Raw genomic sequence first — 57671 nt, forward strand, 5'->3', positions numbered from 1 at the left:
GTGACAGTCCCGACATCATCACTGACTTCGGTGATGGACGGTGTGCCAGGCACAGCGGTCGAGACCACAATGGTGAATGGCTCAGACAGCGCACTTTCCGTACCAACCGCATTCACAGACTGAACTGTGAAGGTGTGGGTACCGTCAGATACAAAGCCTGTATAGGTCCAGGTACCGGCTGCAGTCGCAACCGTCTCACCAAGCAAGGTGCCATTGACAAAGATCTTGACCACAGTCCCCGCATCCGCCTTACCGGACAGTGTCGGGGTGGTATCATTGGTGGTCTCACCCTTGCCCACAGGGCCGATACCAGGATTGGTATCATCCCAGATCTGGGTGATCTCAGGGGTTTTTGGTACAGACAGGTCAATATGGATCGTCCAGCCCGCAGACGGAACGCTCTCATTACCGGCCTTATCGGTCGAGGTCACAGTGAACACATGGGAACCTTCAGCCAGATCCGTGGCTGGTGTGAACGTCCAGGTACCATTGCTGTTGGCAATGGTCTCACCAATCAACACACCCTTGTCATAGATCTTAACCGTGGAACCGGCTTCCGCACTGCCGCCAGACAGGGTCGGGCGAAGATCATCCGTCGACTTGCCATCGGCAACATTGCCCGTAACCGCATTCACATCATCATAGACTGTTGTGATCGACGGTGCATTCGGTGCAGCGGTGTCAACAGTCACAGACCAGGTCGGGGAATATGGCCCCTCATTGCCTGCAGCATCAACCGCTTTAATACGGAAGTTATGAACGCCGTTCGACAGATCGCTCTCGGACTTGAACGTCCAGGCACCATCCGTCACCGCAACTTCACCAAGCAGTGTCGTACCGTCATAGATGCGAACAAGCGTCACACCGTCTTTGGCCGTACCAGACACAACAGGGCGTGCATCATTGGTCAGACCGCCCGAGGCGATATTACCAACATGCGGTTCAACCGCATCGGTAACCGCAGTAATCTCGGCATCGCTTGCTACAGGCGCTTTGGTATCAACGGTCAGCGAGAAGACTTCAGACGAGGTTCCTTCATTCCCCGCCGCATCAACGGTCGTGGCGATGAAGTCATGTTTGCCTTCCGACAGTGTCGGAACATCAAAGCTCCAGTTACCGTCCTTATCTGCCTGCACTGTGCCAAGCAGCTTGCCGTCACTATAGATACGGATAAGACCATTGGCCTCCGCACCATCACCATTGAGGCGTGGCGTCGTATCATTGGTGAACTCGCCATTCGTCAACAGACCGGTATTTGGCAGAACATCATCGCTCGCATTCAGGATCTTCGGCTTGAACGAAGCGTCAGGGCCCGTCAGGTCAACCTCAATGCTCCAAGGCATCGAAGCCGTTCCTTCATTACCGGCCGCATCCGTCGAGGTTGCCGTGAAGGTGTGAACACCCTCACTCAGATCAGTCGTTGGTGTGAAGCTCCATGTGCCGTTGGCATTGGCAATGGTCTGACCAAGCAATGTCGTACCGTCATAGATCTTGACGATCGAACCACCCTCGGCACCCGAACCCGAGATCGTAGGCTTCGTATCATCCGTGGTCTTGCCGGAGCCAACTGCACCCGTGACAGAGCCAACATCATCAAGAACCTGCGTGATCGTTGGTGCAACCGGTGCGGTTGTATCAACTGTCACTGTCCAGCTCGGTGAATATGGTCCCTCATTACCGGCTGCATCAACCGCTTTAACACGGAAGTTATGCACACCATTGGCAAGGTCGCTTTCAACCGCAAAGCTCCACACTCCGCCTGTCACCTTCACTTCGCCAAGAAGCGTAGTGCCGTCATAGAGACGAACCAGACTAATACCGGCTTCCGCAGTACCCGAGATAACCGGACGCGCATCATTGGTCAGACCGTTATGGGCGATATTGCCTGTATGCAGATCAACATCATCCATCACTTCCGTGATCTTCGCATCCGCACCGGTCGGTGCAGTCGTATCAACGGTCAGCGTGAAGGCTGCAGAGGATGCACCCTCATTACCCGCCGCATCAACAGTGGTGGCAATGAACGAATGGGCACCTTCTGTCAGGGTCGGAACATCAAATGTCCAGTTCCCCGAAGCATCAGCCTGAACCTGACCCAGCAGCTTGCCGCCCGAATAGATGCGGATGAAGCCGTTTGGTTCCGCATCAACACCATTGAGGCGTGGCGTGGTGTCATTGGTAAAGCCGTTATGCTCAACAAGACCTGTATCTGGCAGAACGTCATCGCTGGCGCTCTTGATCTCAGGCTTGAACTTCGCATCAGGGCCCGTCACGTCAACCTCAATGCTCCAAGGCATCGAGGCAGAGCTTTCATTGCCAGCCTGATCCGTCACAGTCGCGGTGAAGGTATGAACACCCTCAGCCAGATCTGTGGCTGGTGTAAAGCTCCATGTCCCGTTGGCATTGGCTGTGGTCTCACCCAGCAACACGCCCTTGTCATAGATCTTAACCGTCGCACCGCCTTCGGCTCCCGAACCCGAGATCGTAGGCTTCGTATCATCCGTGGTCTTGCCAGAGGCGACAGCACCCGTGACAGAACCCACATCATCCATCACCTGCGTGATTGCAGGCGCATTCGGTGCAAGCGTGTCAACCGTCACACTATAGGCTTCAGAGCGCACAGACACATTGCCTGCACCATCAACGCCCACAACCGTGAAGGTATGAACACCATTGCCCAGTGCATTGACCGGTGTATAGCTCCAGATACCCGAAGCATCGGCCTGAACTTCACCAAGCAGCGTTGCACCGTCATAGATGCGCACGGTGCCATTGGCTTCCGCACCCGAACCCGAGATTGTCGGTGTCGTATCATTGGTGAAGCCGCCCTTGACCACATTGCCCTCAACCGGTGCAACATCGTCTGTCACAGCTTCAATCTTCGGTGCAGCAGGCGCAACAGTATCAACCGTCACGCTAAACGGATTGGAAGCCGCACTCACATTGCCCGCAGCATCCGTCACAGTTGCCGTGAACGCATAGGTCGCATCACTCAGAGCCGCCGGGCTTCTCCAGCTCCACTGACCACCCGCATCCGCCTTAACAGTGCCGACAAGAACACCATCCTGATAGATGCTGACAACCGCATTGGCTTCCGCACCAGAACCCGACAGTTTTGGACGACCGTCATTGATGATCGCACCGTCACCAAACTCACCGGTGACAGGACCCACAGCATCATAGCCGGAGGTGAACTGCGGTGCTTCAGGCGCCGTGGTATCAACAGTGATCGTGTAAGGGAACGAAGGCTGACCTTCTGTACCCGCACCATCGACAACCTTCGCGGTGAAGGCATGACCGCCCTCACTCAGATCGGTCGCCGGTGTGAATGTCCACTTGCCATCGCCGTCGGCTTTGGCCTGACCCAGCAGCGCGCCATTGTCATAAATATTGACCGTGGCATTGGCATCTGCCGTACCGCTGATGGTCGGCTTGGTATCATCCGTGGTTTTGCCGTTATCAACCTTGCCGGTCACAGTCCCGACATCATCACTGACTTCGGTGATGGACGGTGTGCCAGGCACAGCGGTCGAGACCACAATGGTGAATGGCTCAGACAGCGCACTTTCCGTACCAACCGCATTCACAGACTGAACTGTGAAGGTGTGGGTACCGTCAGATACAAAGCCTGTATAGGTCCAGGTACCGGCTGCAGTCGCAACCGTCTCACCAAGCAAGGTGCCATTGACAAAGATCTTGACCACAGTCCCCGCATCCGCCTTACCGGACAGTGTCGGGGTGGTATCATTGGTGGTCTCACCCTTGCCCACAGGGCCGATACCAGGATTGGTATCATCCCAGATCTGGGTGATCTCAGGGGTTTTTGGTACAGACAGGTCAATATGGATCGTCCAGCCCGCAGACGGAACGCTCTCATTACCGGCCTTATCGGTCGAGGTCACAGTGAACACATGGGAACCTTCAGCCAGATCCGTGGCTGGTGTGAACGTCCAGGTACCATTGCTGTTGGCAATGGTCTCACCAATCAACACACCCTTGTCATAGATCTTAACCGTGGAACCGGCTTCCGCACTGCCGCCAGACAGGGTCGGGCGAAGATCATCCGTCGACTTGCCATCGGCAACATTGCCCGTAACCGCATTCACATCATCATAGACTGTTGTGATCGACGGTGCATTCGGTGCAGCGGTGTCAACAGTCACAGACCAGGTCGGGGAATATGGCCCCTCATTGCCTGCAGCATCAACCGCTTTAATACGGAAGTTATGAACGCCGTTCGACAGATCGCTCTCGGACTTGAACGTCCAGGCACCATCCGTCACCGCAACTTCACCAAGCAGTGTCGTACCGTCATAGATGCGAACAAGCGTCACACCGTCTTTGGCCGTACCAGACACAACAGGGCGTGCATCATTGGTCAGACCGCCCGAGGCGATATTACCAACATGCGGTTCAACCGCATCGGTAACCGCAGTAATCTCGGCATCGCTTGCTACAGGCGCTTTGGTATCAACGGTCAGCGAGAAGACTTCAGACGAGGTTCCTTCATTCCCCGCCGCATCAACGGTCGTGGCGATGAAGTCATGTTTGCCTTCCGACAGTGTCGGAACATCAAAGCTCCAGTTACCGTCCTTATCTGCCTGCACTGTGCCAAGCAGCTTGCCGTCACTATAGATACGGATAAGACCATTGGCCTCCGCACCATCACCATTGAGGCGTGGCGTCGTATCATTGGTGAACTCGCCATTCGTCAACAGACCGGTATTTGGCAGAACATCATCGCTCGCATTCAGGATCTTCGGCTTGAACGAAGCGTCAGGGCCCGTCAGGTCAACCTCAATGCTCCAAGGCATCGAAGCCGTTCCTTCATTACCGGCCGCATCCGTCGAGGTTGCCGTGAAGGTGTGAACACCCTCACTCAGATCAGTCGTTGGTGTGAAGCTCCATGTGCCGTTGGCATTGGCAATGGTCTGACCAAGCAATGTCGTACCGTCATAGATCTTGACGATCGAACCACCCTCGGCACCCGAACCCGAGATCGTAGGCTTCGTATCATCCGTGGTCTTGCCGGAGCCAACTGCACCCGTGACAGAGCCAACATCATCAAGAACCTGCGTGATCGTTGGTGCAACCGGTGCGGTTGTATCAACTGTCACTGTCCAGCTCGGTGAATATGGTCCCTCATTACCGGCTGCATCAACCGCTTTAACACGGAAGTTATGCACACCATTGGCAAGGTCGCTTTCAACCGCAAAGCTCCACACTCCGCCTGTCACCTTCACTTCGCCAAGAAGCGTAGTGCCGTCATAGAGACGAACCAGACTAATACCGGCTTCCGCAGTACCCGAGATAACCGGACGCGCATCATTGGTCAGACCGTTATGGGCGATATTGCCTGTATGCAGATCAACATCATCCATCACTTCCGTGATCTTCGCATCCGCACCGGTCGGTGCAGTCGTATCAACGGTCAGCGTGAAGGCTGCAGAGGATGCACCCTCATTACCCGCCGCATCAACAGTGGTGGCAATGAACGAATGGGCACCTTCTGTCAGGGTCGGAACATCAAATGTCCAGTTCCCCGAAGCATCAGCCTGAACCTGACCCAGCAGCTTGCCGCCCGAATAGATGCGGATGAAGCCGTTTGGTTCCGCATCAACACCATTGAGGCGTGGCGTGGTGTCATTGGTAAAGCCGTTATGCTCAACAAGACCTGTATCTGGCAGAACGTCATCGCTGGCGCTCTTGATCTCAGGCTTGAACTTCGCATCAGGGCCCGTCACGTCAACCTCAATGCTCCAAGGCATCGAGGCAGAGCTTTCATTGCCAGCCTGATCCGTCACAGTCGCGGTGAAGGTATGAACACCCTCAGCCAGATCTGTGGCTGGTGTAAAGCTCCATGTCCCGTTGGCATTGGCTGTGGTCTCACCCAGCAACACGCCCTTGTCATAGATCTTAACCGTCGCACCGCCTTCGGCTCCCGAACCCGAGATCGTAGGCTTCGTATCATCCGTGGTCTTGCCAGAGGCGACAGCACCCGTGACAGAACCCACATCATCCATCACCTGCGTGATTGCAGGCGCATTCGGTGCAAGCGTGTCAACCGTCACACTATAGGCTTCAGAGCGCACAGACACATTGCCTGCACCATCAACGCCCACAACCGTGAAGGTATGAACACCATTGCCCAGTGCATTGACCGGTGTATAGCTCCAGATACCCGAAGCATCGGTCGCTTTAACGGTAAAGTCGTGCGCACCCTGAGCCAGATTGCTCTTCAGCTCAAAGCTCCATGTACCGTCATCTTCGGCGACAACAGTACCGATCTTCTTGCCATTATCATAAATGGTAACAACAGAACCCGCTTCCGCCTCACCCGACAGGATCGGACGGCGTTCACTGGTGATCATATCGGCTGTGAGTTCTTCACCCGCTGCATTCACAATCTTCACAATGGAAGGCTGCTCCGGTGCAACAGTGTCAACAACCACGCTGAAGCTTGCAGACGGCACGCCTTCATTACCGGCCTTGTCTGTCGCAGTCACTGTGAAGACATGGGAGCCTTCAGCCAGATCAGTGGTTGGTGTGAAGCTCCATGTACCATTGGCATTGGCTGTGGTCTCGCCAATCAGCACGCCCTTGTCATAAATCTTAACCGTCGAACCGGCTTCAGCACTGCCACCTGACAGTGTCGGGCGACGATCATCCGTGGTCTTGCCGTCGCCGACATTACCCTGAAGATCACCCTGATCATCGCTCACCGCAGTGATCGATGGGGCATTCGGTGCTGTGGTGTCAACAGTCACAGACCAGGTCGGGGAATATGGTCCCTCATTGCCTGCCGCATCAACCGCTTTAATACGGAAGTTGTGCACGCCGTTCGACAGATCGCTGTCCGGTGTGAACGACCATGTACCGCCATTGACTTCAACTTCGCCCAGAAGCGTTGTGCCGTCATAGATGCGAACCAGTGTCACGCCGTCAATCGCCGTACCGGAGATGACCGGACGGGCATCATTGGTCAGGCCGTTATGCTCGATATTGCCGGTATGCGGCTCAGCCGCATCCAGAACCTGCGTAATCACAGCATCCGACGCTGTCGGAGCTTTGGTATCAATTGTCAGTGTAAAGGCATCGGAACTTGAGCCCTCATTACCTGCCGCATCAACGGTCTTGGCAACAAAGCTGTGGCTGCCGTCCGGACGGGTCGGAACATCAAAGCTCCAGTTCCCGTTCTCATCGGCCTGAACCTGCCCCAGAAGGGTTGTACCTTCATAGATGCGGATGAAGCCGTTTGCTTCTGCCCCCGTACCATTCAGACGTGGATTAGTATCATTGGTGGTCTCACCATTTTTGATCTCACCGGTCACCGGCAGAACATCATCGCTCGCGCTGCTGATCACTGGCTTGAACGAAGCATCAGGCGGGGTGATATCAACCACAACAACCCAAGGCATCGAGGCAGAGCTTTCATTGCCCGCAGCATCCGTTGCAGTCACAGTAAAGCTATGTGCACCCTCAATCAGGTCGGTATCCGGTGTGAAGGCCCATGTACCGCTGGCATTGGCTGTGGTCTGACCAATCAGCACGCCATTGTCATAGATTTTAACAATGGAGCCGCCCTCAGCGCCATTGCCCGACAGGGTCGGTTTGGTATCATCGGTGGTCTTGCCGGAGGCAACTGCTCCCTGCACAGAACCAACATCATCAAGAACCTGTGTGATCGCAGGCGCATTCGGTGCAAGCGTGTCAACTGTCACACTATAGGCGTCAGAGCGCACAGACACATTGCCCGCCGCATCAACACCCACAACCGTGAAGGAATGAACACCACTGCCAAGAGCATTCTCCGGTGTGAAGCTCCACTTACCATCTGCATCCGCTTTCACTTCACCAAGCAGTGTCGCACCGTCATAGATACGAACAGTGCCATTGGCTTCCGCACCCGAACCCGACAGAGTTGGTGTCGTGTCATTGGTAAAGCCGCCCTTGACCACATTGCCCTCAATCGGTGCAACATTGTCGGTGATCGCTTCGATCATTGGTGCAGCAGGTGCAACCGTATCAACACTGACTGTAAAGCCGGTGGAAGGCGCACTGACATTGCCGGCAGTGTCTGTCACTGTCGCAGTGAACACATAGGTTGCATCACTGAGAGCAGCATCGCTCTTCCAGTTCCACTGGCCACCCGCATCCGCTGTGATCAATGCTACCGCAACACCATCCTGATAGATGGTTACTTTGGCATTTGGCTCTGCACCCGAACCCGACAGTTTAGGGCGACCATCATTGATGATCGCGCCACTGTTGAACTCACCGATCACAGGACCCACAGCATCATAGCCGGTGGTGAACTGCGGTGCATCAGGGGCAACCGTATCAACGGTAATCACAAAGGCTTTCGATGCAGGGCTGACATTGCCGGCCGCATCCGTTGCGCTCACGCTGAAGCTGTGACCACCATCTGTCAGATCGGCATCCGGTGTGAATGTCCATGCGCCTGTGGCATCGGCTGTTACCGTACCGATCGCCTCACCAAAGTCATAGATCGTAACAATGCTGCCTGCTTCCGCCTTACCGGTCAGAACAGGACGCGCATCATCGGTTACACCATTCGCCTTAATCGCACCCGTGATCGAACCGACATCATCGGTAATCGCAGTGATCTCAGGGCGGTCAGGAGCAACCGTATCAACTGTAAATGTGAATGGCTCTGAAATCTCACTGGAATTACCAGCAGCATCTGTCGCCTTCACTGTAAATTTATGTTCGCCCTGACCAAGATTATTCTTAGGCTCGAAGCTCCATGTACCGTCATCTTCGGCAACAACCGTGCCGACCTTCTTGCCATTATCGTAAATGGTAACAACAGAGCCTGCTTCCGCTTCACCAGTCAGGGTCGGGCGGCGTTCACCGGAGACCATGCCCGCAGTGAGTTCATCACCGGTTGTATCAAAGACTTGCGAAATAACCGGCAGTTCAGGCGCAGTCGTGTCAACTGTGATAGTCCAGCTGGACGACGGCACACCTTCATTCCCGGCTTTATCCGTGGACGTAACCGTAAAGACGTGTTCACCCTCAACCAAATCTTCAGCTGGCGTGAAGCTCCATGTGCCATTGGCGTTTGCTGTGGTCTCGCCAATCAGCACGCCCTTGTCATAGATCTTAACGGTTGAGCCAGCTTCCGCACTGCCGCCGGATAGTTTTGGACGCACAGCGTCTGTCGTTTTACCATCAACCACATTGCCTTTAATCGAGCCGGTATCATCCACAATTTGTGCGATTACCGGTGCGTTTGGCGCAAGCGTGTCAACAGTGACAGACCAGATCGGAGAATAAGGGCCTTCATTGCCCGCCGCATCAACTGCTTTGATGCGGAAATTATGCGCACCGTTCAGCAGATCACTCTCTGGCGTAAACGACCAGAGGCCGCCCGTAACTTCAACTTCACCAAGCAGCGTTGTACCGTCATAGATACGCACAAGAGTGATGCCATCCACCGCCGTACCCGATACAACCGGACGCGCATCATTGGTCAGACCACCATGTACAACATTACCGGTATGCGGTTCTGCACTGTCTTGAACTTCAGTAATCACAGCATCCGAAGCAACCGGTGCCGTTGTATCAACAGTCAGTGTGAACGGATCGGAGCTTGAACCTTCATTGCCTGCCGCATCAACGGTTTTAGCCACAAAACTGTGGCTACCTTCGGAACGTGCCGGAACATCAAAGCTCCAGTTCCCGTTCTCATCAGCCTGAACCTGACCAAGAAGTTTATCACCTTCATAAATACGGATGAAACCACTTGGCTCTGCTCCCTTACCATTCAGACGCGGCGTGGTGTCATTGGTAAAGCCTTCATGCGTGACAAGGCCGACATTCGGCTGCACATCATCGCTGGCATTGATAATCACCGGAACAAAAGCAGCATCCGGAGCCGTTACGTCAACTTCAATCGTCCATGGTGTGGAGGAAGGGCCTTCATTACCGGCTTTGTCAGTCGAGGTTACAGTAAAAACATGTGTACCTTCCGCCAGATCGGTATCCGGTGTGAAGGCCCATGTGCCATTGGCATTGGCTGTGGTCTGGCCGATCAGTGTGCTGCCATCATAGATTTTAACGATCGAACCGCCTTCAGCGCCCGAGCCTGAAAGCGTTGGTTTAGTATCATCCGTGGTTTTACCGCTACCGATAATACCCGTAACCGAGCCGACATCATCTATGATCTGTGAAATTGACGGCGCATTTGGCGCGACCGTATCAACATTCAGCTCAAAAGCCGGAGACTCTGCACTCGTATTACCAGCCTTATCAACGGCTTTCATAGTTACACTATGTTTACCGTCCTGCAAATGAACCGCAGGCGTGAACGTCCATTTTCCATCAGTACCGACAACTGTTTTGCCGATTTCCTTGCCGTTATCATAGAAATAGATTGTCGTTCCTGCTTCTGCGCCCTCACCTGTAAATTCAGGTGTGGCATCATTGGTCCAGCCACCGGGTGTCAGGGCAACAGGATCACCCTCTTCTTTTTCATTGTCAAAAACGGCTTTAACCGCCGGTACCGGCGGTGCAACTGTATCGACGGTGAAGATGAATTCCGCGCTAGGCGTACTCTCGTTCTTCGCTTTATCCGTTGCCGTAAAGGTGATCTTATGCTCACCTTCAGCCAAGGCAGTTGTCGGGCGGAACGTCCAGTTACCCTGCGCATCCGCAATGGTTGTACCAAGAACTGTTGTGCCATCACGAACCGTAATCGTGGAGCCTGGTTCAGCCTTACCGCTCAGTGTCGGACGTGCATCATCAGTCACACCCTTTTCAGGGATTTTACCGGTGATAGAACCTTCATTATCCGTATAGGACAAAGCATCCGGTGCAGCCGGAGCTACCTTGTCAACATATTCAACGACTTTCGGCGGGCTGCTTTTACCATTCGAATCCGTCACCACCGCGGTAACATTACCTGTTTCCTGAGGCTTGAGCGACGACACCGAGAATTTGCCGTCAGCACCGGCAACAACAACACGGCTGCTGCCATCAGGGAAGGTAACAGTAACGCTGGAACCGGCCGCCGCGAGACCGGTTGCTGTGACTGTACCATCAGCATTGGCTTTGGTTGCCAGTTCAGGAGATTTCGGAGCCGGTTTTTCCGGTGTGCCTCCACCGCCGCCGCCACTGCCGCCACGCCCGCCGGTTGCAATCCCGATTGCAGCAGCACCCAGCGCCGCCAAAGCCAGCAGGTTATTGTCACCGCTGCCAGAATCTTGTGCAACACCTGAGAATTCAACTTCTGTGCCGGTTTCATCATCAACAGGAACGGTTGACTGAACAGCCTTTACCGGCCATTCGCTGCCGTCATATTTATAGACCAGCTCCAGCTTCTGCATATCCTGCGCAGTGAAAAAGCCACGAATGCGAATGACCTTGCCATTATCCTGATGGATTAACAGATCATTGCCTGCGCGGACATATTTAACAACGCTGGACGGATCTATCGCCACATAGACCGTATTACCGGATTTTGTAACAGCATGACCTTCGCCACGAACAGAATTGGACGACGATGAAACAGGCTTCTTGGCCATTCAGATAACTCCGGTTTAAAACCGGCAGGTAGGTTCAATGAGACCAGCGCATCAGATTTGTAAAGAAACCTTCCAAAACCAATGCATTCTTTGCCTTCATTCTTGCGACCTGCACAGAAAAAAGACCCACCAATAGCGATGGGAATACATAACCGGACTATATCCACATAAAAAACAGGTTGTATTTGACTCTAGATTCGCCAATTTTATTATTAGTCATTTCTAACCGATTATCTTCGAAAATGAGAGGATAAGGCGCGAATCTCTGTTTACTTTTTGTTAACTATTAGCCCCTTATAAGAATCGACTCTTATTTATGAAACTTCATAAACCATATGTTTTTAAGAGTTTTTTACGTTAATACACCGCAAATACTGATTGCGGCTGACAAAATTATTATAATTTTTAAAACAAATTTTCGAACGAAAGATTGCTCATATTGAGTATGTAGTTTCCTCTGACGACCACATACGTATTTTATCACATACGCATTTTGCACACTTATAAGTTGTAAAATTGACTCATATTATCAGAATATCAAAAACCTCTGCTTTTACGCCTGATCATTATCTTGACAGTCAAATTTATAACACCTTTCCAAGACTCACATTTATCCTGTAGTTTTTCAGCCCATATACAAAACAAAAAAAGCGCGGGTGTGTGCCCGCGCTTTGACAATCGTTTTGGCAGAAAGTGCTGCTACTACTCGTTATACTCTTTACGGAATGCCGATGGTGTCATACCCACCTCGCGTTTGAATGAAACAGAAAGATGCGCCGGATCAGCAAAACCGCAAGCGATCGCAATATGCGAGATCGGCAATTCCTGCTGCCTTAAAAGCTCACGTGCATTACGAATGCGCAACAGATAGAGGTAACGCGCAGGCGTACAATGCATGGACACCTTGAACCGGCGAATGAAATTCGTACGGCTTACACCTGCGATAACCGCCAGATCATTAATGCCAATATCGCTGGCCAGATTTTCCTGCATATATTCCAAAACACGGCGTAACTGGCTTGGTTTAAGACGGTCTACGGAATGCTTGTAGAGCGCCTCATTCGAACTATCGACATATTTACTCAGAAAATCCGCAGCCAATGCACGCGCCAGATAATCTGTCTGCAGCTGGTTTTTCTGCGCAGGTGACGACAATGTCCCGCTCAGCACACGCATCAGCATACTTAAGTTTGTATCACTCTTGGCAAAGATCGGCAGAGTATCAAACTGACGTTCACTCGAATGATAAAGTTCTGCTTTAACTTCTTCTACCAGTGACTGTTTCAAAAAAATATGAACAGCCTGTACCGGCGCTTCTACTTTGACTTCAATCGGCATATTAGCACCGGCAACACAAACATCATAAGGGGCTATGATGGAGTGTTCTTCCCGGCCGCCGAACCTTCTGCCGACATGCGTAATATTGAGAGCCATAGTAAACCACAGGCCGGACATGGCGCCGTAGGTGAATTGATTGGGTTGCTCCTCAGTCAAGGCAACACAAATATTTGAGGACATCGGAATACTGTCACTAGACTTGAGGACAGTAACATCTTTATTTTCCGCTATACTCGTTTGATCTACTGTAAAGCAATGATTGACTGAAGCCTGTTTAAAGGCTGATCCGTTATCATGTAACGGTACAGATAGATTAGAGGATTCACTGTAAAAGGCGGTATGCATTCAGGATCCTTTAATAAGGGGGCGAACTAACTTAAATTAGATCACGTTATATTCTTATATTCCAGACAAAATTATACAAAACCAATATAAAAATATATATGCATTGCAAGTGTGTATAAACTTGACAAGTTTTCCCTTAAAAAATGGAAATCATGTAATTTCTAATTTATTTATTTCTAAAATTAACATTTAGCAATATCACCTATTAATACATTGATTTAATTTAGTAAAATACGATTATAGAATTTAAAAACCCCAATGGAAAAGTCATCTTTTTGACCCGAATATAAAAAATTCAAGCCATTGAGTGCCGGCTTCATACGACCAAAGTACGAGATAAATTCGTCATAAAGGCAATAATTACTTAGTCTTACAGTTCGCTCCCCTGACAGCTTTCCCGCTAAACATTCACGTTTATATGCCTCTTAGAGAGAATCACTATTACATTTAGTCAGCGTATAAAATTGTGAAAAGCGGTCTCAATTAGGCAACGCACCTCAGGTTAAAATCAATTTTGTTAACCCGTAACCAACTAAAGATCGCAGACATGCCGCATATTATTTGGCTACAATCATGTACACACACTGGACTCTTAAAACTACACTACGATCATCCTGCACCAAGGCCTGCAACTCTTTGTATATACATGATTGCAGATACAAAAAGGGCCGCATTTGAGATAAACGCAGCCCTTTTCAAATTTTATAATACTGAATTACGCGCCGGCCATTACTGAATGCGCCTGCCCTGTTTTACTCAGATCAGGAATAACGACAATATCACTGCCATCACGCACATTATCATAAAGATGCATCACATCCTGATTGACCATGCGGATACAACCGGACGAAACAGACTTGCCGATTGTCCAATATTCCGGTGAACCGTGAATACGGTAAATGGTGTCTCTGCCGTCTTTATGAATGTAATGCGCACGGGCACCAAGCGGATTATTCAGACCAGGCCCCATGCCGCCATTGGCAATGCTATATGGCTGCAAGGCAGGGTTACGTGCAACCATTTCATCTGGTGGTGTCCAGCGTGGCCATTTACGCTTATAGGCGATTTTAGCGCGGCCGGACCAGGCATAACCGTCTTTACCAACGCCGATACCATAACGGGTAGCACGGCCACCTGGCTTGATATGATAAAGATACTTATTCGGAGTATCGACAACCACAGTGCCCGGCTTTTCATCGGTCATGTAATCGACTTCAGCACGCCAGAATTTTTCCGGAATCTTTGATACATCGACTTCAGGGATCTGATAGCCTTCATCCCAAACCGCATAATACATCGCTGGGGTGACGGGTTTGACTTTATTAGCCGCCAGCTCAGCAGCCGGGCGCTTTGTTTCACCGGTTGACACACAGCCGGTCAAAGCAAGCGCACTGGCCCCCAACAAAAAATGACGGCGGGAGAATGCAAAATCAGACATTTATAGCTCAATCTTAATTGGTATTGACCCTGAATTAGCATGCCTGTCCTTAAGTCAGTCTTAAGGGCAATCACAGGATCTATCGCTTCATTCATTTATCTTGACTGAACAAGCCGGTACAAATGCTCTGCACGCTTTTCATTCAGCAGTTCTCAAAAACCTGAATAGCCACATCTATGACAACAACATGGTAAAAACGGAATTAACGTGAGAAGAATTAGTTTTTGACCTGCGCTGTGGCATTTATAACAACACATACAGAGTCAAAATCATCATCTGAGCAGAAGCAACCCTTTACGGTTTCCTCAAAAGCACAAAGCCCTTTGCTTATAAAACAAAGGGCTTTGCCTGATTCATAAGGGTTTTATTGCTCAGCTCTTGCCGTAACCACCACCAGTCGGCGTGATGATGGTGAAGGCCTCACCGGCTTTCAGCACAACCTGATCGCAGCCCTTCAGCACTTCAACAGCCCCATCCTGACGACGCACTTCATTACGTCCCAGCTGACCGTCTTCGCCGCCTTCAAGGCCGAATGGCCGTATACGGCGATGGCCGGAGAGAATCGCAAATTCCAGTTCTTCCAGAGCGCGGATTGTACGATGCGTGCCATTACCGGCTGTCCACTTACCACGGCCGCCGGAGTTTTCACGGATATGGAAATCTTCCAGCATTACAGGGAAACGGGTTTCCAGAATTTCCGGATCGGTCAGACGCGAATTCGTCATATGGGTATGCACAGCATCGGCACCATTGAAACCAGGGCCTGCTGGCGCACCGGAACAGATAGTTTCATAATACTGATACTCATTATTACCGAAGGTCAGATTATTCATCGTACCCTGTGCTGCAGCCATAGCCTTGGTTGCACCGAACAGACAGTTGGTCACAGCCTGACTGACTTCCACATTGCCTGCTACAACAGCAGCCGGATAATGCGGTGACAGCATCGAGCCTTCCGGCACAATGATTTTAATCGGGCGCAGACAACCGGCATTCATCGGAATATCACCGTCCACCAGCACGCGGAAAACATAAAGCACGGCGGCACGGGTTACCGGCTGCGGAGCGTTGAAATTATCCGGACGCTGTTCTGATGTACCGGTGAAATCAACTGTCGCCTCACGCTTCACACGGTCAATCGTCACTTTGACTTCAATCTTACTGCCCTGATCAAGCTCATAGGTGAACTGACCATCCGGCAATTGATCCAGCACACGGCGCACACTTTCCGCAGCATTATCCTGCACATGCCCCATATAGGCTTTCACCACGTCCTCACCGAAATGCACAATCATCTTGCGCAGTTCTGCGACGCCTTTTTCATTGGCGGCAATCTGCGCTTTCAAATCGTTGACGTTCTGCGTGAGGTTACGCACCGGATATTTGGCACCGTTGAGTAGATCACCCAGTGCCTCTTCACGGAACTGCCCCTGATCAACCAGTTTGAAATTGTCGATATAGACACCTTCCTGCTCAATATTCACCGCCAGCGGTGACATCGAACCCGGTGCAATACCACCGATATCGGCGTGGTGGCCACGGCTGGCAACCCAGAAACGGATTTCTGTCTGCTCATCATCAAATACCGGTGTACACACGGTCAGATCCGGCAAATGCGTACCGCCATTATAAGGCGCATTGATCAGGAAAACATCGCCCGGTTTAATCACCGGATTTTCACGGATAGCTGTGGCGACAGAGGCATCCATCGACCCCAGATGCACTGGCATATGTGGCGCATTGGCAACCAGATTGCCTTCTGCATCAAAGACCGCGCAGGAGAAATCAAGGCGCTCTTTAATATTCACCGAATAGGCGGTGTTCTGCAGGGTCACACCCATCTGTTCTGCAATCGACATGAACAGATTGTTGAAAATCTCCAGCATAACCGGATCGGCTTCTGTGCCGATGGCAACGCGTTTCGGCAGCGCCTTAATGCGGGTCAGCACCACATGATCATGCTCGGTGAGACGTGCCTGCCAGCCATCTTCAATGATAATGGTCTGGTTTTTCTCAATGATAATCGCAGGACCGGTTACGGTCTGGCCGCGCTGCATGGTTTCACGCACCACAACAGCTGCATCATGGAACGCACCTTGTGAATAGAAACGTGTCTGACGGTCAGCCTGCGCTTCAGTTGCTTCACCAATATTGCCTGCTGCCTCGCCCTCACCGGCACCACCGCCGACGGTTTCCAGTTCAACAGCATCAATAACAAGCGCTTTATTTTCCGCAATGAAACCAAAACGGCGCTTATGCGCAGCTTCAAATTCAGCCCGCAGGCGCGAAGCCGCATCAACAGCCGGATAAGTTGCCTCAACGGAAAGCACAGTATCGGTGCCCGCATAACGGATATGCGCACGCAGATGCTTGGTAATAACCTGCTCTTCCACGCCCTGTGCGGTGAGTTCAGCCACACACTCAGTGGCCAATTCTGCACCAAGGCGCTGCAATTCTGCAGGCGCATCCGCATCAAGGTCAACACCCAATGCCTTCTGGCGCGTCGCGCGGATATCTGCCAAGCCCATACCATAGGCGGACAGCAGACCGGACATCGGATGCAACAGAATATTCTTCATGCCCAGCGCATCGGCTACCAGACAGGCGTGCTGACCACCCGCACCGCCAAAGCAGCTCAGGGCGTAACGGGTCACATCATAACCGCGCTGAACGGAGATTTTCTTGATCGCTTCAACCATATTGGCAACAGCAATACGGATGAAACCGTCTGCCACGCTTTCCGGTGAGCGGTCATCGCCGATTTCATCAGCCATCTGTGTAAACAGCGCACGAACACGTTCCACATCCAGCGGCTGATTCTGCTTTGGTCCGAAAATCGAAGGGAAATAATCCGGAATCAGTTTGCCGAGCATCACATTGGCATCGGTGACAGCCAGCGGGCCGCCATTGCGGTAACAGGCAGGCCCCGGATTGGCACCGGCGGAATCAGGACCAACGCGGAAACGACCTGCATCAAAATGCAGGATGGAACCGCCACCGGCAGCGACCGTATGGATCAGCATCATCGGTGCGCGAACACGCACACCAGCCACTTCGGTCTCAAAAGCGCGTTCGTATTCGCCGTCAAAATGCGCCACATCTGTCGATGTGCCGCCCATATCAAAGCCGATAACCTGACCGAAGCCAGCCGTTTCACCGGTACGTGCCAGACCAACCACACCACCAGCGGGGCCGGAGAGAATAGCGTCTTTGCCCTGAAACATATCCGCAGCCGTCAGACCACCGGAGGACATCATAAACATAACGCGGGCACCGGTGCGCTCTACGTCGAGTTCGCGGGAAACCTGCGCCACATAACGGCGCAAAACCGGCGACAAATAAGCGTCAACAACGGTTGTATCACCACGGCCAACCAGCTTAATCAGCGGCGAAACTTCATGGCTGACAGAAACCTGTTCAATGCCGATATCGCGGGCGATTTTGGCCACAGCAGCTTCATGGGCAGGGAATTTATAGGCGTGCATGAACACGATAGCGACGGCATTATAGCCCACAGCTTTCAGCGCACGCAGCGCAGTTTCTGCCTGAGCCAGATCGAGCGGCACTTCAGTGCTGCCATCGGCCAGCACGCGCTCATCAATCTCGACCACACGGTCGTAAAGCGCTTCCGGCTTGATGATTTCCGTTGCGAAAATATTCTTGCGTTCCTGATAGCCGATGCGCAGCGCATCACGAAAACCTTTGGTGGTCACCAGTGCCAGCTTTTCGCCCTTGCGCTCCAGCAGCGCATTGGTGGCAACGGTTGTGCCCATACGCACTTCGCCGATTGCACCGGTCGGAACCGGTTCACCGGTTTCAAGCCCCAGATGCAGGCGGATACCCTGAACAGCCGCATCCTTATAGGCAGAAGGATTCTCGGACAGCACTTTGCGGGCATGGAGCACGCCCTGCGGGTCACGGCCGATAACATCCGTAAATGTGCCGCCACGATCAATCCAGAAGTCCCAAGCCCCCGAAATGTCTTGTGTCGCTGCGCTCATTTTCGGCTCCCTCACAAAATTTATGCCGTTACGCGGAATGTTTATTGGAAAACATAGTTTCATTTTATTGACAAAATGTCGATAAGATGGTGACATAAAATACACAGGATTGGGAGACTGGCAATATGAGCAGCAAAAAATCGCCGCCAAAGGCAGAGCATAATGATGAGCCGTCAATGGCCGAAGTCAGCTTGCCCAAGCATTTGCGCCCTGTTCCGTCCATCGGTCCTATTGTCTCTTCCGCACATCTGGCAGAGGGCGGTTCCACCGCTTTATCCGAAGTTGAATATGGTTTGATTCTCGCGTCCCATGCATTCTCCCGCTGGATGGTACGCTGCATGGCTGCCGCAGGGTTGCCGGGTCTCTCCCCGATTGAAATTCTGATCCTGCACTCGATCCGCCATCGCGGACGTGAAAAGAAGCTTGCCGATATCTGTCTGGTTCTGGATATTGAAGACACGCATATTGCGACCTATGCCCTGCGCAAACTGGAAAATGCCGGTTTGCTGACCACCGGCAAGGCTGCAAAAGAAAAGACAGTCCGTATTACCGATAAAGGTGCTGAAGCCTGTGCGCGTTATGCGCAAATCCGTGAGCGTCTGCTGGTGGATTCCACAGCCAATGCCCGCCCGTCGGAAGAAACCCTGTCGGAAGTCGCGGCACTGCTGCGCTTTATGTCGGGTGCATTTAATCAGGCAGCCCGTTCTGCCATTACACTATAAGGATGACCGGAGTGAACGACGTGCAGCTTCGCCAAACAGCTGAAACCCAGCCTTTGCTGGAAGTCCAGGATCTCTCGGTAGAGTTCGGCACTGCCCGCGTGGTGGACGGATTGAGCTTTTCCGTTCGTTCCGGCCGCACAACCGCCATTGTCGGCGAGTCCGGCTCCGGTAAATCCATTACCTCTTTGTCGGTAATGCGCCTGGCAGATATGCTGGGTGCAAAATTCCCGACCGGTAAAATCCTGTTTACCGGCTCACAGGGACAGATGAACCTGCTGGATGCCGAACAGAAAACTATGCGCGGCATTCGCGGCAAAGAAATTGCCATGATCTTTCAGGAGCCGATGACCTCGCTCAATCCGGTTTTCACTATTGGTGACCAGATCGCCGAAGTGCTGATGCTTCATGAAAAAATGAGCAAGAAGGCAGCCCTGAAAGAAGGCCAGCGTCTGCTGGAAATGGTACGCCTGCCGGATGCACAGGGCATGCTCAGCCGCTTCCCGCATCAGCTTTCCGGTGGTATGCGCCAGCGCGTGATGATTGCGATGGCACTTGCCTGCCGCCCGAAGCTGCTGATTGCCGATGAGCCGACCACCGCCCTCGACGTAACCATTCAGGCGCAGATTCTGCATATTATCCGCGATCTCCAGAAAGAACTGGAAATGGCCGTGATCTTCATCACCCATGATATGGGCGTTGTCGCGGAAATGGCTGATGACGTGGTGGTGATGTGGAAGGGTAAAAAGGTAGAAGAAGGTGCAGTACGCGATATTTTCGCTAATCCGCAGCATCCTTATACCAAAGTTCTGCTCTCAGCCGTGCCGAAACTCGGCAGCATGGCCGGTGAAGATTTCCCGAAACGCATGCCGGTGACAATTCTGGAAGATAACAAACCGGTTCTGGTCGGTGAAACCCGCATTCAGAATACAGCCCGTCTTGATGAGGCGCCGCTCTTGTCAGTGCGTGATCTGTCGGTGCGCTTTAATATCAAGAAGAATATGTTTGGCCGCACAACTCATGTGTGTAATGCGGTTTCACAGGTCAGCTTCGATATTCATCCGGGTGAAACTTTGGCACTGGTTGGTGAATCCGGTTCCGGCAAATCCACGATTGGCCGCACAATCCAGCAATTGCAAAACCCGCTTTCCGGCGATATGCGCTTTAACGGCAAAGCTTTCTCGGAAATGAGCTCGGCTGAGCGCTTCCGCATGCGTCAGGAAGTGCAGTATATTTTTCAGGACCCGTTTGCGTCGCTTGATCCGCGCAAAACCATCCGCTTCTCGATTGCCGAGCCGATCCGCACCCACGGCCTCATTCTTGACGAAGCCGCGATCACCAAACGCGTTGATGAATTGCTGGAACGTGTGGGTCTGAGTTCAGCCGTTGCCGGACGTTATCCGCATGAGTTTTCCGGTGGTCAGCGCCAACGCGTCTGTATTGCCCGTGCGCTTGCCTCCAATCCGAAGCTGATCATCGCCGATGAAGCACTGTCCGCGCTCGACGTTTCCATTCAGGCACAGATCATCAATCTGTTTATGGACCTGCAGAAAGAACACGGCCTCGCTTATCTCTTCATCAGTCATGATATGGCCGTGGTTGAGAAAATGAGCCACCGCGTGGCCGTGCTTTATCTCGGTCAGATCATGGAGCTTGGCTCACGGCGTCAGGTGTTTGAAACACCGTCTCATGATTATACACGCCGCCTGCTCTCTGCCGTTCCTGTTGCCGATCCGCTGGCGCGGACCAACCGCGCGATGCTGGAAGGCGAAATTCCGAGCACGACACGCCGGATCGAGGATAAGCCGCAGATCTGGCAGCATGAAGAAATCGCCAAAGGGCATTTCATAGCCCGCAGCGCCTAAAACCGAATATCTGTTTCATTGTTTACAAAAGGGGAGTCGAGATTATGAAGCTTAAAGCATTCCTTACAGCGCTGACTGTCGGCACAGCATTGTCTGCTGTTGCCCTGTCATCCGCACCGGCATTCGCTGCCGGTAAAATGACCGTATCCTCACCGCAGGATCCGGGCAGCTGGGATCCGATTGACACATTTCTGGTCAACTGGGCATCTGTTGCCACCAATATTTATGACGGTCTGGTCTATCGCGGCCCTGATCTGAAAATCGTACCGGCGCTCGCAACCTCGTGGGAAGAACTGGACGAAGGCAAGCGCATTCGCTTCCACCTGCGTGAGAATGTTAAATTCCACAATGGCGAGCCTTTCAATGCGGAAGCTGTAAAATTCACCTTTGAGCGTCTGCTCGGTGATGAAGGTGCTAAAGGCCCGCAGCGTTCCAATTATGTTGCGATTGAAAAGATCGAAGTTATCGACGACAAGACAGTCGATTTCCACCTGAAAGACACTGATCCGGTTCTGATGACCAAGCTCGCCGGTTACGGCGCGATGATCGTGCCGCCAAAATATATTCAGGAAAAAGGCGATGATTTCTTCAATGCCAATCCTGTCGGCACCGGCCCGTTCAAGGTGACCAGCTATAAGCCGAAAGTCGGCATCCAGATGGAAGCTTTTGCTGACCATTGGGGCGGCGCACCAAAACTTTCTGAACTTGAATATCGTTTCATCACCGAACCGTCGACAGCTGTTGCTGAATTGCAGGCAGGCCGCGTTGATCTGGTGATCCCGCCGACAATTCCGATCGGTATGATCCCGACAATCGAAGCTGATCCTAATCTGGCGATTGTCACCACTGCCGGCCCGACAGTTTATTCACTGCGCTATAATACCCGCGATGGTATTACCGCTGATGAACGCGTGCGTAAGGCGTTGATCCTTGGCGTTGACCGCGACACCATCATCAAGTCCATTCTCGGTGGTCAGGCAGAACCGATTGCCAGCCTTCAGGGTGCCCTCTCCTTCGGTTATGATGCAGCCATGAAACCGCTGCCATATGATCCGGAAGGCGCGAAGAAGCTTCTCGCTGAAGCCGGTGTAAAACCGGGTGCAGCCGTACAGATCGATATTCGCGGTAATGATGCAACTTTCAACGAAGTTGTGCAGGCTGTTTCCAGCTATCTGCAGATCATTGGCATCAATGCAACGATCAAGCCATATGAAACCAACGTATTGCTGAACGACATCATTCCGCAGGGTAAAACCGGCGCGATGTTCCAGCAGTCATGGGGCGGCTGGACATTCGATTACGATAACACCGCTTATTCCATGTATCACGCCGGTGAAAAATGGAACCCGTATGACAATGATGCGAAAATGAATGAGCTGCTGGAATCCCAGCGCGCCATTACAGATCGTGCCAAGCGTGAAGTCATCCTCAAGGAAATCGCTAATTACGCTGCCGATCGTGCATTGGAAATGCCGCTTTACAATCTCAAAGCGATTTACGGCATCAACAAGCGCGTGAAGAATTTCGTACCGGCGCCAGACAGCCGTCTGCGTCTCACCGAAGTCAGCGTTGACTGATACAATAATAACCGCGCCGGTCATTTTTGCCGGCGCGGTATTTCCTTGATCTTATAAAGGATAAGAATTTTGGCCGGGTTTCTGATCAAACGAATTTTACAGGCGATCTTTGTCGTCATTGTCGTGACTTTGACCGTCGCTTTCGCAATCCGTATGACCGGTGATCCGGCGCTGATGCTCACTCAAGGTGCGGGCAGCGTAACCGAGGCCGATCTGGAGCGCATCCGTGAAGGTCTGGGTCTGAACCAGCCTTTCATCGTACAATATATGAATTTCATCAAAGGCCTGTTCACGCTGGATTTCGGACGCAGCTTCCTTGGCGGCACACCGGTTTCCCTGCTGATTAAAGATGCCCTGCCTGCCACTTTGCTGCTGGCTTTTGCATCCATGGCCGTTTCGATCATTATTTCGATCCCGCTCGGCATTAAGGCCGCGGTATCGCGCGGCAAATGGGCAGATCAGCTGATCCGTATCCTGTCGCTCGTCGGCCTGTCTTTCCCGAACTTCTGGCTCGCAACCATGCTGGTACTGCTGTTTGCTGTCGGCCTGCAATGGCTGCCGCCTAGTGGTATGGATGGTTTTGCCAGCTTCATCATGCCCGCTGTGACAATGGGGATTATCCTCACTGCTACCAATGTACGTCTGGTACGCACCTCCATGTTAGAGACCCTGCAGTCCCAGTATATTATGGTGGCACGCGCCAAGGGCCTGAGCGAAAACAAAGTGCTGTACAAACATGCGCTGCGCAATTGCGCCATTCCGCTGATCACCTATTTCGGCCTGCAATTCGGCGGGTTGCTCGGTGGTATTGTGGTGGTTGAACGCGTGTTCAACTGGCCCGGCATGGGCACACTGGCTTTCGATGCGGTTTCCGGTCGTGACTATCCGGTTCTGCAGGCAAGTATCACCGTGCTGTCGCTTATGATTATCGGTGTCAATCTTCTGGTCGATATTGCCTATGGTCTTGTCGATCCGCGTATCCGGACGGAGTAGAAAATGGCCGCGAAAACTTCCTCTTCCCTGCTGTTCTCCCGCCTGTTCAGCCTTGAGTTCATTCTCGGTGTCGGCCTGACAGCCATTATCTGTCTTGCCGTGCTGTTCTCCGGCCTGCTGTTTCCCGGCGGTGCGGACAAAATCGACCTGATGGCGCGTCTGACGCCGCCATTCACCAATATGTCCCATATTTTCGGCACCGATCCGCTCGGTCGCGATGTGCTGGCACGTGTGGTCACCGGTGGTAAAATCTCGCTGCTGGTCGGCTTTGTCTCCGTTGCCGGTGCCGTGGTTGTCGGCGTTATCATGGGGCTGATTGCCGGTTACTATCGTGGTTTCTGGGATATGGTCGTAATGCGCTTTGCCGATGTGCAGCTCGCACTGCCATTCATCCTGCTGGCCATTACCTTTATCGCCATTGTCGGCGGCGGCCTTATGAATACCATCATCCTGCTGATCGTTTCCCAATGGGTGCAATATGCCCGTCTGGTGCGCGCTTCGGTACTGGCGCTGCGTGAGCGTGAGTTCATCCTTTCCGCCCGTGCAATCGGTGTCAAAGACTGGCGCATTATTTTCCAGCATCTGCTGCCGAACCTGCTTGGTCCGGTGATCGTGCTGATGACGCTGAATGTCGCCAATAATATCCTGCTGGAATCCAGCCTGACGTTCTTGGGGCTTGGTGTTGATCCGACGATTCCGAGCTGGGGCGGTATGCTTGCCGATGGCCGTACTTACCTGCAAACCGCATGGTGGGTCAGTGTTTTCCCGGGCTTAGCAATCTTGCTGACAGTTCTTGGTCTTAATCTTCTGGGTGACTGGCTGCGTGACAGCCTTGATCCGACGGGGAGAACATCACGATGAGCATGATCTTTGAAAAAAGCTTTGAGCGCAGCCTCGATGCACTTGTTGCCCGCTTCTCCGATGCGTCGATGAAAGGCGCAACAGTTGAGGCATGGCTGTTCGATGATCTGCAAAGCCGCAAAGCTGCGGAGGCAAAGTTGCAGGCACTTGGCGTAGCCGCCAAACTGCATAGTGCCTATAAGCCTCTGGTGCATTTCTTTCTTGAAGATGCGGACTGCAGCAATATCACACAGATCAGCATTGCCTATCCGGCACATGATGCTTGTGCAGCCAACCGCTTTTTGCTGGAAACCTATCCGCTGACCAAACTGACCGGTGATGCGGTAGTCGAGTTCAAGCCATCGGGCAAACAGGACTTTAGCTATCAGGTGAGCCTGACAGATAAAAACGGCACCGTTACACAGCACGCGGTTTTCGCACCAAACCGTACCCATGAGGATGCGATTGGTGAAACACTATTGTCACCGACCGGCTGGCTGAAAGTCACCCATCAAGGCACGACCACATCTGAGCGCTTTGAGACAGATTTTGAACAGCTGTTCCATGCCGGTATTGCCGCTGTTGCCAATCATACATGGGGCAATACAGAGCCTTATTTTGAAGAACTGAATATTGCTGTATCCCTGCCCGTCAAAGACCAGAAGCTGGCTTATGCGGAAGAAGTGCTCAGCCTGACGGAAGCGCTGCACGAAGATTTCTATTTCTCACTGCTGGAAGTGTTTCAGAAGAAATCCGGTCGCCCGCTCGGTGACCGTGGCTTGCAACCGGGGCAGATCGTACCGGAAATCACCTATGCCGATGCGGCACCTTCAATCCGCATCAGTAACCGCGCTCTGTCCACACAGGACAGCACCGGTGAAAGCCAGACGCTTGCCACAGCACAGGCACCATTGTTTGCAGCACAGATTGCAATGGAACTGGAGCATATCGGCGGAGAGGCATTCAGCGCCCAATCCCGTTCCGGCCGCAGCGTTCTTGGCCGCTATATCAAAGGCACAGATGAGCCAATGATTATCAGCGGTGGCCAGCACGCCAATGAAACCACCGGCGTGGTCGGTGCTTTGCGTGCAGCCCATGAACTGAAATCCCGTAAAGGTGCGCATTTCACCATCTCCCCGCAGGAAAACCCTGACGGTTATGAGCTGCATCGTCGTCTGTGCGCGGATAATCCGTTTCACATGCACCATGCAGCGCGTTACACCGCTATGGGTGATGATCTCGAATATCGAAGCGGCGAGAAACTCTGGGAAAAAGCCATCCGCACGCAGGCTGAAGCGCTGACCGGCGCCAAGTTGCATGTGAATTTGCACGGCTACCCGTCCCATGAATGGACACGTCCGCTCTCCGGCTATGTGCCGCGCGGCTTTGGTATGTGGACATTGCCAAAAGGCTTCTTCCTTATCGTCCGTCATCACACCGAATGGGCGCAGCAATCCGAAGAACTGGTTGATCATGTCACCCGTCATCTCTCAGCTATTGATGGTCTGGTAGATTACAACAATGCGCAGATCGCTTTGTTTGAAAAACATGCAGGCGAAACCGGCTTCCGCATCATCAACGGCTTCCCTTGCCTGATCGGCGTCGATGACCGTCATACCGTGCCGCTGACATTGATCACCGAATATCCGGATGAAACAATTTACGGTGACGATTTCATCCGCGGACATACCGCGCAGATGGAAACAGTGCTCTCGGCCTATGAGGCGCTGCAAAAATTATCTGCAAAATGGCACATTGCCTGAATAAAAATCCCGCCCTTTTAACAAAAGCGGCGGGATTTTTTTAAGATCAACGGCAACAGGTAAAAATGTCTCATGTCACCCTGCTTTACATCAGTTTGCTGACAAAATAGGCTTTCCCTGCATCTGATATTTCAGCATAGGCTTTGAGTTCACTATCAGAATTAATCCATAGAAATACATTACAGTCCGGCCTTTTGCTTTCCTTATCAGGCGCACATCAATAACCGCATTTCCGGCCATCAACGGCACGGGAACAGCGTGTGTAAAGAGGAGAGACCATGCCTGAAACCCTGATTTCCGTTGATCTTTCGCAGTCCGCTTATGAAAATGAGAACCTGCATAATCGCTGGCATCCGGATATTCCGATCAATGTCTGGGTTGATCCCGGCGATGACTTTCTGGTCGAGACTGTCGACTGGACCGGCGGCGCTATCAAAAACAATGATTCAGCAGAAGATATCCGCGATGTTGATCTGACAACGGTGCATTTTCTCTCCGGCCCGATCGGTGTCAAAGGCGCCAAACCCGGCGATCTTCTCGTGGTGGATATTCTTGATGCAGGCACGCTCAAGGGACATGAATGGGGCTTTAACGGCTTCTTCTCCAAGACCAATGGCGGCGGCTTTCTGACCGACCATTTCCCGAGCGCCCAGAAATCCATCTGGCATTATGAAGGCATGTTCACCCGCTCACGCCATATTCCGGGTGTCAGCTTTGCCGGTATGATCCATCCGGGTCTGATCGGTACACTACCCGATCGCAAAATGCTGGAAATGTGGAACACGCGCGAGCTTGGCCTGATTGCAACAGAACCAAATCGTGTGCCACCTCTGGCCAATCCACCGCACGCCCGCACTGCGCATCTCGGTTCGATCAAGAAGGGTGAAACCTTCGACAAGATCGCCGCGGAAGGCGCACGTACTGTCCCGCCACGTGAACATGGCGGCAACTGCGATATTAAAGACCTGTCGCGCGGTTCGAAAATCTATTTCCCTGTCTATGTTGACGGTGCCGGTCTCTCTATGGGCGATCTCCACTTCAGTCAGGGCGACGGCGAAATCACCTTCTGCGGCGCCATTGAAATGGCAGGCGGCTGGCTGCATATCAAAGTCGATGTGATCAAAGACGGCATGGCAAAATACGGTATTCGCAATCCGGTCTTCAAACCATCGCCGATGGTGCCGAATTATAAAGACTATCTGATTTTCCAGGGCATTTCCGTGGATGAACAGGGCAACCAGCATTATCTGGATGCCAATGTCGCCTATCGTCAGGCCTGTCTCAATGCCATCGAATATATGAAGAAATTCGGCTATTCCGGTGCGCAGGCCTATTCGATCTTAGGCTCGGCTCCGGTGCAAGGGCATTTCTCCGGCGTGGTGGATATTCCGAACTCCTGTGCAACCTTGTGGCTGCCAACCGAAATCTTCGATTTCGATATCAGCCCGTCGGCAGCAGGACCGAAGAAGTTCCTCGACGGCTCCATTGATATGCCGATTGCCTATGATCTTTGAGGTGAAACATGCCGGTTTATGAATATGCCTGCGAAGAATGCGGGCCATTCACAGCTCTGCGTCCGATGTCGGAATATGATCAGCCCTGCGCCTGTCCGGATTGTGAAACGTCCTCAAAGCGTGTGATGCTGACAGCGCCTAATCTTGCATCGATGAATGCAAATAAGCGTAATGCAATGGCGGTGAATGAACGCAGTTCTCATGAACCGATCAGTTCAAAATCACTAGGACACGGGCCGAATTGCGGCTGCTGCGGATCAAAATCTAAAAAATCCAAAGCAAAAGTCTCGGCCAACGGCGCGAAAAGCTTTCCTTCCGCCCGTCCGTGGATGATCAGTCATTAAATCTGCAAATAAAAAAGGCGGGTCTCCCCCGCCTTTTTTACGCCCCCGCCAATGCTTTTATAAATTAGCACCGCGATTAAATTTCGTTTCCATCACAATATTGGATGTGGTGCGGACAATGCCCATCATCTCATTGATCTTGTTGATCTCGGCATTGAGCTTTTCCAGCGTATCTGTGCAGATATGAATGATCAGATCCCAGTCACCGGAAATAGAATGTACGGCCTGTACAGCGGTCAGCGTTTTCAGCTGCTTGATCACATCCGGAAAGTTCTTGTTATTCAGCGCCGCAAAAGTGAAGCACTGGATCGGTGAACGATTGACATTGGCACCGAGGCGCACGGAATAACCGTCAATAATCCCGTTGGTTTCCAGCCGCTGAATACGCTCCTGCAAAGCTGTGCGGGACACACCGAGCTGACGCGCCAGTGACGCCACAGATTCACGGGCGTTTTTCTGCATCAGCGCCAGTAACTGCTTATCCTTATCGGTCATTTGCATGGCTGTAATCCCGTATCATCAGCGCTCATCTTAACGATGAGCGCCCTTATAGCGGCCTTCCTGAAAGTAATCCATCATCCGCAGATAAGAGTAGACAGTTTCTGCAGCCAAAGGCCCGAAGACACCGCCGTTCCATGTCAGCCCATAAGGCTCAAACAAGCGGATACGATCACTATCCCCGCTGATCGCCTCAGCAACGACACGTCCGCCAATCGCAGTGGTATTCATACCATGTCCGCCAAAGGAACTGCATGTCCACAGACCATCTTCCACTTTGGTGATATGCGGCATCTTATGACGGGAGTAGCCCATCAGACCAGACCATGCCTTTTCGATTTTAACATCCTGCAATCCGGCAAACACGTCGCACATATCTTTGCGCAAAATCGCTGCCAGACGCGTTTCATCCTGCTCGTTCTTAGTCGTAATCCGTCCACCCCAGAGAATACGATCCCCTTCCACAACACGGTAATAGTCGGATGAGCGACGGTCATCACCAACCGCATCTATCGTACGGATGAAATCCTGCAGACGGTTACCCAGCTTTTCGGTCAGCACAACATAGGTAGCGATAGGCAAAAAGGCACGGCGCAGCTTGCCGAATTGCGCACCGCCATAACCACCACAGCATAGAACCACATCATCACACTGTACCGAGCCATGCTCGGTTTTCACGGTATAGCGCCCTGTAGCACCGGCCTGTGTGTTACGGGTGAAAGACTGCATGGCGCTGTCTTCAAAAATCCGGCCGCCTTTGGCACGGATCAGATCAGCCAGACCCAGCGCATAATTCAGCGGGTGAAAATGGAAACCGGTACTGTCACGCAGCGCCTGCTTATAGATCGGCGTATTCAGCTTCTGGCGGATTGCTGCTGTGTCGAGATATTCATATTCATAGTTGAAATGCTGCGCCATACGATCACGGTAACGCTGCATCTGCTCTGCCGCTTCATAGCGCACGACACTCAGCTTACCTTTGACAATATTGCAGTCCGGCAGATTATTCTGCTCAATATTTTCACGGACAATATCCACGCCTTCAACCGACATGGCGAACAGCTTTTTCGCGTCTTCAAAACCGCTGCGTTTTTCAATCGCGCCAAGACCTTCAGACCAGCCATTCAGACAAAAGCCGCCATTGCGTCCCGAAGCACCCCAGCTGACTTTGTTCTGTTCAATCACAATCACGGATTTATTGCGCTTCAGCAATTCCCATGCCGTCGTCAGACCGGCAAGTCCGCCACCGACAATACAAACATCAGCCTGCAGATTAGTTTGCAGGTTCTCATAGGCAGAAGCGGATGCGACCCGTGTGGCGCTGTAATAGGTAGCTGGATATGAACTCATAATAATACTGCTTCTTACAGAAAATTGTGCTGCACGGATGATACGGGGCGCGTTTCAAGCTGCACATTGCTGTGCAGGAATTCAGTCCGGAAGCTGTTCTGGGATAATGCCGGTTTCTGCAATCTGAAGGGAGCAGAAACCGACAGCATAGATGTGATGGTTATTTCAGCTTGGTGTAATCCACGCCGTACCACTTAACCGACAGTTCAGTCATGGTGCCGTCTGCTTTCAGCTGTTCAAAGACCTCTTTGATCTTTGCTGTAAATTCAGGATCACCCTTGTCTACGGCAACAGCCAATGGCTCATAAAAAGCAGGTTCATCATTCAGTGCGCGGATCGGATAACCGCGCTTCACTGCGTTTTCGACAGTCGGCATTGCAGAAACTGAGGCATCAAGACGAGTGCCGTCACCAAGACGCAGATCATCAAGCGGGCCAACGCTGTCGCCATAGGTTTTAATATCGCCTGGCTTCACATCATATTTGAACTCAGGCACGCCTACAGCATCAATCTTCAGCGTACCGTTGATGTAATCTTCGGTTGTTGTACCACCTTCAACGCCAATAACCTTGCCGTTCAGATCCGCGCGCTTCTCAGCCTTGGAATCCTTGTGTACGGTGAAAACATAAGGCGTGTAGTAATAAACAGTCGGGAAATCGAGAATGCGGGCACGACCGGTTGTCGGGGTCATGGAACCGACAGAAATATCCCAGCGGCCATTCCAGTGACCCGCAGTGATGATGCCCCATTCCGGTGTCACAAAGCGCGCTGTGGCTCCGAGACGTTTGGCAACTTCGGTTGCAACATCAATATCGAAACCAACCAGCTTGTCGTCTTTCATGAAAGACTGCGGCGGCCAATTTGCTGCCGTTGCAACAACCAGTTCTTTTTTGCTGGTAACGCGGTCCAGTGTTTCACCGGCAAATGCCGGCAGGCTTACGCTCAACGCCAGTGCGGCAACAGCAGCGGATAAAATTGCATTCTTCATGTGGGCTCCTCCCCTGAACATAGTGTTATTCAGATGACCTCACCGGAATAAACAGCCATGCGAAAACAATGGATAATTTTGGTCAGAACGGCTGACCGCCCGTATTCATCAGCGTTCCTGACGCTTCATGCGTTTTTCCAGCACAGCCTGACAGCGTTCGAGAATGATCGACAAAAACCAGTAGAGCAGTGCAGCGGTGATCAGCATTTCCAGATGGCGGAACTCTTCACGACCCTGCGTACGGGCGAGGAACATCAGCTCCCAGACACCGATAACCGAGACAAGGGATGAGTCTTTCAGCATCGCGATAAACTGGTTGCCTGTCGGCGGGATGATCAGCTTCATCGCCTGCGGCATGATCACTTTGCGCATTGTGGTGAAAGGGCGCAGCCCAAGCGCACGGGCAGCTTCCCACTGACCACGCGGAATGGACATAATACCACCGCGGAAAATCTCGGTCATATAAGCGCCGTAACACAGCGACAGAGCCAGTACACCGGCAGGCACTGCATCAATCACATAGCCGAGCTGCGGAATACCGAGATAAATCAGGTAGATCTGGATCAGCAGCGGTACACCGCGGAAAAACGAGGTGTAGAAAGAGGCAATCGCAACAGCGAAACCGTTTTGTGAAAGCTTGGCAATGGCACCGACAATCGCCAGCACAAACGCAATGGCAATAGAGATCGCCGAAATATAAACGGTCGTGACCACACCCTGCGTAATCAGAAACGGCAATTTCGACAGGATAAATGTGTAAGACAGATCAAAGCTGTAGAAAAAATACAGGGCACCAGAGAGCAAGGCCAGCCAGACAACTATGGTTTGTGCCTGCATCGGCAGTCTGCCGACGATGTTGATAACCAGTGTCAAAACCAACGAAGTGACGGCTGCAACCGCAATTATGCCAGTCTTGGTGTGCAACAATGCTGCAAGCCCTGTTGCGGCTTCATCAGGAGTGCCTGCCTGATGCCAGTTTCCCCAAACCATAAAAGCGAAGATAACAAGGGCGAATACGCCCAGAAACCACGGCTGCTGCGTGATTTTGTTCTTTTGAACTTTATCGTAATACATGCTGATCTGCTCCCTGCCTCTATGTCTCTTTCAAAAAAGCGCAGGCTTCCACCCGAACAATTGCCGGAAATGACATAAAAAGCAGACATAATCACCGAAATAACAGGCATAATGCGATTCAAAGCAGCGAATTTGACTGCGTAAGCGCTTTATCCACGCGATAAAAAGTGAAACCGCAGGGGCAATACAGCTGAAACACTGCTTACAGACCGGCAATTTCACATATTGTTTTTCTCGAATAGTTCGCAGCTTTAAACACCGTTTTCAGGACACAGCGTTGCCGGATAAGCGGCTTGATTTATCGATAGCCACATCATAAATTCAGCTCATGCAGCGATGCTCAGGATTTATTCTCGGGTATAGCGCATAATAATTTTAATCGTTCTCAGGGCGGGGTGTAATTCCCCACCGGCGGTAACAGGCACAAGCCTGAAGCCCGCGAGCGCTTAATTGAGATACATCGCAGGCACCAAACAAAAGTGCGCCTGCACGTATTCTGGTTATAGCGTGCTGAAAATGGTGTTTTTCGAGAACCGGAGCGGAGTGTACTTTTAGTACATGAGCACCGGAAGCAGAGAAAAACGACATTTGCAAGCCGCTAGAGCCTGAATATTCCAGTTAAGGTCAGCAGATTCGGTGCAACTCCGAAGCCGACGGTCATAGTCCGGATGAGAGAGAGCGGGGCTGAAATAGCATCATGCGCGGAGATTTTTGCCGCCATTATGGAATTTTCTTCCCGTACCATTTCCCAATCCCTGGGGTAACGGCTTACGAGACAGGAAGAAAAACGTTGAGCCCAATTGCCTCTGTTCAGACATTAAAACCGACCATCCGTGGTGCAGCACTCATGCTGGCCGCCTGTGCCGCCTATGCAGGCGTCAATGTTGCCACCCAATGGGCAGGCACCCGCACCGGTATCCCTTCTGTTGTCATTGCTTTCTGGCAATATGTCATCGCTCTGGTACTCACCCTGCCCTTGCTGATCCGCGAAGGCGCACGGGCACTGCGTACCAATCACCTTGGCCTGCACATAATCCGTGTTGGTCTGGCTGCTGCCGGTGTGCAGGTCTGGATTTTCGCCCTCACCCATGTGCCGATCTGGCAGGTGATTGCGCTTTCCATGACATCACCGTTCTTTGTCATTCTGTGCGCGCGCCTGTTCCTGCATGAAGCAGTGACGCAAACGCGCCTGCTCACCACCTTAGTCGGCTTTATCGGCGCATTGATTATTATCGCGCCGTGGTCAGACACCTATACAGTCTATTCACTGCTGCCTATTCTTGCGGCAGCGCTATGGGCTGGCTACTCGGTGATGACCAAATATCTGACCCGCTTTGAAACAACGGCCAGTATTTCGGTCTATATGCTGATCCTGCTCACCCCTATTAACGGTGCGCTATGGGCAGCATCGGGCGTTGGTTTTCCGGAAATTGCATCGCCGTCTGCTGAAATCTGGACAATCCTGCTGACAATTGGCGTTCTGACTGCGATGGCGCAATATTTCCAGATTGCCGCCTATTCGGCAGCCGATGCCGTCTATCTGCAGCCTTTTGATGATCTGAAACTACCGCTGAATGTTATTCTCGGCTGGATTGTCTTTGCCGCGACACCAAGCATTAATTTCTGGCCCGGTGCTCTGCTGATTGTCGGCGCATCGCTCTATCTGATGCGTCAGGACAGCGGCCGTTCAACGACGCGCTTACAGGCCGCAGAATAGGTCTAAACAAAACGGCGGGAAATCCCGCCGTTTTTAGTTTGAAATGATACGCGCTTAATGCCCTGCCGCTTCTTTGGGCACATCACCGGGCTTTTTCATCATTGTTGCAAAAAATGCCAGTGCAACAAACAAGCCGGTCAGGATCAGAAACACATCAATGAACGACATCAGTGTTGCCTGCTGACGCACCATGCCCGAAAGCTTGACCAGCGCAATATTGGCACCATCCATACCAGCTGCATTATATTTGGCAGTCAGGTTAGCAAGCATTTCCTGGGCTTCGTGATTGCCCCAGTTCAGGTGCTCGGACAATTGCGCATAATGCAGATCACCGCGACGCATCAGCATCGTGTTAATCACCGCCAGACCAATCGCACCGCCAAGATTACGCATAAGGTTAAACAGGCCGGAAGCATTTTTAATATGGGATGGATGCAATGTACCCAGCGCCAGATTATTAATTGGCACCATACACAGCATCATCGAACAGCCACGCAGAATTTGCGGCAGCAACAATTCGTAAAAATCCCAGTCCGTCGTCAGCCCCGTCATCACATAGGTACCGGCAGCAAAACCGATAAAGCCGATCATCATCATCAGGCGCGGGTCCATCCGCGTCGAGAGAAAACCGGCCAGCGGTGCGGTCATGAACATTGCCAGACCACTGACAAACAGCGCCTCACCGATCATCAGCGCATCATAGCCACGGATACTACCGAGATAGAGCGGATAGAGATAGGTCAGCCCGTAAAGCCCGACACCCATAATGAATGAGAAGCTGGAACCGAGCGCAAAGTTCATATTACTGAAAGCAGAGAGATCAACAATCGGTTCTTCAGCCGTAAACGCCCTGTAGAAAAACGTAACAGCACCGGCAACCAGCACGAAGGTCATGATGACAATATGGCTGTCCTCGAACCAGTCATTACGCGGCCCTTCTTCCAGCACATATTCCAGCGAGCCGAGAAATGCCGCCATACCGGCCAGTCCCCACCAGTCGAATTTAGCCAGCAGGGATTTATCGCCCTTGTCAAAGTCGATCAGGTTCCATGCCGCAATTGCTACCATAATCCCCGGCACCACATTGACCAGAAACAGCCAGTGCCATGAGAATGTATGGGACAGATAACCGCCGATTGTCGGCCCCACAGTCGGTGCCAGTGTTGCCACCAGACCAACGATCGGCGAAACAATCGAGCGCTTGGACGGCGGAAAAATTGTGAAGGCCGCTGCAAACACGCTCGGGATCATACCACCGCCGATAAAGCCCTGAATGGCGCGGTAGACAATCATCTGCTCGATATTGGTAGCAGTCGCACATAAAATACTGGCCAGTGTGAAACCAGCGGCAGAAATCGTGAACAACACGCGTGTGGAAAGCAGACGCCCGAGAAAACCTGAAAGCGGGATCATCACCACTTCGGCAATCAGATAGGAGGTCTGCACCCATGAGATTTCATCGGAGCTGGCACCCAGCCCCGCCTGAATTTCCGCAAGGGATGCCGACACAATCTGAATATCCAGAATAGCCATAAACATCCCGAACACCATTGCCAGAAAGGCAATGGCTTTACGCGGATCAATTTTTTCTTCAGCAGGATTTCCCTGCATTGTTGTTGAGGCAGCCATGGCTGTGCACGCTTATTCCGCTGCGTCAGATTTTGACGAAGCTGTGCGGATATCAACATCCACCACAACGCTCAGACCCGCACGTAGTTTGCCTGTGGCCAATGCGGCTTCAGGAATGGCGATCCGCACCGGTACGCGCTGCACCACCTTGGTGAAGTTGCCCGTCGCATTTTCCGGCGGCAGCAGTGAGAAGACAGAACCGGAAGCCGGTGAAAGAGAAGCCAGCTTGCCCTCAAATTTTTCACCACCCAGCGCATCAACGGTAAAATGCACAACCTGACCATCTTGCAGCTTTTTCAGCTGGGTTTCTTTGAAATTCGCGTCAATATAGAGCGCATTGACCGGCACCAGAGCGGCAATACGCTGCCCTGCACTCACCAGATCACCTTTTTTACCTGTCAGATTGCCGATCACACCATCAAACGGTGCGCGAAGCGTGGTGAAAGACAAATCGCGCTGCGCTTTATCGCGCGCCAGTTCAAGGCTACGGGTCTGGCTTTCAGCTTCCTGATATTGGGCTTTCAACACACCAATATTGGCTTCAGCCGCCGCGATCTGCGCCGCAGCATTGGCATCAGAAGCCTTTGCCTGTGCCAGCGATGTTGTCGCGCGATCCAGTTCCGACTGCGAGACAAAACGCGTATCGTGCAGTTTGGTAATCCGCTCCATCGTCGCCTGTGCATTGATGAGAACCGCTGCAGATGATTGCTGTGAAGCGCGCGCCTGCGTCAGCGCGGCTTCTGCGGCAACCGTCTGTGCTTCAATCCGAGCCAGCGTTTTCTGCTGGGTTTCCAGTGCCGCTTCTTTCTCGTTCAGCGCAATCTGATAATCGCCCTGATCAAGCTGAAAGATCGGATCACCCGCTTTGACATGGCTGTTGGCGCTCACCAGCACATCATCAATGTAACCGGTAACCTTCGGCGACATCGCCATGATATCCCCGTGGATATAGGCATCATCAGTTGAAACCATAAAGCGACCGGTTGTCCACCAGTCATAACCGTACCATGCACCACCGGCCAGCACCGCCAGCAACACCACACTCAGCACTTTGCGCTTGCGGGATGGTTTGGCCGGCAATGGCTTCACCGCTGCCGGTGCTGCAGTCTGTGCAGGCTGGGGCTGTGCCTGCTCACTATACGGCATTCCGTCTGATGCAGGATTATCATCATTTTGTGCCGCTCGCTTAAGATCGGCCGGCGCAGCACTCTGCACATTGTCATACTGATCTTCTGAAACAGAAGAAGATTGATTCGACTGGTTTGGCTTCGCAACAGGCTTCAGAGCGGACATAGCGGGGGCAACTTTCTGGATAAAAACAGGCCGTACTGCCAATAAACTTTATTGAATATTTTGTTCCGGTAAGGGGAAACTCAAAATGAACCACGGATCAGTCGGAGAATCTTTCTGCCACGCATTATGAGAAATGGCTTATATTCCCTTCAAAACCGTTCGGTTCGATGTTGACATAAAGCAAGAGAGACGGCATATCAATTGAAATCGTACTGATCGGTTCGAATTGGTAAATATTAACTTTGCGCGGCAAGTACACTACGGGCAGCGTCAGGAAAGCAAAGCAGGCATGACAGACATCAAACAGTCGCAGAATGGTCGCCATGGTGCCGGACAAGATCCGGTCAAGCGTCAGAAAATTCTGGACGGTGCGCAAAATGTATTTCTGCGCATGGGTTTTGATGCCGCCAGCATGAATGATATCACGCGGGAAGCCGGTGTTTCCAAGAGCACGATCTATGTCTATTTTGAGAGCAAAGATGAGCTGTTTGAAGCCTTGTGCGAACAGCACCGTAGTATCTTATTCACTCAAATCAATACAATCATCGGTGAAGGCCTCTCCTGTAAAGAAGGGCTTATTGCCTATGGCATTGCGCTCGTCCCCCTTGTGACCTCGGATATGGTGATCAGCGCTCAGCGCACAATCCTGGGCGTAACCGAGCGTAAACCGGAAATCGGCGTGCGTTTTTATGAGCGCGGCCCGCGGCGTGGTCTTTTGGTACTAAAAACCTATATTGAAACCCTTGTTGAACAAGGTGCTATCTGCGTTCCGGACGTGCAACATGCCGCTTATCAGCTGGCGGAACTGTTTCTGGCAGGCATTTATCGCCAGCGCTTGTTTGCCTATATGGAAGAGGCACCAACGCCGGAGCAAATTCGCTATAATGTGGAATCCGCAGTGAATATGTTTTTCGCCGCCTATGGTACAAAACCGGATACTCAAGCGACGGTATAAGCTCCCCCCTTTTCCGCATCCTGCAGGCTATCAGGTCAAATCCGGCGAGCACTTAGGCCAGCGTCTACTCAGGATTGTGATTGCAGCGGCACAGATTTGCGCTACTCTGTTCAAAAAAGCAGTTTACGTACAGGTCAACTAGAGCGCATTCCGAAAAGTGCGAAGCGGTTTTCGGTATAAAATGCGCGTAAAAACAAAAAACTAGAGCGGTTTTAATGGTTTAACATTGGCTAAAACCGCTCTAGAAACTGCATGCAGGGGAAAATCATGGCGCATTCTCATCCGGCAGATCAATCCGGCATTAGTCCGGCAGCAACATGGCTCTATATCCTGTTAGCCTGCGGGGCGATTGCAGGTGCTTTATTAGGCGCACATCTCAATCCGGAATGGCGCTGGCTGCATTATCTCACCAAGCCAACAGCCACAGCGCTGCTGCTCGTCCTCACTTTATCCGTCAACAATCCAGCATCCCGTCATTATCGCAATGCAATTGCGCTTGGTCTTGCTTTTGCAATCGGCGGTGATTTTTTTCTCATGCTGCCGCAGGATTATTTCATGGCGGGGCTGATCTGTTTTCTGCTGACGCACTGCGCTTACATCTATGCACTGCTGTCCGACCATGCTGCATTCAAACCATCTGTCTTTCTCGGCTTTGCAGTCATTGCTGTGCTGATTATCACCGGCCTGTGGAACAGCCTGCCCGATGGCATGCATATTCCGGTCGCCATCTACGCGCTGGCACTGGCCTTGATGGCAGCTTTTGCGCTGAACCGCGCTATGAACATGACCATTGCCGACCGTAATACAAAACAGGCTGCCAAGATCGCGGCCTTTGGCGGTATCTTCTTCGTCATCAGCGACAGTATTCTGGCTTACGGGCGGTTCCGCTATGATATCCCGCTCAATTCACTCTGGGTGCTTGGCACCTATTATGCAGCGCAATGGTGTTTTGCGCGTTCTGTTTTAAGGGACCCTCATGACTGAACAGCTCAGCACCACCTTTAACTCCTTACGCGAAGCATGGTTGCAACATCGCCCTGATGAGCGGCAGCGTCGTGAAGATTTGCTGCGCCTGCGTAGTGCTTTCAAAGCCAGCCTGCCGCAAATGACCGAGGCAATTTCCCGTGACTTTGGCCATCGCTCTGCCCATGAAAGCATGCTGGCAGAAGCCATGATCGTGTTGAAAGAAATTGACCACTGCCTGCACAAACTAAAGAAATGGATGAAACCGCAAAGGCGCAAAGCCGGCTGGCAATTCTGGCCTGCAAAAGCAGAAATCCGTTTTGTACCTTTAGGTGTCGTGGGTATTCTCTCGCCGTGGAATTATCCGGTTAATTTGTCGCTCACGCCGCTGATATCGGCAATAGCGGCGGGTAATCATGTCTTCCTGAAACCTTCAGAACATACGCCGCATACCAATGCTTATCTGACCCGTCTGCTCCATGATTGCTTCCCGCAAAACCGCGTCAGTATCATACAGGGTGGTGCAGATATTGCCGCAGCATTTTCCAGCCTGCCCTTTGATCATTTGTTTTTCACCGGTTCAACCGCAGTGGGTAAAAAAGTCATGGCAGCGGCAGCAAAAAACCTAACACCGGTGACATTAGAACTTGGCGGCAAGTCCCCTGCACTGATCGCACCTGATGCCGATTTAACAAAAACTGTCAGCCGTATTCTGACAGGCAAGCTCTTCAATGCCGGACAAACCTGTATAGCGCCGGACTATGTGCTGCTGCCGGAGAACCAGCTTGAAACCTTTATAGCAGAGTGCCAGAGCCAGACCGCTCAGCGCTATAATGAGGCGAACGGCCAAACGGATTACACGGCGATCATCAATGAGAGCCAGTATAAACGCCTTACCGGTCTAGCAGATGATGCCAGTATCCGCGGGCATAAAGTGATCCCGTTACTCTCTTTAAACGATACCCAAAAAGCCGAGAACCGCCATATCCTGCCGCCAATGCTGGTCATCAACCCGGATGATGACAGCGCAATTATGCAGGAAGAGATTTTCGGCCCGCTCTTACCGGTTAAAACCTATCGCTCCTATGATGAGGCACTCCGCTATATCATCACCCGCGACCGGCCGCTTGCTTTCTATATTTTCAGCAGCAGCAATGAGCCGGTTGAAAATGCCCTCTCAAATGTCGTGGCAGGCAGTGTGTGTATCAATGACACGCTCTATCAGTTTGCCTGTGCAAACCTGCCGTTCGGTGGTGTCGGCATGAGCGGTATGGGGCATTATCACGGTGAAGAAGGTTTCAAAACCTTCTCCAAAGTCATGCCGGTTTTGCGAAAATATAATCCTGCAGCAACCGATTATCTGCGCCCGCCCTATGGCCGTTTTGCCGATACGCTCATCCGTTTCTTAACAAAGTAACTAGAGTGCCGTGTGCCAGACTTGGCTCATAAAGGTCGCTCTAACACTCTAAACAAAAGCCCCGCCTGAGATATTCAGGCGGGGCTTTTATTGTTTGCGATCTGCGCCGTTTTACTTTGCAGGCTGAACCTGCATCATACCGGCAGCACCACGGCCGAAATATTGCGGACGATACATATCTTCCACATATGGCGCCGGATGGGCATAGGTGCCCGGTGTGACCGCACGCACGGTATAGGCAACCGTATATTCACGGGCATTACCACCGCTGCTGTTGAAAGCGGCCACAAAACGATCACTACGGAATTCACTATGGGCAACCGTGGTTCCGTCCAGCCAGCCGAAATTACTCAGATCCGCACTGTCTACGATACGCGGATTGTCAATTTCAAAACCGGCAGGCAGCAGATCGGTGATCAGAATACGCGATGCCCAATTATTTGCCTCAGTCACTTTCAGCACAACCACATAGCGCTCATTCTGCTGTGCATCAGAAACACTGACCTCAGCACCGTCCAGCGTGTAATAGCTGCGTGCAATGGTAAAGCCATCACCACCAGCAGGCGGTGCTTCCACCGGCGCTGCAACAGTTGTGATCACCGCCGTCACCGGCTTGGCACCGGTATTCGCGATTGTCACCGGCGCAACTTCAAGCTGCTCACCTGTCAGACGCTCTGACAATGCACCCTGACGATCTTCACCGTTCAGTTGCAGGGTCAGATTAGCATCTTCATCTTTCAGACCACGGGCAGCCAGCAACAGCCATGCCTGTTCCTGTGTGCTGGTATAGCGTGTTTCATTGCTCAAACCGCCAACCATTTTCACCAGTTGCGGCACGATGCTTGGTACCGGACGGCTTTCAGCAGCCAATGCGAGAATGGCGGCGCCGTCACGCAGGTTCGAACCATAATCCGAACGCGCCCACGAAATATTGCCTTTATCAGCAAGACGGAACGCCGATACGAAGGCTTTTTCCGAACGCTCACCATCGCCGTAAAGCGCGAGACTTGCACCGATCTGAGCACGTGCCAGCGGTGTGGCAAATTCTTCCAGACGGGTATCTGCATAGTAACGCAGATCAGCAATCGATGCACGGCGGTTACGTGACAGCACGTAGAAAGCATAAGCAATCGAATTGCCGTTATCCGTAATAGACACATCATAGGACAAGGCATTCTGAAGATTATCCAGTGCCAGTACCATAGCCTGCTGCGGCACGTCGAACTTCTGCTCACGAGCGCGGGTCAGGAAGTCTGTAACATAGGCATCAAGCCAGAGATCACCGCTATCCGGAGACCAGAGACCGAAGCTGCCGGAAGATGACTGATTGTTCAGCACCTTGTAGATGGCATCCTGAATACGCTTGTTCAGCTCTTCATCGCTGTCCTGCAACGGCATACCGGCCTGTTTCGCCAGTTCGTTCATATAGAGCAACGGCAAAGCGCGGCTGGCAGTCTGTTCGGTACAGCCATAAGGATAACGATCCAGCGATGTCAGCAGACCCGGAATATCAAAACCGGATGCATTGGAAACATTGATGCTGACCGATGCACCATCCATACGCTGACCGGCAAGCAGCTCTTTGTTGATCACAAGAGAACCGTTCACTGCCGCAAGGGTCACTTCCTTACGGGTGGTTTCCGGCAAGGATGATGCACGCACCGGCAGGATCAGATCCTGCGAAATGCTCAGCCCGCTTTCATGGGTCAGCTGGACGGTCAGAACTTCCGTCCCTGCACGTTCCGCTTGCAGCGGCAGGATCAGATGGGTCTTTTCACCCTGTCCCAGTGTGACAGATGATGGTGCCTGCCCCTGTGGTACAGAAACCAGACCGGAACTGGCAACGCTCACCCTATACTGACCGGCAGGGCCGTCTGTATTGGCAATATCAAGACGCAGCTGCGCCTGATCTTGCGGTGCCATGAATTTTGGCAGCGCAGCAGTGACAACCACCGGATCACGGATGATCACATCCGACTGTGCATTACCGACTGTGGTTTTTGTCCAGGCAACAGCGCTGACGCGGGCAGTACCGTTGAACTGCGGAATCTCAAAGTTGACACTCGCTTTGCCGTCCGCACCGACCTCAACAGGACCGGCAAAGAAAGCAACCAGCTTTTCGGTCGGAGGCGAACCTTCGACAGCCATCTGCGCGCCGTCACCACCGGTACGCAGGCGACCCATTGTGCCGAGCGAACCATCAATCAGACGACCATAAAGATCACGGATTTCAAGACCGAGCTGACGCTGACCGAAATACCAGCCGGCTGGATCAGCCGGTTTGTGATTGGTCAGGTTCAGAATGCCCACATCCACAGCCGAGATCATGACATAGGCCTGATCGCCGGATTTCAGACCACCGATTGAAACCGGAATGGCCAGAGCCTGACGCGGTTCTGTCTTTTCAGGTGTCTCAATCCGCACGGAGAGTTTGCGTTCTGCCGGATCAACCGCCAGCCAGCGAATACCAATGGCACGGGCAGGCATACGGCTTTCCTGTGCTTCACCCGGACGGTACAGGCTCGCTGTGATATAAGCACCGGCACCCCATTCGCCGCTGACCGGAATTTCAACTTCCGCACCTTCAGCAGGCACAGAGACTGTCTTGGTCATCAGCAGGCTGTCTGCACCGATTGTCACCAAAAGTTCACCGGCAAAGCGTGGAGAAACTTTCAAAATCGCGGTTTCACCGTCTTTGTAAGTCTCTTTATCAAGCGCGACTTCCAGACCATCCGGCGTTTCTGTCGAACGGGCTTCCACATACCAACCGGCATAAAATTCAAAACTGCTCTGCGGGCCGTCAGGATCAGAGGTTGCTATTTCAAGACGATAGCGTCCCCACTCTACCGGCACCTGAATGCTGCCTGCGGTCTGCTCATCAACAGAAACAGTGCCGTTAGCAACTTGTCTAGTATAGGTTACCGGCTCGTAGTTCCACGAGCTGCCGCTGCGATACCACTGATAGTTCCGCTCGACCTTAACCAGCGACCACTCCAAACCGTCTTCGGTAACGCGCTTACCATTGGCATCGCTGACGATCACCGAGAACTGGGCATTGCTGTTTTCACCCAGATTATCGCTGTTAAATTCCGGCTTGATACCGATCATATTGGTGTCGGATGCAACCGGCAGTGTCAGCTTGCGCTCAACCGCACGACCGCCGCCCTCACGCATACGCACAACAATATCCGCATTGAGACGCTGGGTTGTGGCAGGCAGATCATTCAGCACAACCGGAATTTCGGCTTTGCCCTGCTCATTCAGAACCGGCAGTGCATCCAGAGTGGTACGGGTATCTTCCGGCTGTTCTTCATCTGCAAGACCGAAAACATATTTCGGGAACAGATCCCATGAACGGGTCGGGCGAATATTCACTTCGCCTTCCAGTGTCAGGCCGGCAGCAGGCGCACCATAGAGATAACGGCCGTCTACTTTCACCACAGCCGCATCACCGGCACGGATTTCTTGTCCCTCTGAAGTCAGGTCGAACTCTGTGCGGTCCGGTACAAAATCCTCAACCAGAAACTGCTTTTCAGACAGCGGCGTGGCTTTCGGATCGCTTAAGATACGCAATGTCCATGTGCCGCGCATGGCGTTATCGGCCAGCGGCAGATCAACGGCATGTCCACCGGCAGCCTGTGATGTGCTGACAATCGCACGATCTTCCACGCCATCAGGGCGCAGGAAGGAGAAAGTCAGCGGCAGGTCAACGGCTTTTGCAGCGCTGTCACGAACCAGTGCGGCTGCATGAACAGTCTCACCGGTGCGGTAAATACCACGCTCTGTCCAGCCATAGACATCCAAAGCACCCGGTGCAGGACGTCCGGTTACACCACGATCGGACAAATCGAAGCCAGCGCGCTTCATATCGAGGAAGACATAATCTTCCTCTCCGTCTTTGCCTTTTGAACGCGCAGTCAGAATGGCCGGAGTCATCGCGGCGGTGCCGCGCATCAGACCGGCTGTAAAGGTCGCGCGACCGTCACCGTCGGTTGTTGCTGTGCCTAGCACTTCATTATTTGCGGCCAGCAATTGCAGCTCCACGCCTTCCATAGGCTTGGCAGTTGCCAGCGAGCGGGCAAAAACATTCAGACCGTCTTCACCGGCAAAAGTCGCAAGGCCGGTATCCGATACCAGAAACCATTGTGTCGCCTGTGAAGCCCAAAATTCCGACTTATCGCCTTCCGCCTTGGCGGTCATAATATAAATGCCGGGCTTACGCTTCGGCAGCGCTTCATCAACAGGGAAGGATGAAACGATTTCCTTGTTCAGATCACTCTCTACGTCGAGTTTGCCGGTATATACCTTCTCGCCAAGTGTGCTGACGATCTGCGATGTTGCGTAACCGTCGAGCTGACCGAAGAAGCTGATACCATCCATCGACTGGGTCAGAGCGCGCTCGCCCACACGATAAACTTCAAGATCAATGGTTTTCACATTGATGCTGACAAGCGGAATACCACGGCGCATGGTGCTTGGCAGCACAAAGGCATCACCGTTGAAACGCACGGTCGGCGCACGGTCGCGGACATAAATATTCAGTGCAACCGGTGCTTCAATCATCTCACCGATCGCAGCTGGCAGACCTGCGCGGACACCAACGCGGTAATTTTTACCGTGCTGCAAACCTTCAATACAAATCTGTTTGTCTTTGGCTTCCACACCTTTCGGGGTAGCATCATCAATGGTCACGAAAGACGCATAATCAATACCGCTTTTCATCAGCGGCTCTGACAGCTGAATACAAACGCGCGGGTTAGCGCTGTCGCTGTCAATCGTATGGTCAACCACACGGAAGCCTTTGCGCACACGCAAGTCTTCATAGGCGGCGTTCACGGCTGCGGAATTCTGCAAGGCAAGGCTGGCTTTATAGGCATCGAGAGCCGGACGGAAATTGTCACGCATCTCCAGTGCTTTTGCCAGATTGCTCAGCGCTTCTGCCCGTTCAGAAACGGTACGGCTGAACTGATACGCAAGAATGGCAGAATTGGCAGCGGCACGTCTGACATCCCAGCTTGCTCCCTCACTCTGTGATTCAACGAGCGCCGAACGGCTCAGCCCCATCCAGACGGCGCTGTTTTCTTTGGCGATTGGCACAATGCGTGCAAAATCAATCACAGCAGAAGATGTATTACCGGCTTCATAATTTCTTTGTGCGGCACGCAGCAGTTTTGCGACTTCGCCAGCAGGCTTTTCAGCAGTGGTCAGTTTATTGCGATAGGCGCGGGCTTCATCCAGCATGCTGGCCGGTACAAATGTCAGCGGCGGCGGTGCTGCAAGTTCGACCTCTACAGCAGCAGGGTCAAGAACTTTACCGGCAACAGCGCCCTCAATGGTATTCATTTGACCATAATCGGACTTCAGGAAGCACCATTTCGCCTTCACATTATAGGTAAAAGCGCGGCATTCCTGATCTTTGAGGCAAATATTTTCGCATTGTTCAAGACTGACATCTTTGACTGTGCGCAGATCAAAACCGGGATAATCACCATTTTGCGTGGTTGCGATCACCCTTGATCCGTCTTGGTTGGCCTGAGCCAGAACAGGTTGAACAGACAAGGCAAGCGCTGCAGACATAATAAAGCCCGCAAAGACATTACGCATCGACATCGGGATTCTCCGGTCAATTAAATTTGATTCAGCCATGAAACTTGTCAGCACGCTCTTGTCAAGACAGCCTTAAGAACAGGTAAGCACAACAAAAGCCTTCAGAAATATGTCATAAAATCCGCGAAACGTACCATAACCCTTATTTTTGGCCTGATTTTCCGGCTATATATGCCTGCACATATCGCTATTTTTATATACACTAATTTTTGGGTGACCCTCACAGTTTTTTACTCTAAGGAAGAAATAAGCCTGTCAGACGTCTGAATTGCTATTGCGGAATATTTCTATGGAATTGAAGTGGCTCGAAGATTTTCTCTGCCTCTCACAACATCTGAATTTTTCCCGTGCAGCGAATGAGCGGCATGTCACACAGTCCGCGCTTTCCCGCAGGATTAAACAGCTTGAGGCATGGGTCGGTGTACCCTTGGTCGACCGCTCAACCTATCCGATCCGTCTGACACTGGCAGGACAAAGCTTTCTCGCCCGCGCCCATGATGCTGTCGGGCTTCTCACCCATGCAAGAGATGAGCTGAGTGCGCGCTACACACCGATGATGGAAGTGCTGTCCTTTGCAACGCTCAACACCCTGTCTTTGACGTTCTTTCCGGCATTGATGGCGCAGATTGAAAAAAACGGTGATAATTTCCGCACCCGCTTTTCCGATCCGCACCCTTCATTCCTCGGCAATGTTTCCACTCTGCTCAACGGAAACTGCGACTTTCTGCTGACCTATGCACATCCGTTAGTCAGCCAGATGGATAATCTGAAGAACTTCCCCTATCTGTCCCTTGGATACGAGAAGGTCATTCCGGTCTGTGCCGCCGATGCTGCTGGTCAGCCAATGCACCGGCTGAAAAACGGAACGCTGCCAACGGAATATCTGCGTTATCGCGATACGACATTTTTCGCACAGGTTCTGGATCCGCTTGTCGAAACCCGCGGCCTGAATCTCAATATGGTCTATGAAAACGGCATGGCGGTCGGCCTGAAAGCCATGGCCGTATCCGGCCAAGGCGTAGCGTGGATTCCGCAAAGCCTGATGCCGGATGAATGGAAACGCGGCATTCTCGTCAGAGCTGGTCAGGAAGAATATGATCTGGATGTGGAAATCCGCGTCTATCGCTCGCAGCGTTTTCGCACGGATTATGCTGAGCGTTTCTGGCGGCGTGCAACAACGCTCGCCGCCAAAGATATTAACTGGTGGCAGAGCTGAACATTAGTTTCAGTGTTTTCAGGTTTTTTGTACCATCCAGTGCCAGAAGACTTTCATAAACACTGTCAGCATTGTTCAAGGTACCACAGCAATCCATGAACTTACCGAAGCGGTCAGCACCGGTAAACGGCTCCTGCAAACTACCAACGGCATAATTGCGGGATACTGTGCGCACCCGTCCGTTATGGAGTTTTACAGTCGCAATATGCGGCAGTTTATCCTGAGCAACCCGTTCTTCATCCGCGCTGTAACTCAGCATTGTCACGCGGGATAACAGCGGATCATCCGCATAGCGCTGCACTGCCTGCGGTGTGAAATCGGCAAGGCTCAAATGCCCTGCCCGCAATGCCCGTGCCACACAATAGTGCATGGAAAAACGCGCCTGCATTTCATCAACCGGTTGCGGATAGGTCAGATTACGGTAATTGGCGATGCCAACCAGCGCCTCGACACTTTCCACATCCTCTGCCGTGAAGTCGTGCTCACGCATCAGATCCAGTAAACCATCGACAATCAGATGGGTTGAACCGCAACACGGATGTTTCTTCGGCATAACCCCTGCAGTTTCAATGATATGTCCGGCAGCCTCGGCCATAGCGTCAGTTTTCCAGCCACGACGCTGATCACCGGCAAACAGACTATGAAACCCCTGTGCACCTTCCAGAATATCAGGCCGCGCTTGCATGCCCGCTTTGGCCAGCAATGCAGCCTCCACCGCATTTCGTGCCGCCATACCCGCATGAAACGGCTTGATCAGCGTACCAAACTGGCCTTTGGTGCCGGATGCATAGCTGACCGCAATAGTGATTGCCCGCGCTGTTGTCTCTTCATCCAGTCCCAGCATATGCGCAACAGCAACCGCTGTTCCGACACTGCCAATAGTCGAAGTGCCATGCCATCCGGCAGTATAATGCGCCTGCCCAACACCATCGCCAATCAGCGCCTGCGCCTGAAGTCCTGCCAGATAGGCATCAATCAGTTGCGCACCGGATATTTTGCCAAAATCCGCGACAGCCAGCATCGCCGGTACAATCACCGCTGAAGCATGGCTCATGCCCGGCAGGAAGTTGTCATCATAATCCAGCGCATGAGCGGCAGTACCATTCACCAGTGCTGCCACAATCGGGCTTGAGGTTTCACCGGTTACCAGCAGCGCCTCTCCCGCGCTGCCGGTCGGGGCAAAAGCCTCAAACACTGTTTTAGTGCTTACATCTTCACGACCGGCGACCATACAGGCCAGCGTGTCGATAATCGCATCACGCGCCAGCAGACGCGCTTTTGCACTGGTCACCGGCCTTGCACAAATCTGCGCAATGGCTCCGGCAACCGTCATTTCCTCCTCCCGCATTTCCCTCACCCCTGAAATGCGTTGAAGATCAGTTTCAGCAAGCGCCCGAATTTGTGTCGGTTGAGCTGGCGACCGGCAATATCGGTATCCACCCGATGCACAATCACCATATCCAGTGCCGGAATGGTAATACAGAAATGTCCACCTGCACCAAAGCCTGCATAAGTGCCCTTTGGTGTTACCACACCCGGGAAGAACACACCGTCCCGCTCCAGCCACCACATATAGCCATAGGCACCGCGTGCTCCGGCATCAGAATAAGGCATCACGCATTCCTGCGCCCAGCCTTTCGGCAGCACATCTTCACCGTTCCAGCGGCCATGACGTAAGTATAACTGGCTAAAACGTGCCAGATCGCGTGTCGACAGGCGGAACGGATAGGCTGCGTGACGGCTCTCGGTGAAGCGGTCATGCCAGCCATCCGGCTTATCACCGGTGAGCGAAAAATCTTCGAACTGCAGCGACTTGGCAATGCGCTCATCAAAAGCCTGATGCACAGTCTTACCGGTCAGCTGTTCAAAAATTGTACCCAGCGCATTAAAATCCCAGTTATTATAGCACCAGAAGGTGCCCGGTGCATGGGAATGACGCTTCTCCTTGATCATCCGCATCCACGGCGTTTCATACCCCGCCGCATGATAAATACCGGAGCGTGCCGTCAGCAGATCATAAACAGTTGCCTGCTTTTCAACTTCGCTCAAACCGTCATTATCGTCGATGCCGAGTTGTTCAAGCGTCAGGCTCAGATCAATCGTACCATCCGCCACATCCTGCCCCATCAAAGCAGCGAGAATGCTTTTGCGGATCGAATGGCAGAGATATTTATGGGTAATGTCACCATAGGTGTAGATGATCTTACCGCTCTGCACGATCATCAGAGCATCCGTTTCCTGTCCCTCAGCACAGGCTTCGACCGCCTGCAGCCCTGCTTCAGACCAACCGGACTGAGCAGGATTTTGCACCCGCTCCCATTCTGCCGCCGGATTGACTGCATGCTGATGACTCATAGCTGAGCTCCTTTGACTTCATTATGCGCAACGGCCTCAACACTGGCCTGCAAAAATTCCTGCGTATAAGGCGCACTGGCACGGGACTGGCGCAGATCATCTGCCGTCAGTTCTTCCAGAATAATGCCTTTATGCATCACACCGACCCGCTCACAAATATGCGCAACCACTGCCAGATCGTGACTGACCATCAGATAGGTCAGACCACGCTCACGGCGCAGGGTTTTAAGCAGATTGAGAATTTCCGCCTGAACAGAAACGTCCAGTGCCGAGGTCGGCTCATCCAGCAACAGCACTTCCGGCTCGATAATAAGCGCACGGGCAATCGCCACACGCTGACGCTGACCGCCTGATAATTCATGCGGATAGCGATACATGAAGCTTGGTCCCAGACCGACAGCCGTCAGCACATCGCGGATACGCTCTTCTTTGCGATCCATACCGTGAATGGTCAGGGATTCCGCCAGCACTTTATGCACCATCTTGCGCGGATGCAGCGAAGCATAAGGATCCTGAAACACCATCTGCACGCGGCGGAAGAACGATTTGTCCCGCTCGCCGGACAGCAATGTACCGTCAAAATTGAAATTGCCGGTATAATGCGGGATCAGGCCGGCCAATGCGCGCAGGATTGTGGACTTACCGCAACCGGATTCCCCAATCAGACCATAGGCCTCACCACGGGCAATATGAAAGCGGGCTTTCTTGACCACTGTCGAGCGCTTGCGCCCCTTACCGAAGCTGACAGACAGGTCGGAGACATCCACCAGCGGCGTCGTTTTTTCACTCATGATATCCGCCATTATTTCTGTCCTCCGCTGAGGGTCGCGCCTGACAGCCAGCTCGGATCACGCTCCGGCACTTTCAGCATATCCACCGGCTGGTCGAGACGCGGCAGGCTGGCAAGCAGAGCCTGCGTATAGGGATGCTGCGCTTTATGCAGTTCTTTGGCAGGCAGGTCTTCCATGATGCGACCGGCATACATCACCAGCACGCGATCGCAGAAATCCGCCACCAGATTGAGGTCGTGGCTAATGAACATCAGTCCGGTACCGGAACGGCTCACCAGCTCGTCCAGAACGGTCAGCACCTGACGGCGCACCGTGACGTCCAGCGCAGAGGTTGGCTCATCGGCGATGATCATATCCGGCTCAGGGATCAGCATCATCGCGATCATCACACGCTGTCCCATACCGCCGGAAATCTCATGCGGGAACAGGTTCATCACCCGCTCCGCGTCACGGATATGCACGGCTTCCAACATGGTCAGTGTGCGCTGACGGGCTTCCTGCTTATTCACCCGATGATGCAGCCGGTAGGCTTCCATAATCTGGTCGCCGATACGGATCAGCGGATTGAGCGAATATTTCGGATCTTGCAAAATCATCGAGATTTTATTGCCACGCACCGAGCGCATCTGACGCTCACTGGCACCCAGCAAATCCACATCACCGAATTGCAGCTTCTTGGCTTTGATCTGCGCCGCTTTCGGGGTCAGTTTGAGGATTGAACGGCCGGTCATGGATTTACCGGAACCGCTCTCACCTACAATACCGACTTTCTCGCGCCCGATGGAAAAGCTGATGCCACGCACCACATCGATTGAGCGGTCAACACCCGGAAAGGACACCCACAGATCTTCAACTTCTAGCAGAGGTTTGGTCATTTGATTTATCCGTTCCTCTTATCCGTTACGTGGGTCAAGTACGTCGCGCAGACCATCACCAAACAGGTTGAAGGCAAGGCTGGCGAGCAGAATGGCACAACCGGGCATGGCTGCGAGCCACCACGAGGTCATCATGAATTCACGGCCGCTGGAGAGCATCGCACCCCATTCAGGGCTTGGCGGCTGCGCACCAAGACCCAGGAAGCCAAGACCGGCAGCTGTGAGAATAATCGACGACATATTGAGCGTGATACGGATCACCACCGACGGGATACACATCGGCACAACGTGGTGCCAGATCACGCGCATCGTGGAGGCACCCTGCAAGCGGATGGCTGCCACATAGTCGGACGAGCGGATGGTCAGTGTTTCCGCACGTGCCAAACGGGCAATCGGCGGCCATGCAGCCAGCGAGATCGCGATCACGGCATTCTCAATGCCGGGCCCAAGCGCCGCAGCAAATGACAGCGCCAGAACAAGGCTTGGAAATGCGAGGAAAATATCAACAATACGCATCAGCGCTGTATCAACCCAGCCGCCCATATAACCGGCAGTCGTGCCGACAATCAGGCCGATTGGCGCGGCAATGATTGCCGTCAGCGTCACGATATAAAGCGTGATGCGCGAACCATAGACCAGACGGCTGAAAATATCACGGCCCAGCTCATCAGTGCCGAAATAATGCGCCCATGACGGCGGTTGCAGACGATTGGCCAGATTATTCGCACCGATATCATAAGGCGCGATATAAGGCGCAAAGATCGCCACAGCCACCAGCAGCAGAATAACGAACAGGCCGAAAACTGCGGATGTATTGGTCAGAAGCTTCAGCCAAGAGCGGCGCAATTGCTGCACATTGGCCTGAAGGGCGGAGGAAGGCACCGGCGCACGCAGCCATTCACGGAATGACGAAGCGTTAGGTGCGGAATTGGAAGTATCAGTCATAAGAGCACCTATCGTGTACGCGGATCAAAGACGCGGTAAAGCAGATCACTGATCAGGTTGATGACAACGAAGAGAATACCCACGATCAGCGTGCAGCCGACCACAGCATTCATATCACCGGCCATCAGAGCATTGGTGAGATAGCGGCCAAAACCCGGCCATGCGAACACGGTTTCTGTCAGCACGGCACCTTCGAGCAGGAACGCATAGGACAGCGCCACAACCGTCACCACCTGTACAGCGACATTGCGGAATGCATGTCCCCAAACAGTGCGCGACCATGACAGGCCTTTCACGCGGGCAGTGATGATATATTCCTGATTGAGCTGCTCGATCATGAAACCGCGGGTCATACGGCTGATATAGGCCATGGAGCCGAAAGCCAAAATGAGCGCAGGCATGATGATATGGCTGAAGGCATTACCGAATGCATCCCACTGCCCCTGCATCGCGCTATCAAGCAACAGGAAGCCGGTTGTCGGTTCAACAGAGAATTCATAGATGAAATCAATACGACCCGGGCCACCGATCCAACCGAGACCAGCATAAAACACCAGCAGAGCCATTAAGCCGAGCCAGAAGTTCGGTGTGGAATAACCGAGCAGACTGAGCATACGCACCAGATGATCCAGCGGCGAATTACGGTACATCGCCGAGAACACGCCGAGCGGAATACCAAAACCGGTACCAATGATAATCGCAACGGTTGCCAGCTCAATGGTGGCAGGGAATACGCGGGCGATATCTTCCAGCACCGGTCTGCCGGAGGTCAGCGCATTGCCGAAATCAAACATCACGGCATTTTTAATATAAAGCCCGTATTGCACGATCAGCGGCTGATCGAGGCCAAGTTTGCGATACATAGTATCATAGGCTTCCTGAGAGATATTATCTCCCAGCATCGCGATCACCGGATCAAGCGGCAAAAGACGGCTGATGAAAAAAGTCAGCGTGACCAGACCAAGCAGCGTAATCGCCACAGAAATGATCAGGCGTGCGGCGGCGGCGAGAAAGAGAAGCACGGGATGAGGATCATGATAGACCTCATTTTCAAACTCCGCATCTTCCAAAGTTTCGGGCGTCGTCATGGCAATGTTTCCGTCAATATCGGGAAAAGGAGAGTTTGCAGCACTCTGCTGCCAGCAAAAAACTGTTCACAAAACGGGGATATGCCGCAAACTCTGACTGAAAACCGGAACATAAATTCCGGAGTGCCCCTGCCGCAGCAATGTTTGCGGCAGGGGCATGAGCATCAGTTATTTAGAGGCTGTATCGTAATAGGTGCGGAAACCGTTCCACTCCCAATTGCTGATACCCTTGTTAATACCGGCAACATTATAGATCTGGAACATATAAGCCTGCGGGCCTTTTTCCATCATCTCTTTCTGAAGCGCATGATAAAGCTCGGCACGTTTGGCTTCATCTTTTTCAAACAAGGCAGCATCAACCTCCTTGTTCACAGCTTCATCAAAATAGCTCGCGCGCCAGCTCGGATACATGGTCTGCTTGGCCTCCATGCGGTTATCCGGATTGAAAATCTGGCGTGAAGCATTGCCGTGCGCATCCGGCACAGCAGTCGCCCAGCCCATCAGCGAGGTCTGGAATTCACGACCACGGATACGGCTGAACAGCTGGGCATTGGCCATACGTTCAATCTTGATTTTCACACCGGCTTTGGCCGCTGCATCCTGAATACTCTGGGCAATCGGGGCTGCATAAGGTGCTGTACCGATAAACATGGTGGTTTCAAAACCATCCGGATGACCGGCTTCGGCGAGAAGCGCCTTGGCTTTATCAACATCCAGAGTGAACGGCTGGCCTTCTTTTTCATCCAGCGCACCGAAAGCTCCAAGCTGTACAAAGCTTGCGCGTGGCACGCCGACATTGTGCATCACAGTCTTGGCCAGACCATCATAATCAATGAGATAGCGCATAGCGAGACGCACTTTTTCATTGTTGAAAATCGGGTCAGCATTGTTAAAGTTCCAGTAGAACAAGGTCGGCTTCAGAGCGCGGGAGACTGTAACTTTGTCCTGTGCTTCCAGATCTTTCAGGTCTTCCGGTGTCAGATCACGGGCGATATCAATATCGCCTTTTTCCAGCAGCAAACGCTGGGTACCGGCTTCCGACACATGGCGGATCAGAACCTGTTTCAGTTTTGGTGCTTCACCCCAATAATTATCACTGGCCTGCAACAGCACAACTTCCGCAGGGTTCCAGCGCATCAGCTTGTAAGGGCCCACACAGTCGGTACGGGTGGCAAGATATTTATTGCCCATATCACCTTCAACCTGATTGGCCATCAGCACTTTTTGATTAAGCATTGTGGCAACACGGTTGGCGGCAATTGCCGACAAGATGAGATTAACTGGATACGGCTTATCGAGCTTAAAGACGACAGTATGATCATCCGGCGCTGTAATCGCGGCATCAACATTCTCTTTGACAAAACCATATTCGGTCAGTGTCGCAGCATTACCGAAGCCCAGTTTTACAACGCGCTGCAACGACCATGCCAAATCACCGGCCGTGGCTTTTTCACCATTATCAAATTTCAGGTCATCGCGCAGATGAAAAGTAATCTGCAAACCGTCTTCCGACACGTCCCAGCTTTTGGCCATGCGCGGCAGAATTTTGGTTTCGTCTTTCGGGTCAAAATCAACCAGCGGGTCGCAGGTGTTCTGGATAATTTCATTGCTCACCACTTCGCCGATCTGTGCCGGATCGAAAGTGCTGATCGCATCAATATTCCATGCCATCACCAGCGCGTTTGGCGGTGAGGCAGCTTCCGATGCAAATGTTGCACCAGCGATAGCGGCAGTACCGGCAAGCAATGCTAATGCAGAGCTGCGGCTCAAAAATTTATTGGTCTTCATCTTTATCCCCTGTTTATCATTATTTGCGTTGATAAAGGACATGGCGGCAGATCACCGCCATGCCGATTGATTTTACTCAGCCATTTTACTCAGCAGGACGCGGCTGCAGTGGCGGGTTAACCTCCGGCGGGATCGGGCAGGTATAAGGCGTTTTCGCCATACGTGCCTGATGATCAGCCTTGGCAGCATTGCGAATGCTCTCATCCTGCATCACATCCAGCGCGGTTCCGGCCATAACTTTAGCCGCATAGACCATGCCTTTATGCGCGGCAGGCATTTTGCCCTGCGCAGTGATCTGCCATGAGTGACCAGGTGAGCCGATCGCATGAGTGGCAACACGTGCCTGCACAGTCGGCACCGCCCAGCTGACATCGCCCAGATCGGTAGAACCAATCATCGGCACGCCTGTCTGTTCGCGTGGCAGTACATAATCGCAAAGCGGTGCATTTTCAGCGAAAGGCTGACCAACACGCAGGTAATCGGTTTCAATATCTTCTGCAGACAATGTTGTTTGAATTTTCGCAGCAAAAGCACGGTCAGCATCATCAAACGGCACACCACCGAGACGCTCCATATTGGAGTGCATCGCGATTTCCAGCGGCGTATTGCCGAGCAGGTTAGACACCGCACTCATGATGGAAATATCGACAGTGGTTTCGGTCATCATTGCAGCGCCCTGCGCCACTTTTTTCACACGCTCATTGAGCGAGAACATGCCCGGCAGATCGGTTGCGCGGATTGCATAACGCACTTTGGCTTTTGCCTGCACCACATTCGGCGCAATACCACCGGCATTGAGATAGGCGTAATGCAGACGGCAATCTGCCGGAATATGCTCGCGCAGGTAATTACAGCCAACGCTCATCAGCTCAACCGCATCGAGTGCAGAACGGCCGAGATGAGGTGCGGCGGCAGCATGTGATGCACGGCCGGTAAATTCAAAATCCATACGGGTATTGGCCAGCGACTGGGCATCATCTACTTGCGTGAACGAAGCCGGATGCCACGAAATCGCAATATCCACATCGTCAAAAGCACCGGCGCGCACCATGAAAGCCTTGGCAGCACCGCCCTCTTCCGCAGGGCAACCGTAATAACGCACACGGCCTTTTTTACCGTTCTGCTCCAGCCAGTCTTTCACAGCCGTTGCTGCGAGAAGTGCTGCAGAACCCAGCATATTATGGCCGCAGCCATGACCGTGTCCTGTGCCCGGAATCGGACGCGGCTCAGCAATACCGGCTTCCTGGCTTAGACCCGGCAATGCATCATATTCACCGAGGATCGCGATAACAGGTCCGCCTTCACCGGCTTCACCGATCACGGCAGTCGGAATACCGGCTACATTTTCCGTAATTTTAAAACCCTGATCACGGAGCATCTGTGTATGCTCGGCGCAGGATTTATATTCCGTATAGGCAATTTCCGGCATACCCCAAACGCGGTCACTGAGTTCTTCAAACTCACGTTTTTTCGCATCAACCAGATCCCAGATCACCTCACCATTTTTCATGGTGTTCCTCCCGATTATCATGTCATTTGAATACGGTTTCAGGAGCGAGCCTCCACCCGCGCCTGAAACCGTGTTGTCTTTACAGGTTTTCGTCGATGAAACGTCCCAGCGCATCAAACACTGTGTGGCGGTTTTCAATGCGTGCAAAACCATGGCCTTCATGCGCAATACGCAGAATTTCCACCGGCTTGCCCAAGCCGCGCAGGCAGGAATAAACCATCTCGCTCTCGCAAGGCGTTACGCGCGGATCTTCGAGCCCGTGCACCACCATCAGCGGTGCCTGTACTTCGGCCATTTTGTGAATTGGCGAGAAGCGCTCTAGCGCATCTTTCATCGTGGCAACATCGCCGTATTCCACCTCACGCAGGACTTTGCGCCACGGGCCGGTGGTTTCCATCAGCGTCAGGAAATTGGCGATGCCGTAATATTCTACACCGAGTTTCCACAAATCAGGATATTCGGTGAGAGCAGCCAGCACCATGAAACCGCCATAGGAGCGGCCAAACACGCCGATACGGCTGTCATCAACATCCGCACGTTTGCCCACAGCCAGACGCACGGCTTTGAGATCAGCCACGCTGTCCATACGCAATTCGCGGTCGTCCAGATGCTGATAAGGACGGCCATAGCCGGTGCTGCCGCGAATATTCGGTGCAACCACCATGATGCCGCGTGCCAGCATATATTGAATATCGGCGCGGAAATCAGGCTTCCACTGAGCTTCAGGGCCGCCATGAACAATGATCATCACCGGATAGCCGCTTGCAGGCGCAGCAACTGTCGGCTGATAGACGAAGTAAGGAACATCCAGCCCGTCAAAGCTCGCAACACTGGTCACAGTCGGCTCAATAAAGTCCGGCAGAGTGGTTTTGGCCTTCGGTGCATCGGTCAGACGGCTATAGGTGCCTGTAGCCACCTCACAGCGCCAGATGTCACCGGAGGTTGCTGCACCTTCGGCAGGCATCACCAGTGCGGAACCATCCTGCGTCCATGCCACAGATGCAATTACACTAGGCATCGGGGTTGGCAGAGATTTCTGCACTTTGCCCTGACGATCAATGATAACGATCTCGCTCCAGCCCTGACGGTTGAGCACCAGCGCCACGCTCTGCTGATCCGGTGCAATGGCCAGTGCTTCCACGTCCTGTTTTTCAAAACCGGCAATTTCAACAAGTTCATTGCTGTCATGGGCTTTGAACATCACGCCGGAATAGTCACGCCCCTGATCGGAAATCAGCAGAATACCAGAACCGTCTTTGAGGAATTTCGCAGCCTGATAGGAAGCGCGTCCCTGATGCGGCAGCATATCTTCATAAGCGCCGCTTG

Annotated in this window: 33 protein-coding genes (1 of these 33 cut by a window edge); 13 read left to right on the forward strand and 20 right to left on the reverse strand. The window is 52.5% G+C overall.

Annotation, left to right across the window (positions count from 1 at the left end; translation table 11 throughout):
* The 4 genes from DFR47_RS21795 to DFR47_RS14200 form a co-directional block, all read right to left on the reverse strand.
* A partial coding sequence (locus DFR47_RS21795; protein WP_170137507.1) for an Ig-like domain-containing protein occupies nucleotides 1-11549 on the reverse strand: 11549 nt, incomplete at its 3' end.
* 702 nt (nucleotides 11550-12251) lie between these two features.
* Nucleotides 12252-13067, reverse strand: coding sequence for a helix-turn-helix domain-containing protein (locus DFR47_RS14190; RefSeq protein WP_170137508.1), 816 nt, complete (start codon nucleotides 13065-13067; stop codon nucleotides 12252-12254).
* Between the two features lie 880 nt (nucleotides 13068-13947).
* Complete coding sequence (locus DFR47_RS14195; protein WP_113945077.1) at nucleotides 13948-14670, reverse strand: L,D-transpeptidase; 723 nt, start codon at nucleotides 14668-14670, stop codon at nucleotides 13948-13950.
* Between the two features lie 371 nt (nucleotides 14671-15041).
* Nucleotides 15042-18671: a hydantoinase B/oxoprolinase family protein gene (locus DFR47_RS14200; RefSeq protein ID WP_113945078.1), complete on the reverse strand. Its 3630-nt coding sequence runs from the start codon at nucleotides 18669-18671 to the stop codon at nucleotides 15042-15044.
* A 125-nt stretch (nucleotides 18672-18796) separates the two neighbouring features.
* Here DFR47_RS14200 and DFR47_RS14205 point away from each other — a divergent pair, with 125 nt between their 5' ends.
* The 8 genes from DFR47_RS14205 to DFR47_RS14240 all read left to right on the forward strand — a co-directional run bounded on the left by DFR47_RS14205 (nucleotide 18797) and on the right by DFR47_RS14240 (nucleotide 28286).
* Nucleotides 18797-19393 carry a winged helix DNA-binding protein gene (locus tag DFR47_RS14205; RefSeq protein WP_245416572.1) on the forward strand — a complete coding sequence of 199 codons (597 nt, stop codon included), beginning with the start codon at nucleotides 18797-18799 and terminating at the stop codon, nucleotides 19391-19393.
* A 20-nt stretch (nucleotides 19394-19413) separates the two neighbouring features.
* Nucleotides 19414-21255 (forward strand): ABC transporter ATP-binding protein, encoded by a 1842-nt coding sequence (locus tag DFR47_RS14210; RefSeq protein ID WP_245416573.1) that lies wholly within the window; start codon nucleotides 19414-19416, stop codon nucleotides 21253-21255.
* Nucleotides 21256-21299: 44 nt separating this feature from the next.
* Nucleotides 21300-22832: an ABC transporter substrate-binding protein gene (locus tag DFR47_RS14215; protein WP_113945080.1), complete on the forward strand. Its 1533-nt coding sequence runs from the start codon at nucleotides 21300-21302 to the stop codon at nucleotides 22830-22832.
* Nucleotides 22833-22901: 69 nt separating this feature from the next.
* Nucleotides 22902-23825 (forward strand): ABC transporter permease, encoded by a 924-nt coding sequence (locus tag DFR47_RS14220; RefSeq protein ID WP_075657004.1) that lies wholly within the window; start codon nucleotides 22902-22904, stop codon nucleotides 23823-23825.
* A 3-nt stretch (nucleotides 23826-23828) separates the two neighbouring features.
* Nucleotides 23829-24686, forward strand: a complete 858-nt coding sequence (locus DFR47_RS14225; RefSeq protein WP_113945081.1) for an ABC transporter permease — start codon at nucleotides 23829-23831, stop codon at nucleotides 24684-24686.
* Nucleotides 24683-26428: a M14 family metallopeptidase gene (locus tag DFR47_RS14230; protein WP_113945082.1), complete on the forward strand. Its 1746-nt coding sequence runs from the start codon at nucleotides 24683-24685 to the stop codon at nucleotides 26426-26428. Before DFR47_RS14225 ends, DFR47_RS14230 begins: the two co-directional genes overlap by 4 nt.
* A 278-nt stretch (nucleotides 26429-26706) precedes the next feature.
* Entirely contained in the window at nucleotides 26707-27942 is a 1236-nt protein-coding gene (gene fmdA, locus DFR47_RS14235) for a formamidase (RefSeq protein WP_113945083.1), read from the forward strand.
* Between the two features lie 8 nt (nucleotides 27943-27950).
* The gene (locus DFR47_RS14240; protein ID WP_113945084.1) at nucleotides 27951-28286 is read left to right on the forward strand and encodes an FmdB family zinc ribbon protein; all 336 of its coding nucleotides are present in this window, start codon (nucleotides 27951-27953) and stop codon (nucleotides 28284-28286) included.
* A 57-nt stretch (nucleotides 28287-28343) separates the two neighbouring features.
* Here the strand turns inward: DFR47_RS14240 and DFR47_RS14245 are convergent, their stop codons facing one another.
* The 4 genes from DFR47_RS14245 to DFR47_RS14260 all read right to left on the reverse strand — a co-directional run bounded on the left by DFR47_RS14245 (nucleotide 28344) and on the right by DFR47_RS14260 (nucleotide 32196).
* Nucleotides 28344-28787 carry an Lrp/AsnC family transcriptional regulator gene (locus DFR47_RS14245; protein WP_113945085.1) on the reverse strand — a complete coding sequence of 148 codons (444 nt, stop codon included), beginning with the start codon at nucleotides 28785-28787 and terminating at the stop codon, nucleotides 28344-28346.
* Nucleotides 28788-28817: 30 nt separating this feature from the next.
* A complete protein-coding gene (locus DFR47_RS14250; protein WP_113945086.1) occupies nucleotides 28818-30134 on the reverse strand; it encodes an NAD(P)/FAD-dependent oxidoreductase in 1317 nt (438 codons plus the stop codon).
* Between the two features lie 160 nt (nucleotides 30135-30294).
* Entirely contained in the window at nucleotides 30295-31122 is an 828-nt protein-coding gene (locus tag DFR47_RS14255; RefSeq protein ID WP_113945087.1) for a transporter substrate-binding domain-containing protein, read from the reverse strand.
* Between the two features lie 108 nt (nucleotides 31123-31230).
* Nucleotides 31231-32196 (reverse strand): amino acid ABC transporter permease, encoded by a 966-nt coding sequence (locus DFR47_RS14260; RefSeq protein ID WP_113945088.1) that lies wholly within the window; start codon nucleotides 32194-32196, stop codon nucleotides 31231-31233.
* A gap of 790 nt (nucleotides 32197-32986) precedes the next feature.
* On the opposite strand from DFR47_RS14260, the gene DFR47_RS14265 reads away from it, so the two are divergent.
* Nucleotides 32987-33913 carry a DMT family transporter gene (locus DFR47_RS14265; RefSeq protein ID WP_281011645.1) on the forward strand — a complete coding sequence of 309 codons (927 nt, stop codon included), beginning with the start codon at nucleotides 32987-32989 and terminating at the stop codon, nucleotides 33911-33913.
* Nucleotides 33914-33967: 54 nt separating this feature from the next.
* On the opposite strand, the gene DFR47_RS14270 is transcribed toward DFR47_RS14265, so the two are convergent.
* Entirely contained in the window at nucleotides 33968-35542 is a 1575-nt protein-coding gene (locus DFR47_RS14270; RefSeq protein WP_113945089.1) for a DHA2 family efflux MFS transporter permease subunit, read from the reverse strand.
* 12 nt (nucleotides 35543-35554) lie between these two features.
* Nucleotides 35555-36835, reverse strand: a complete 1281-nt coding sequence (locus DFR47_RS14275; RefSeq protein ID WP_113945090.1) for an HlyD family secretion protein — start codon at nucleotides 36833-36835, stop codon at nucleotides 35555-35557.
* Nucleotides 36836-37124: 289 nt separating this feature from the next.
* Here DFR47_RS14275 and DFR47_RS14285 point away from each other — a divergent pair, with 289 nt between their 5' ends.
* From DFR47_RS14285 to DFR47_RS14295, 3 genes are all read left to right on the forward strand, one after another.
* Nucleotides 37125-37790, forward strand: a complete 666-nt coding sequence (locus tag DFR47_RS14285; protein WP_113945092.1) for a TetR/AcrR family transcriptional regulator — start codon at nucleotides 37125-37127, stop codon at nucleotides 37788-37790.
* 267 nt (nucleotides 37791-38057) lie between these two features.
* Entirely contained in the window at nucleotides 38058-38774 is a 717-nt protein-coding gene (locus DFR47_RS14290) for a lysoplasmalogenase (RefSeq protein ID WP_113945093.1), read from the forward strand.
* The gene (locus DFR47_RS14295; protein ID WP_113945094.1) at nucleotides 38767-40170 is read left to right on the forward strand and encodes a coniferyl aldehyde dehydrogenase; all 1404 of its coding nucleotides are present in this window, start codon (nucleotides 38767-38769) and stop codon (nucleotides 40168-40170) included. The genes DFR47_RS14290 and DFR47_RS14295 overlap by 8 nt, the downstream gene beginning before the upstream one ends.
* A gap of 111 nt (nucleotides 40171-40281) precedes the next feature.
* Here DFR47_RS14295 and DFR47_RS14300 read toward each other — a convergent pair whose 3' ends face one another.
* Nucleotides 40282-45780: an alpha-2-macroglobulin family protein gene (locus DFR47_RS14300; RefSeq protein ID WP_113945095.1), complete on the reverse strand. Its 5499-nt coding sequence runs from the start codon at nucleotides 45778-45780 to the stop codon at nucleotides 40282-40284.
* A 286-nt stretch (nucleotides 45781-46066) separates the two neighbouring features.
* Here DFR47_RS14300 and DFR47_RS14305 point away from each other — a divergent pair, with 286 nt between their 5' ends.
* Nucleotides 46067-46993 (forward strand): LysR family transcriptional regulator, encoded by a 927-nt coding sequence (locus DFR47_RS14305; protein WP_113945096.1) that lies wholly within the window; start codon nucleotides 46067-46069, stop codon nucleotides 46991-46993.
* Here DFR47_RS14305 and DFR47_RS14310 read toward each other — a convergent pair.
* The 9 genes from DFR47_RS14310 to DFR47_RS14350 all read right to left on the reverse strand — a co-directional run.
* Nucleotides 46974-48326 carry an MmgE/PrpD family protein gene (locus tag DFR47_RS14310; RefSeq protein ID WP_170137509.1) on the reverse strand — a complete coding sequence of 451 codons (1353 nt, stop codon included), beginning with the start codon at nucleotides 48324-48326 and terminating at the stop codon, nucleotides 46974-46976. The genes DFR47_RS14305 and DFR47_RS14310 overlap by 20 nt on opposite strands.
* Before the next feature lie 20 nt (nucleotides 48327-48346).
* Nucleotides 48347-49348, reverse strand: coding sequence for a serine hydrolase domain-containing protein (locus DFR47_RS14315; protein ID WP_113945098.1), 1002 nt, complete (start codon nucleotides 49346-49348; stop codon nucleotides 48347-48349).
* Nucleotides 49345-50139 carry an ABC transporter ATP-binding protein gene (locus tag DFR47_RS14320; RefSeq protein ID WP_113945214.1) on the reverse strand — a complete coding sequence of 265 codons (795 nt, stop codon included), beginning with the start codon at nucleotides 50137-50139 and terminating at the stop codon, nucleotides 49345-49347. Before DFR47_RS14320 ends, DFR47_RS14315 begins: the two co-directional genes overlap by 4 nt.
* An 11-nt stretch (nucleotides 50140-50150) precedes the next feature.
* Nucleotides 50151-51014: an ABC transporter ATP-binding protein gene (locus DFR47_RS14325; RefSeq protein ID WP_113945099.1), complete on the reverse strand. Its 864-nt coding sequence runs from the start codon at nucleotides 51012-51014 to the stop codon at nucleotides 50151-50153.
* Between the two features lie 18 nt (nucleotides 51015-51032).
* Entirely contained in the window at nucleotides 51033-51959 is a 927-nt protein-coding gene (gene nikC / locus DFR47_RS14330) for a nickel transporter permease (protein WP_113945100.1), read from the reverse strand.
* An 8-nt stretch (nucleotides 51960-51967) separates the two neighbouring features.
* On the reverse strand, nucleotides 51968-53047 hold the full coding sequence (locus tag DFR47_RS14335) for an ABC transporter permease (protein ID WP_113945101.1): 1080 nt from the start codon (nucleotides 53045-53047) through the stop codon (nucleotides 51968-51970).
* A gap of 168 nt (nucleotides 53048-53215) precedes the next feature.
* A complete protein-coding gene (locus tag DFR47_RS14340) occupies nucleotides 53216-54835 on the reverse strand; it encodes an ABC transporter substrate-binding protein (protein ID WP_113945102.1) in 1620 nt (539 codons plus the stop codon).
* An 85-nt stretch (nucleotides 54836-54920) separates the two neighbouring features.
* Nucleotides 54921-56345: a M20 family metallopeptidase gene (locus DFR47_RS14345; RefSeq protein ID WP_113945103.1), complete on the reverse strand. Its 1425-nt coding sequence runs from the start codon at nucleotides 56343-56345 to the stop codon at nucleotides 54921-54923.
* A gap of 79 nt (nucleotides 56346-56424) precedes the next feature.
* On the reverse strand, nucleotides 56425-57671 hold the 3' portion of the coding sequence (locus DFR47_RS14350; protein WP_113945104.1) for a S9 family peptidase. It continues 574 nt past the right edge of the window; the window shows 1247 of its 1821 coding nt (coding positions 575-1821); its start codon lies off the right edge, out of view; its stop codon occupies nucleotides 56425-56427.

The sequence above is a fragment of the Pseudochrobactrum asaccharolyticum genome (assembly GCF_003314995.1).
In the GTDB taxonomy this organism is placed as follows: Bacteria; Pseudomonadota; Alphaproteobacteria; order Rhizobiales; family Rhizobiaceae; genus Pseudochrobactrum; species Pseudochrobactrum asaccharolyticum.

Coding starts and splice junctions, on each gene's coding strand:
- DFR47_RS14225 (WP_113945081.1), top strand. CDS start 23,829: ATGGCCGCGAAAACTTCCTCTTCCCTGCTGTTCTCCCGCCTGTTCAGC.
- DFR47_RS14275 (WP_113945090.1), bottom strand. CDS start 36,835: ATGTCCGCTCTGAAGCCTGTTGCGAAGCCAAACCAGTCGAATCAATCT.
- DFR47_RS14205 (WP_245416572.1), top strand. CDS start 18,797: ATGAGCAGCAAAAAATCGCCGCCAAAGGCAGAGCATAATGATGAGCCG.
- DFR47_RS14250 (WP_113945086.1), bottom strand. CDS start 30,134: ATGAGTTCATATCCAGCTACCTATTACAGCGCCACACGGGTCGCATCC.
- DFR47_RS14245 (WP_113945085.1), bottom strand. CDS start 28,787: ATGCAAATGACCGATAAGGATAAGCAGTTACTGGCGCTGATGCAGAAA.
- fmdA (WP_113945083.1), top strand. CDS start 26,707: ATGCCTGAAACCCTGATTTCCGTTGATCTTTCGCAGTCCGCTTATGAA.
- DFR47_RS14325 (WP_113945099.1), bottom strand. CDS start 51,014: ATGACCAAACCTCTGCTAGAAGTTGAAGATCTGTGGGTGTCCTTTCCG.
- DFR47_RS14215 (WP_113945080.1), top strand. CDS start 21,300: ATGAAGCTTAAAGCATTCCTTACAGCGCTGACTGTCGGCACAGCATTG.
- DFR47_RS14315 (WP_113945098.1), bottom strand. CDS start 49,348: ATGAGTCATCAGCATGCAGTCAATCCGGCGGCAGAATGGGAGCGGGTG.
- DFR47_RS14295 (WP_113945094.1), top strand. CDS start 38,767: ATGACTGAACAGCTCAGCACCACCTTTAACTCCTTACGCGAAGCATGG.
- DFR47_RS14340 (WP_113945102.1), bottom strand. CDS start 54,835: ATGAAGACCAATAAATTTTTGAGCCGCAGCTCTGCATTAGCATTGCTT.
- DFR47_RS14200 (WP_113945078.1), bottom strand. CDS start 18,671: ATGAGCGCAGCGACACAAGACATTTCGGGGGCTTGGGACTTCTGGATT.
- DFR47_RS14240 (WP_113945084.1), top strand. CDS start 27,951: ATGCCGGTTTATGAATATGCCTGCGAAGAATGCGGGCCATTCACAGCT.
- DFR47_RS14320 (WP_113945214.1), bottom strand. CDS start 50,139: ATGAGTGAAAAAACGACGCCGCTGGTGGATGTCTCCGACCTGTCTGTC.
- DFR47_RS14335 (WP_113945101.1), bottom strand. CDS start 53,047: ATGACGACGCCCGAAACTTTGGAAGATGCGGAGTTTGAAAATGAGGTC.
- DFR47_RS14270 (WP_113945089.1), bottom strand. CDS start 35,542: ATGGCTGCCTCAACAACAATGCAGGGAAATCCTGCTGAAGAAAAAATT.
- DFR47_RS14290 (WP_113945093.1), top strand. CDS start 38,058: ATGGCGCATTCTCATCCGGCAGATCAATCCGGCATTAGTCCGGCAGCA.
- DFR47_RS14310 (WP_170137509.1), bottom strand. CDS start 48,326: ATGACGGTTGCCGGAGCCATTGCGCAGATTTGTGCAAGGCCGGTGACC.
- DFR47_RS14300 (WP_113945095.1), bottom strand. CDS start 45,780: ATGTCGATGCGTAATGTCTTTGCGGGCTTTATTATGTCTGCAGCGCTT.
- DFR47_RS14345 (WP_113945103.1), bottom strand. CDS start 56,345: ATGAAAAATGGTGAGGTGATCTGGGATCTGGTTGATGCGAAAAAACGT.
- DFR47_RS14190 (WP_170137508.1), bottom strand. CDS start 13,067: ATGTCCTCAAATATTTGTGTTGCCTTGACTGAGGAGCAACCCAATCAA.
- DFR47_RS14285 (WP_113945092.1), top strand. CDS start 37,125: ATGACAGACATCAAACAGTCGCAGAATGGTCGCCATGGTGCCGGACAA.
- DFR47_RS14305 (WP_113945096.1), top strand. CDS start 46,067: ATGGAATTGAAGTGGCTCGAAGATTTTCTCTGCCTCTCACAACATCTG.
- nikC (WP_113945100.1), bottom strand. CDS start 51,959: ATGACTGATACTTCCAATTCCGCACCTAACGCTTCGTCATTCCGTGAA.
- DFR47_RS14255 (WP_113945087.1), bottom strand. CDS start 31,122: ATGAAGAATGCAATTTTATCCGCTGCTGTTGCCGCACTGGCGTTGAGC.
- DFR47_RS14230 (WP_113945082.1), top strand. CDS start 24,683: ATGAGCATGATCTTTGAAAAAAGCTTTGAGCGCAGCCTCGATGCACTT.
- DFR47_RS14195 (WP_113945077.1), bottom strand. CDS start 14,670: ATGTCTGATTTTGCATTCTCCCGCCGTCATTTTTTGTTGGGGGCCAGT.
- DFR47_RS14260 (WP_113945088.1), bottom strand. CDS start 32,196: ATGTATTACGATAAAGTTCAAAAGAACAAAATCACGCAGCAGCCGTGG.